This window comes from Rahnella inusitata, from assembly GCF_965118895.1.
Taxonomy (GTDB): domain Bacteria; phylum Pseudomonadota; class Gammaproteobacteria; order Enterobacterales; family Enterobacteriaceae; genus Rahnella; species Rahnella inusitata_A.
The window spans coordinates 1-55,346 of record NZ_CBCPJJ010000009.1 but is presented as its reverse complement, the minus strand read 5'-3'; the positions used below and the strand labels follow the sequence as shown (position 1 = coordinate 55,346).

Annotated in this window: 57 protein-coding genes, 1 tRNA gene and 2 pseudogenes (1 of these 60 running past the window's edge); 18 read left to right on the top strand and 42 right to left on the bottom strand. The window is 55.3% G+C overall.

Going from position 1 to position 55,346, the window contains the following annotated elements; all coding sequences use genetic code 11:
• Positions 1-2,361, top strand: partial view of an acyl-CoA dehydrogenase FadE gene (gene fadE, locus ACMHLI_RS08360; RefSeq protein ID WP_413529071.1) — the 3' portion only. 108 nt of this gene lie to the left of the window's left edge; the window shows 2,361 of its 2,469 coding nt (coding positions 109-2,469); the start codon falls outside the window, past its left edge; the stop codon is at positions 2,359-2,361.
• 129 nt (positions 2,362-2,490) lie between these two features.
• On the opposite strand, the gene ACMHLI_RS08355 is transcribed toward fadE, so the two are convergent.
• The 3 genes from ACMHLI_RS08355 to mtnK all read right to left on the bottom strand — a co-directional run bounded on the left by ACMHLI_RS08355 (position 2,491) and on the right by mtnK (position 5,952).
• The gene (locus tag ACMHLI_RS08355; protein WP_413529070.1) at positions 2,491-3,894 is read right to left on the bottom strand and encodes a carbohydrate porin; all 1,404 of its coding nucleotides are present in this window, start codon (positions 3,892-3,894) and stop codon (positions 2,491-2,493) included.
• A gap of 292 nt (positions 3,895-4,186) precedes the next feature.
• Positions 4,187-4,657 (bottom strand): DUF1456 family protein, encoded by a 471-nt coding sequence (locus ACMHLI_RS08350; protein ID WP_213052046.1) that lies wholly within the window; start codon positions 4,655-4,657, stop codon positions 4,187-4,189.
• 95 nt (positions 4,658-4,752) lie between these two features.
• Positions 4,753-5,952, bottom strand: coding sequence for an S-methyl-5-thioribose kinase (gene mtnK, locus ACMHLI_RS08345; protein ID WP_413529069.1), 1,200 nt, complete (start codon positions 5,950-5,952; stop codon positions 4,753-4,755).
• Between the two features lie 117 nt (positions 5,953-6,069).
• Between mtnK and mtnA the strand changes: the two genes are divergently transcribed.
• From mtnA to ACMHLI_RS08325, 4 genes are all read left to right on the top strand, one after another.
• Positions 6,070-7,098 carry an S-methyl-5-thioribose-1-phosphate isomerase gene (mtnA, locus tag ACMHLI_RS08340; protein ID WP_413529068.1) on the top strand — a complete coding sequence of 343 codons (1,029 nt, stop codon included), beginning with the start codon at positions 6,070-6,072 and terminating at the stop codon, positions 7,096-7,098.
• 314 nt (positions 7,099-7,412) lie between these two features.
• The gene (locus tag ACMHLI_RS08335; protein WP_112164746.1) at positions 7,413-8,084 is read left to right on the top strand and encodes a CsgG/HfaB family protein; all 672 of its coding nucleotides are present in this window, start codon (positions 7,413-7,415) and stop codon (positions 8,082-8,084) included.
• Between the two features lie 18 nt (positions 8,085-8,102).
• A complete protein-coding gene (locus ACMHLI_RS08330) occupies positions 8,103-8,480 on the top strand; it encodes a DUF4810 domain-containing protein (protein WP_413529067.1) in 378 nt (125 codons plus the stop codon).
• A complete protein-coding gene (locus tag ACMHLI_RS08325) occupies positions 8,477-9,136 on the top strand; it encodes a DUF799 domain-containing protein (RefSeq protein ID WP_413529066.1) in 660 nt (219 codons plus the stop codon). Before ACMHLI_RS08330 ends, ACMHLI_RS08325 begins: the two co-directional genes overlap by 4 nt.
• Positions 9,137-9,281: 145 nt before the next feature.
• Here ACMHLI_RS08325 and ACMHLI_RS08320 read toward each other — a convergent pair whose 3' ends face one another.
• Genes ACMHLI_RS08320 through ACMHLI_RS08310 form a run of 3 tightly spaced genes read right to left on the bottom strand, consistent with a single transcriptional unit; the run spans position 9,282 to position 11,136 of the window.
• The gene (locus tag ACMHLI_RS08320; RefSeq protein WP_413529065.1) at positions 9,282-9,827 is read right to left on the bottom strand and encodes a 1,2-dihydroxy-3-keto-5-methylthiopentene dioxygenase; all 546 of its coding nucleotides are present in this window, start codon (positions 9,825-9,827) and stop codon (positions 9,282-9,284) included.
• Between the two features lie 11 nt (positions 9,828-9,838).
• Positions 9,839-10,525, bottom strand: coding sequence for an acireductone synthase (gene mtnC, locus ACMHLI_RS08315; protein WP_413529064.1), 687 nt, complete (start codon positions 10,523-10,525; stop codon positions 9,839-9,841).
• Positions 10,522-11,136, bottom strand: a complete 615-nt coding sequence (locus ACMHLI_RS08310) for a methylthioribulose 1-phosphate dehydratase (RefSeq protein WP_413529063.1) — start codon at positions 11,134-11,136, stop codon at positions 10,522-10,524. Before ACMHLI_RS08310 ends, mtnC begins: the two co-directional genes overlap by 4 nt.
• 187 nt (positions 11,137-11,323) lie before the next feature.
• Here ACMHLI_RS08310 and ACMHLI_RS08305 point away from each other — a divergent pair, with 187 nt between their 5' ends.
• Positions 11,324-12,484: a pyridoxal phosphate-dependent aminotransferase gene (locus ACMHLI_RS08305; protein WP_413529062.1), complete on the top strand. Its 1,161-nt coding sequence runs from the start codon at positions 11,324-11,326 to the stop codon at positions 12,482-12,484.
• On the top strand, positions 12,472-13,245 hold the full coding sequence (locus tag ACMHLI_RS08300; RefSeq protein WP_413529061.1) for an amidohydrolase: 774 nt from the start codon (positions 12,472-12,474) through the stop codon (positions 13,243-13,245). Before ACMHLI_RS08305 ends, ACMHLI_RS08300 begins: the two co-directional genes overlap by 13 nt.
• A 12-nt stretch (positions 13,246-13,257) precedes the next feature.
• On the opposite strand, the gene ACMHLI_RS08295 is transcribed toward ACMHLI_RS08300, so the two are convergent.
• Positions 13,258-14,142 (bottom strand): LysR substrate-binding domain-containing protein, encoded by an 885-nt coding sequence (locus tag ACMHLI_RS08295; RefSeq protein ID WP_413529060.1) that lies wholly within the window; start codon positions 14,140-14,142, stop codon positions 13,258-13,260.
• A 144-nt stretch (positions 14,143-14,286) separates the two neighbouring features.
• Here ACMHLI_RS08295 and ACMHLI_RS08290 point away from each other — a divergent pair, with 144 nt between their 5' ends.
• Positions 14,287-15,765 (top strand): UbiD family decarboxylase, encoded by a 1,479-nt coding sequence (locus tag ACMHLI_RS08290; protein ID WP_413529513.1) that lies wholly within the window; start codon positions 14,287-14,289, stop codon positions 15,763-15,765.
• A 55-nt stretch (positions 15,766-15,820) separates the two neighbouring features.
• Here the strand turns inward: ACMHLI_RS08290 and ACMHLI_RS08285 are convergent, their stop codons facing one another.
• Positions 15,821-16,327 (bottom strand): DUF1993 domain-containing protein, encoded by a 507-nt coding sequence (locus ACMHLI_RS08285; protein WP_413529059.1) that lies wholly within the window; start codon positions 16,325-16,327, stop codon positions 15,821-15,823.
• A gap of 214 nt (positions 16,328-16,541) precedes the next feature.
• On the opposite strand from ACMHLI_RS08285, the gene ACMHLI_RS08280 reads away from it, so the two are divergent.
• The gene (locus tag ACMHLI_RS08280) at positions 16,542-17,810 is read left to right on the top strand and encodes a glutamine amidotransferase-related protein (protein ID WP_413529058.1); all 1,269 of its coding nucleotides are present in this window, start codon (positions 16,542-16,544) and stop codon (positions 17,808-17,810) included.
• A 10-nt stretch (positions 17,811-17,820) separates the two neighbouring features.
• On the opposite strand, the gene uraH is transcribed toward ACMHLI_RS08280, so the two are convergent.
• From uraH to ACMHLI_RS08235, 9 genes and pseudogenes are all read right to left on the bottom strand, one after another.
• On the bottom strand, positions 17,821-18,156 hold the full coding sequence (gene uraH, locus ACMHLI_RS08275; protein WP_413529057.1) for a hydroxyisourate hydrolase: 336 nt from the start codon (positions 18,154-18,156) through the stop codon (positions 17,821-17,823).
• Positions 18,149-18,649 carry a 2-oxo-4-hydroxy-4-carboxy-5-ureidoimidazoline decarboxylase gene (uraD, locus tag ACMHLI_RS08270; RefSeq protein WP_413529512.1) on the bottom strand — a complete coding sequence of 167 codons (501 nt, stop codon included), beginning with the start codon at positions 18,647-18,649 and terminating at the stop codon, positions 18,149-18,151. The genes uraH and uraD overlap by 8 nt, the downstream gene beginning before the upstream one ends.
• Positions 18,650-18,667: 18 nt before the next feature.
• Positions 18,668-19,921: pseudogene (hpxK, locus tag ACMHLI_RS08265) on the bottom strand (allantoate amidohydrolase); the annotation flags it as partial.
• Positions 19,921-21,159 (bottom strand): pyridoxal-phosphate-dependent aminotransferase family protein, encoded by a 1,239-nt coding sequence (locus tag ACMHLI_RS08260; protein ID WP_413529056.1) that lies wholly within the window; start codon positions 21,157-21,159, stop codon positions 19,921-19,923. The gene ACMHLI_RS08260 and the pseudogene hpxK, both read right to left, overlap by 1 nt.
• A gap of 23 nt (positions 21,160-21,182) precedes the next feature.
• Positions 21,183-21,932: an amino acid ABC transporter ATP-binding protein gene (locus ACMHLI_RS08255; protein ID WP_112164727.1), complete on the bottom strand. Its 750-nt coding sequence runs from the start codon at positions 21,930-21,932 to the stop codon at positions 21,183-21,185.
• Positions 21,932-22,585 (bottom strand): ABC transporter permease subunit, encoded by a 654-nt coding sequence (locus tag ACMHLI_RS08250; RefSeq protein WP_167457517.1) that lies wholly within the window; start codon positions 22,583-22,585, stop codon positions 21,932-21,934. Before ACMHLI_RS08250 ends, ACMHLI_RS08255 begins: the two co-directional genes overlap by 1 nt.
• Positions 22,585-23,250: an amino acid ABC transporter permease gene (locus ACMHLI_RS08245; RefSeq protein WP_413529055.1), complete on the bottom strand. Its 666-nt coding sequence runs from the start codon at positions 23,248-23,250 to the stop codon at positions 22,585-22,587. Before ACMHLI_RS08245 ends, ACMHLI_RS08250 begins: the two co-directional genes overlap by 1 nt.
• Before the next feature lie 24 nt (positions 23,251-23,274).
• Positions 23,275-24,060, bottom strand: coding sequence for a transporter substrate-binding domain-containing protein (locus ACMHLI_RS08240; RefSeq protein WP_413529511.1), 786 nt, complete (start codon positions 24,058-24,060; stop codon positions 23,275-23,277).
• Positions 24,061-24,324: 264 nt separating this feature from the next.
• Complete coding sequence (locus tag ACMHLI_RS08235; RefSeq protein ID WP_413529054.1) at positions 24,325-25,164, bottom strand: MurR/RpiR family transcriptional regulator; 840 nt, start codon at positions 25,162-25,164, stop codon at positions 24,325-24,327.
• A gap of 208 nt (positions 25,165-25,372) precedes the next feature.
• Here ACMHLI_RS08235 and ACMHLI_RS08230 point away from each other — a divergent pair, with 208 nt between their 5' ends.
• The 4 genes from ACMHLI_RS08230 to hpxZ are packed head-to-tail and all read left to right on the top strand — an operon-like array spanning position 25,373 to position 28,980.
• On the top strand, positions 25,373-26,959 hold the full coding sequence (locus tag ACMHLI_RS08230) for a gamma-glutamyltransferase family protein (RefSeq protein WP_413529053.1): 1,587 nt from the start codon (positions 25,373-25,375) through the stop codon (positions 26,957-26,959).
• Between the two features lie 15 nt (positions 26,960-26,974).
• Positions 26,975-27,169: an oxalurate catabolism protein HpxX gene (gene hpxX / locus ACMHLI_RS08225; RefSeq protein WP_413529052.1), complete on the top strand. Its 195-nt coding sequence runs from the start codon at positions 26,975-26,977 to the stop codon at positions 27,167-27,169.
• Positions 27,166-28,563 (top strand): AtzE family amidohydrolase, encoded by a 1,398-nt coding sequence (locus tag ACMHLI_RS08220; RefSeq protein WP_413529051.1) that lies wholly within the window; start codon positions 27,166-27,168, stop codon positions 28,561-28,563. The genes hpxX and ACMHLI_RS08220 overlap by 4 nt, the downstream gene beginning before the upstream one ends.
• A gap of 33 nt (positions 28,564-28,596) precedes the next feature.
• Positions 28,597-28,980, top strand: coding sequence for an oxalurate catabolism protein HpxZ (gene hpxZ, locus ACMHLI_RS08215; protein ID WP_112164719.1), 384 nt, complete (start codon positions 28,597-28,599; stop codon positions 28,978-28,980).
• Positions 28,981-29,650: 670 nt separating this feature from the next.
• On the opposite strand, the gene puuE is transcribed toward hpxZ, so the two are convergent.
• The 3 genes from puuE to ACMHLI_RS08200 are packed head-to-tail and all read right to left on the bottom strand — an operon-like array spanning position 29,651 to position 32,092.
• Positions 29,651-30,607, bottom strand: coding sequence for an allantoinase PuuE (gene puuE / locus ACMHLI_RS08210; RefSeq protein WP_413529050.1), 957 nt, complete (start codon positions 30,605-30,607; stop codon positions 29,651-29,653).
• Entirely contained in the window at positions 30,600-31,358 is a 759-nt protein-coding gene (locus ACMHLI_RS08205) for an aspartate/glutamate racemase family protein (protein WP_413529049.1), read from the bottom strand. The genes puuE and ACMHLI_RS08205 overlap by 8 nt, the downstream gene beginning before the upstream one ends.
• The gene (locus tag ACMHLI_RS08200) at positions 31,358-32,092 is read right to left on the bottom strand and encodes a GntR family transcriptional regulator (RefSeq protein ID WP_413529048.1); all 735 of its coding nucleotides are present in this window, start codon (positions 32,090-32,092) and stop codon (positions 31,358-31,360) included. The genes ACMHLI_RS08205 and ACMHLI_RS08200 overlap by 1 nt, the downstream gene beginning before the upstream one ends.
• Positions 32,093-32,267: 175 nt before the next feature.
• Here ACMHLI_RS08200 and ACMHLI_RS08195 point away from each other — a divergent pair, with 175 nt between their 5' ends.
• Positions 32,268-33,770, top strand: a complete 1,503-nt coding sequence (locus ACMHLI_RS08195) for an NCS1 family nucleobase:cation symporter-1 (protein WP_413529047.1) — start codon at positions 32,268-32,270, stop codon at positions 33,768-33,770.
• Positions 33,771-33,853: 83 nt separating this feature from the next.
• On the opposite strand, the gene ACMHLI_RS08190 is transcribed toward ACMHLI_RS08195, so the two are convergent.
• Together ACMHLI_RS08190 and dnaQ are read right to left on the bottom strand one after the other, a co-directional pair.
• Positions 33,854-33,930, bottom strand: a tRNA-Asp gene (locus ACMHLI_RS08190).
• Positions 33,931-34,069: 139 nt separating this feature from the next.
• On the bottom strand, positions 34,070-34,801 hold the full coding sequence (gene dnaQ / locus ACMHLI_RS08185; RefSeq protein ID WP_413529046.1) for a DNA polymerase III subunit epsilon: 732 nt from the start codon (positions 34,799-34,801) through the stop codon (positions 34,070-34,072).
• A gap of 69 nt (positions 34,802-34,870) precedes the next feature.
• Between dnaQ and rnhA the strand changes: the two genes are divergently transcribed.
• A complete protein-coding gene (gene rnhA / locus ACMHLI_RS08180; protein ID WP_413529045.1) occupies positions 34,871-35,338 on the top strand; it encodes a ribonuclease HI in 468 nt (155 codons plus the stop codon).
• Between the two features lie 56 nt (positions 35,339-35,394).
• Here rnhA and ACMHLI_RS08175 read toward each other — a convergent pair whose 3' ends face one another.
• The gene (locus ACMHLI_RS08175) at positions 35,395-36,120 is read right to left on the bottom strand and encodes a class I SAM-dependent methyltransferase (RefSeq protein ID WP_413529044.1); all 726 of its coding nucleotides are present in this window, start codon (positions 36,118-36,120) and stop codon (positions 35,395-35,397) included.
• Positions 36,121-36,163: 43 nt separating this feature from the next.
• On the opposite strand from ACMHLI_RS08175, the gene gloB reads away from it, so the two are divergent.
• The gene (gene gloB, locus ACMHLI_RS08170; RefSeq protein ID WP_413529043.1) at positions 36,164-36,919 is read left to right on the top strand and encodes a hydroxyacylglutathione hydrolase; all 756 of its coding nucleotides are present in this window, start codon (positions 36,164-36,166) and stop codon (positions 36,917-36,919) included.
• A 69-nt stretch (positions 36,920-36,988) separates the two neighbouring features.
• Positions 36,989-38,377 (top strand): murein transglycosylase D, encoded by a 1,389-nt coding sequence (gene mltD, locus ACMHLI_RS08165; RefSeq protein WP_413529042.1) that lies wholly within the window; start codon positions 36,989-36,991, stop codon positions 38,375-38,377.
• Positions 38,378-38,460: 83 nt separating this feature from the next.
• On the opposite strand, the gene ACMHLI_RS08160 is transcribed toward mltD, so the two are convergent.
• Both ACMHLI_RS08160 and ACMHLI_RS08155 read right to left on the bottom strand, forming a co-directional pair.
• Entirely contained in the window at positions 38,461-39,252 is a 792-nt protein-coding gene (locus ACMHLI_RS08160) for an endonuclease/exonuclease/phosphatase family protein (protein WP_413529041.1), read from the bottom strand.
• Positions 39,253-39,401: 149 nt separating this feature from the next.
• Positions 39,402-39,482, bottom strand: a pseudogene (locus ACMHLI_RS08155) (MFS transporter); the annotation flags it as partial.
• 161 nt (positions 39,483-39,643) lie between these two features.
• On the opposite strand from ACMHLI_RS08155, the gene yafC reads away from it, so the two are divergent.
• On the top strand, positions 39,644-40,540 hold the full coding sequence (yafC, locus tag ACMHLI_RS08150; protein ID WP_413529040.1) for a DNA-binding transcriptional regulator YafC: 897 nt from the start codon (positions 39,644-39,646) through the stop codon (positions 40,538-40,540).
• A 110-nt stretch (positions 40,541-40,650) separates the two neighbouring features.
• Here yafC and ACMHLI_RS08145 read toward each other — a convergent pair whose 3' ends face one another.
• From ACMHLI_RS08145 to ACMHLI_RS08065, 17 genes are all read right to left on the bottom strand, one after another.
• Positions 40,651-41,340, bottom strand: a complete 690-nt coding sequence (locus ACMHLI_RS08145; RefSeq protein WP_413529039.1) for a 4'-phosphopantetheinyl transferase superfamily protein — start codon at positions 41,338-41,340, stop codon at positions 40,651-40,653.
• 3 nt (positions 41,341-41,343) lie between these two features.
• Positions 41,344-42,573: a beta-ketoacyl-ACP synthase gene (locus ACMHLI_RS08140; protein ID WP_413529038.1), complete on the bottom strand. Its 1,230-nt coding sequence runs from the start codon at positions 42,571-42,573 to the stop codon at positions 41,344-41,346.
• A complete protein-coding gene (locus ACMHLI_RS08135; protein ID WP_413529037.1) occupies positions 42,570-43,301 on the bottom strand; it encodes a 3-ketoacyl-ACP reductase FabG2 in 732 nt (243 codons plus the stop codon). Before ACMHLI_RS08135 ends, ACMHLI_RS08140 begins: the two co-directional genes overlap by 4 nt.
• A complete protein-coding gene (locus tag ACMHLI_RS08130; protein WP_413529036.1) occupies positions 43,298-43,777 on the bottom strand; it encodes a 3-hydroxy-fatty acyl-ACP dehydratase in 480 nt (159 codons plus the stop codon). The genes ACMHLI_RS08135 and ACMHLI_RS08130 overlap by 4 nt, the downstream gene beginning before the upstream one ends.
• Positions 43,774-44,946 (bottom strand): beta-ketoacyl-[acyl-carrier-protein] synthase family protein, encoded by a 1,173-nt coding sequence (locus ACMHLI_RS08125; protein WP_413529035.1) that lies wholly within the window; start codon positions 44,944-44,946, stop codon positions 43,774-43,776. The genes ACMHLI_RS08130 and ACMHLI_RS08125 overlap by 4 nt, the downstream gene beginning before the upstream one ends.
• Before the next feature lies 1 nt (position 44,947).
• Positions 44,948-45,523, bottom strand: coding sequence for a DUF3261 domain-containing protein (locus tag ACMHLI_RS08120; protein WP_413529034.1), 576 nt, complete (start codon positions 45,521-45,523; stop codon positions 44,948-44,950).
• The gene (locus tag ACMHLI_RS08115) at positions 45,520-47,826 is read right to left on the bottom strand and encodes an MMPL family transporter (protein ID WP_413529033.1); all 2,307 of its coding nucleotides are present in this window, start codon (positions 47,824-47,826) and stop codon (positions 45,520-45,522) included. The genes ACMHLI_RS08120 and ACMHLI_RS08115 overlap by 4 nt, the downstream gene beginning before the upstream one ends.
• Positions 47,816-48,421 carry a LolA family protein gene (locus ACMHLI_RS08110; RefSeq protein WP_413529032.1) on the bottom strand — a complete coding sequence of 202 codons (606 nt, stop codon included), beginning with the start codon at positions 48,419-48,421 and terminating at the stop codon, positions 47,816-47,818. Before ACMHLI_RS08110 ends, ACMHLI_RS08115 begins: the two co-directional genes overlap by 11 nt.
• On the bottom strand, positions 48,418-48,861 hold the full coding sequence (locus tag ACMHLI_RS08105; protein ID WP_413529031.1) for an acyl-CoA thioesterase: 444 nt from the start codon (positions 48,859-48,861) through the stop codon (positions 48,418-48,420). Before ACMHLI_RS08105 ends, ACMHLI_RS08110 begins: the two co-directional genes overlap by 4 nt.
• Position 48,862: 1 nt before the next feature.
• Positions 48,863-50,584, bottom strand: coding sequence for a glycosyltransferase family 2 protein (locus ACMHLI_RS08100; RefSeq protein WP_413529510.1), 1,722 nt, complete (start codon positions 50,582-50,584; stop codon positions 48,863-48,865).
• Positions 50,581-50,925, bottom strand: coding sequence for a 3-hydroxyacyl-ACP dehydratase FabZ family protein (locus tag ACMHLI_RS08095; protein WP_413529030.1), 345 nt, complete (start codon positions 50,923-50,925; stop codon positions 50,581-50,583). The genes ACMHLI_RS08100 and ACMHLI_RS08095 overlap by 4 nt, the downstream gene beginning before the upstream one ends.
• The gene (locus ACMHLI_RS08090) at positions 50,922-52,289 is read right to left on the bottom strand and encodes an AMP-binding protein (RefSeq protein ID WP_413529029.1); all 1,368 of its coding nucleotides are present in this window, start codon (positions 52,287-52,289) and stop codon (positions 50,922-50,924) included. The genes ACMHLI_RS08095 and ACMHLI_RS08090 overlap by 4 nt, the downstream gene beginning before the upstream one ends.
• Positions 52,256-52,744, bottom strand: coding sequence for a hypothetical protein (locus ACMHLI_RS08085; protein WP_413529028.1), 489 nt, complete (start codon positions 52,742-52,744; stop codon positions 52,256-52,258). The genes ACMHLI_RS08090 and ACMHLI_RS08085 overlap by 34 nt, the downstream gene beginning before the upstream one ends.
• A 95-nt stretch (positions 52,745-52,839) precedes the next feature.
• Complete coding sequence (locus tag ACMHLI_RS08080; protein WP_112169111.1) at positions 52,840-53,094, bottom strand: acyl carrier protein; 255 nt, start codon at positions 53,092-53,094, stop codon at positions 52,840-52,842.
• Between the two features lie 10 nt (positions 53,095-53,104).
• Positions 53,105-53,362, bottom strand: coding sequence for a phosphopantetheine-binding protein (locus tag ACMHLI_RS08075; protein ID WP_112169109.1), 258 nt, complete (start codon positions 53,360-53,362; stop codon positions 53,105-53,107).
• 3 nt (positions 53,363-53,365) lie between these two features.
• Positions 53,366-54,130, bottom strand: a complete 765-nt coding sequence (locus ACMHLI_RS08070; RefSeq protein WP_413529027.1) for a lysophospholipid acyltransferase family protein — start codon at positions 54,128-54,130, stop codon at positions 53,366-53,368.
• A gap of 47 nt (positions 54,131-54,177) precedes the next feature.
• Positions 54,178-54,903, bottom strand: coding sequence for a beta-ketoacyl synthase chain length factor (locus tag ACMHLI_RS08065; protein WP_413529026.1), 726 nt, complete (start codon positions 54,901-54,903; stop codon positions 54,178-54,180).
• Between the last annotated feature and the right edge of the window lie 443 nt (positions 54,904-55,346).

Below are 55,346 nucleotides of genomic sequence, written 5' to 3'. Positions count from 1 at the left end.
ATGGGCGCAATCAACCTGTGGACGCTGTGGCTGTTGCTGCCGCTGGCGATCATTTTGGTGCCACTGAACATCCCTGCCGTACGCCGCGCATTATTCTCGGGACCGGCGCTTCGCACCTTCCGCAAGGTCATGCCCGCCATGTCCCGCACGGAAAAAGAAGCCATTGAAGCCGGTACGACGTGGTGGGAAGGCGATCTGTTTGGCGGTAAGCCAGACTGGAAAAAGTTGCAAGATTACCCGGAACAACGCCTGACCGAAGAAGAGCAGCGCTTTATCGACGGGCCGGTGGAAGAAGCCTGCCGCATGGCGAATGATTTTGAGATAACCCATGAACTGGCCGATTTGCCGCCGGAGCTGTGGGCGTATCTGAAAGAACATCGCTTCTTCGCGATGATCATTAAGAAAGAGTACGGCGGTCTGGAATTCTCCGCTTACGCTCAGGCGCGCGTTTTACAGAAACTGGCGGGGGTATCAGGGATACTGGCGATCACCGTCGGCGTACCGAATTCCCTCGGTCCGGGCGAGCTGCTGCAACATTACGGCACTGAAGAACAAAAGGATCACTATCTGCCACGTCTGGCCGAAGGTCTGGAAATTCCGTGTTTCGCGCTGACCAGCCCCGAAGCCGGTTCTGATGCCGGTGCGATCCCGGATTTCGGTATCGTCTGTAAAGGCCAGTGGCAGGGCAAAGAAGTGCTCGGCATGCGCCTGACGTGGAATAAGCGTTACATCACGCTCGCCCCGATTGCCACCGTGCTCGGTCTGGCGTTCAAACTGAAAGATCCCGATCACCTGCTCGGCAATGATACAGAACTGGGCATCACCTGTGCGCTGATCCCAACGGATACTAAAGGCGTAGAAATCGGCCATCGTCACTTCCCGCTTAACGTCCCGTTCCAGAACGGCCCTACGCGTGGTAATGACATCTTCGTGCCTATCGACTACATCATCGGCGGCCCGAAAATGGCCGGCCAGGGCTGGCGTATGCTGGTGGAATGTTTGTCGGTTGGCCGTGGCATTACGCTGCCATCCAACTCAACCGGCAGCCTGAAATCACTGGCGCTGGCGACCGGCGCTTACGCCTATATCCGCCGTCAGTTCAAACTGCCGATCGGCAAAATGGAAGGTATCGAAGAACCGCTGGCGCGCATTGCGGGTAACGCTTACGTGATGGACGCTGCGGCGACGCTTATCACCAACGGCATCATGCTTGGCGAAAAACCGGCGGTGCTGTCGGCGATTGTGAAATACCACTGTACGCACCGTGGCCAGCGCGCCGTGATGGATGCAATGGATATCACCGGCGGGAAAGGCATTATGCTCGGTAAAAGCAACTTTGTGGCCCGTACCTATCAGGGCGCGCCAATCGCGATTACCGTTGAAGGTGCCAATATTCTCACCCGTAGCATGATTATTTTCGGTCAGGGCGCGATCCGTTGTCATCCTTACGTTCTGCGTGAAATGGCGGCGGCAGAGAAAAACGATCTGGTTGATTTTGACCGCGCACTGTTCGGACATCTTGGCCACGTCGGCGGCAACACGATGCGTAGTTTCTGGCTCGGCCTGACCCGCGGCCGTACCAGCGATACGCCGGTGAACGACGCCACTGCCCGCTACTATCAGCACATCAACCGTCTGAGTGCCAACCTGGCGCTGCTGGCCGACGTGTCGATGGGCGTGCTCGGCGGCAGCCTGAAACGTCGTGAACGTATTTCGGCGCGCCTCGGCGATATCCTCAGCCAGATGTATCTGGCGACCGCCACGCTGAAACGTTTTGATGAAGAAGGTTGTCACGAAGCTGATTTACCGCTGGTTCACTGGGGCGTGCAGGATTGTCTGCATCAGGCAGAAGTGGCGATTGACGATTTGCTGCGTAACTTCCCGAACCGCTTGGTCGCAGGCGTGATGCGTCTGGTGGTGTTCCCGCTCGGCGGCACTCACGCGGCACCGTCCGACCGTCTGGATCACGAACTGGCGCGTATTCTGCAAGTGCCATCCGCAACCCGCAGCCGCATCGGTCGCGGTCAGTATCTGACGCCAAGCGAGCACAACCCGGTCGGTCTGCTGGAGCAGGCGCTGGAAGATATTCTGGCTGCTGAACCGGTTCATAAACGCCTGTGCGAGGCGATGGGGAAAAAGCTGCCGTTCACCCGTCTGGATATTCTGGCGCAAAAAGGTCTGGATGCCGGTCATCTGAGCGCCGACGATGCGCGTATTCTTAGTCGCGCGGAAGAGAGCCGTCTGCGGTCTATCAACGTTGACGAGTTCGAACCGCACGAATTGGCCGCACACCAGCCAAAGCAAAAGGAAGCCAGCGTAAAAAAGGATGAAGCGAAACCGCGTCATACCGAAGCCGCGTAATCCCAAAGAGTAACGGATCAAAAAAGCCTGGGTGTTCACACACTCAGGCTTTTTGTTTTCAACCTTTCTGAGGATTACCCTAAATAATTCGGGTTGCAGAAAGGCGGCAGCGCGAAATCTGACGGGTAATCAGAAGAAGTATTTAAAGCGGACACGCCCGCCATACCGCTGATCGCTGTCGTTATCGTTGCTGTAGTTTTTATCTGCTTCCAGCATCGACACATACGCGCCCAGATAGACGTTGAAGTTTTTCATGTCCATCACGTTCGGGATCAGGTAACTCGCGTGGATAGTATGAATATCGTAGCTGCCCGGTTCGCTGAACCAGTCATCACCGGCGTTATAGTTATCCACCGGACGCAGGCCGTTGGCATTGAACTCTTCAATGCGGTTATGCGCGAAGATGTAACCCAGTTCGAAGTTCTTCCACAGCGCATTGGTGCCGACGGTAAAGTCTTTCTCGTCGGAAGCATCCATGTACGCCGTACTCAGGTTCGCCACAATGCCATCCTGCGGATCGGCTTTCTGACCGTTCCACGTCATCGTCATACCGTAACCGTTACGTTTGGACTGATCGATGGTTTCACCCTGATCGTTTTTATAACCGTAAGCATTATTGACGACGTTGGTTTCCATTGCCGCCGCAATGGAGAACGCATCCCCTTTCCAGGCAATGATCGGACGCAGGTACGCGACGTTTTTATCCTGTTCGAGTTTGTTGCCGTGGTAATTTTGATCGGCAAACAGCGAGGTGCCGTTTTCCATCAGCGTGTTCAGCTCGAAATACCAGTTACCGATATTTTTGTTCAGCAGAATATTACCGCCGCTGTCGCTACGTCCGCGCCCTTCTTTCATCATGTACACATAGCCGTAGCCATCAGCGTACAAATCGTTAGCGGTGTTACCGGAGTATTCGATAAAGGTATCCTGATTCAGCGGGAACATATCGTACGCTTCGAAGCGTCCAATTTTCGCCATCCAGTTTTTCTCTTCACCGAAGAAGAATGCCGCATCATCGACATTGGTCGACCCGTTGAGATCCGCAGTCGGCTGCACGGAGAAACCAGAGAATTGTCCGTTGTCATTACGGCGGTAACCATCAAGGCCAATCAACAAACGGCCGTTAACATCCCAGCGTTCATTGCTGCCCGCCCATTTATTTCCGTCACCGCTTTTAGCCGATATTAATTGACCGGTGCGGCTTGCGCCGTCTACGTTAAATTCCACGTCACCATACAGTTTCAAATTATCGAAACCGTTAAGCGTTAAAGGTTTGGTTGTGGAAATACCATCAGATTTTACTTCGACAGGCGTCGCTTCTTTTACGCTGGCTATTTCCTGCTCGCGTTGTACATCTTGTTTTTTCAACTGTTGGATCTGTTTCTCTGCTGTATCTGCCCGAGCCTCAGCCTGCTGAAGACGTTGCTCAAGCAGTGCCATTCGGGCTTCCAGACTGGAGGACGAACCAGAAGCCAGCGCGGAACCCGACACAGCAAGACCAATCAATAATGCAATCGGCTTAATTCTTCTCATGTGTTGATGTCCTTTTCTTATACCCAGATTGACGTTCATCAATTAATTAAATTGAGCTGTAATATTTATATGAATAAAAGCCAGAGGAATATTGGCGAGATGAGAAGATAAAGGCGGGAGGAATAAACTGTCAAAATACTATCCGATGAAACGTGAAGTAAAACTGGTATAACGAAATTTCGCACCTACAAAACCAATAAACGTAACACGGGGCGCCTTTATTCAAAGCGCCCCGTTAATAGATTATTTAGATAAATACGATTTAATTATTTATCGGCTGAATCAACAATACTCAGCTTTTTTTAGGGCGGACTTTCGCAGTCAGACCTTTGAGGAAATAGCGCAAAACCTGATCGCCGCACGGACGGTAGTTCTTGTGGCCTTCTTTGCGGAAGAACGCGCTCAGTTCACCTTCAGAGACTTTGAAGTCCGCCGCATTCAACACGGCGATCAAATCTTCGGTTTTCAGCTCAAACGCCACACGGAGTTTTTTCAGCATGATGTTATTGGTCAGACGTTTTTCCACTTCCGGCGCCGGGAAGCGATCGTCTTTGCCACGTTTGAAGGTAATCAGGCCATTGAGGAAATTGGCCATCACTTCGTCAGGCACTTCCATATAACCTTCTTCGTCTTCTTTTTTCAGATAACGGGACATTACGTCAGGGCTGACCGGCGTGCCCGTTGTCTTGAGGATCTCAATCAGTTGACCTTCGCTCATATCCAGCATGTAGCGGACGCTGCGTAAGACATGGTTGTGCATCATAATTCTGTATTCCTGTTAAAAGTAAACCGAGGAAATGCCACCGGGTTTACCCCTACGCACCTCGAAGGCGGGCATTATACAAGAAACTCACAGGATTAGCTGAACTGACGGATGCGTGCGATGAGAGACTCCACGTCATCAATTTGTGATGCTGTAATAATTAACTTTTGCCCCAGGCTCAACGCATGGCGCTGGCAATCGGCACGCATCGCGTCGTCTTTGATGGTATCGAGATCGGCAACGTGCGCCAGCCCGATGGTGCGACGGATCAGCTCCGCGCCACAGTAGCCGACCGCATCGCGCCAGACGTCCTGCAGGAAAATCTCCGAGTAGCCCGGTTCCGCCAGTGCCGGATCCTGTGATTTCTCGCGCGCCAGCTGCAGGAAACGTTCGGTGAAACTCAGCCACAGCTCGCGCACATCTTTCAGGCGTTGCTCACGCCCGTCCGCCGCCTCGCGCACGCCCACCAGCCCTGGCAGACCGCAATAGTTCAGCAGAAGGTTACCGATAGCCGAACCGGGATCAAATCCGATCGGGCCGTAATAGCCAAACTCAGCATCAATCGCTTTCAGTTTGCCTTCGGCGACAAAAATCGAGCCGCTGTGAATATCGCCGTGCAGCAGCGCTTCGGCTTTACTCAGAAAACGATGTTTCAGCGAAGCTACCGCCAGACGCAGCGATTTATCTTCACGCAGCGCGATCACTTCCGGCAGCAACACCGGATCAACGTTATTGCGCTCGTGATCGACATACGGATCGGTGAAGAACAGATCTTCGGTGATCTGACACAGTTCAGGGTTGGTAAACCGCGAAACCTCGGCTTTCTTGGTCTGCGCGTTCTGATAAAAATCGGAAGTGTGGAACAGCGTCTGCGCCAGATATTCCCCCAGCTGGCTGGCGGCCTGCGGGAAATATTTCCCCTGCACCAGCTCGCTGCGCCAGATCTGATGATCCGATAAATCTTCCTGCACCATCACCGCCAGTTCCGCATCGTGATGCAAAACGGTGACGGTATGCTGCGGGCAATATTTTCCGTGAATAATCAGGGTTTCGGCTTCGATTCGGGCGCGATCTAACGTCAGCGGCCAGGATTCGCCCACGCAGCGTACGTAAGGCAGTGCCTGTTTGACGATCACCCGGCTTTTCCCCGCCGTATCGCGGATCTTAAACACCAGATTCAGGTTTCCGTCACCGATTTCATCGGCGGTCACCAGGGATTGCGGATCCGCCACGCCACCAAACTGGCGGGCATATTCAACGGCATCTGCGGCGGTAAACGTGTAGTAGCGCGACATCCTGACCTCTCGAATTCTTTTTTCAGCCTTAAAAGCGTTTAGACGTCTATACATCTATAAAACATGTTGGCAGAATAAGTAATCAGATGCAACCGGGCAACAAGGATTTAACCAACCATGCAAAGCCTCACAACCACCAGTTTACGTATTCGTGAAAATCAGCTGTGGATCCTCGATCAGCAGGCCCTGCCGCAGCGCTCAGACTGGCGCGAATGTCGCGACGTCAGTGAGCTGGTGGATCACATCCGCAGCCTGCGCGTACGGGGCGCACCGCTGATTGGCTTATCCGCCAGCCTGCTTCTGGCACTGCTGGCCGAAAACGGCATGCCGCAGGATGTGCTGCATCATTCACTGGACCGGCTTCGCGCCTCGCGCCCGACGGCGGTGAACCTGATGAACAATCTTGACCGGATGAAAATTGCTTTGCAGCGACCTGATTTCGTTTCCGCGCTGGTGGACGAAGCATTGCGTTTAGTAGATGAAGACCGCGCATTATGCGAGAGCATTGCGACGCACGGCGCGACACTGGTTACGCCCGGCAGTCGCTTACTGACCCACTGTAATACGGGCGGGCTGGCAACCGCAGGCGTCGGCACCGCGATTGGCGTTGTCCGTCGCGCGCACGAACTGGGTCATGTGCAGCAGGTTTGGGTGGATGAAACCCGCCCGCTGTTACAGGGAGGACGTCTCACCGCCTGGGAGCTTGGCGAGCTGGGCATTCCTTATCAGCTGATTTGTGACTCAATGGCAGCAAGCCTGATGGCACAAAAACAGGTCGATGCCATTTGGGTCGGCGCTGACCGCATCGCCGCCAACGGTGACGTGGCGAATAAAATCGGCACTTACAGTCTGGCGGTTTTGGCGAAGTATCACGGCATTCCGTTTTACGTCGCCGCGCCACATACCACGCACGATCCGCACTGCCCGGACGGCGCCGCCATTCCCATTGAACAGCGCGGCGCGCGCGAAGTTACCGGCGTTTCCGGCAGCTTTGGTTCCGTTCAGTGGGCACCAGTGGATGCGCAGGTGTACAACCCGGCGTTTGATGTAACACCGGCGGAATTGATCAGCGGATGGGTGCTGGATATCGGCGTGGTAACGCCGGAGCAGGTGAAAGAAGGTATTTTCCACCAGACGCTGATTTGAACAATATTCATTAAATATAACGGCACCTGAAGGGTGCTGTTTTTTTATGCAATAGGTAAAAAAACAGTACAAATGTAAGGAAACCGAAAGAGATTCTCTGTTAATATTATTCTTAGCCATTTTATTTTTATTGCCTGCCATCGCTGAGGCTATTTCAGCACGTGCATCCAACAGAAATTGGCTATTCGTTTATTGTGTCCGCCTTTGAGTGAAATACCTGTACGTACAAAAACACAAAATTTTAGTTAAGTTATTTAATTATTAACGGACGTTTATCTTTCGTTGAATATATAAAATGGACAAGGAAAAGTAACATGATGAAATCAGTTTTGGTCCTGTCGGCATTGATTACCGCAGGCACATTAACCGGCTGTGCTACAGAATCTTCGCGTACTCTGGAAGTCCAGAAAGTCGCTTCCTATAACACGCAATATAACGGCCCACGCAGCCCGATTTCAGTCGGTAAATTTGATAACCGTTCCAGCTATATGAGCGGGATTTTCTCCGACGGTGTTGATCGTCTGGGGAATCAGTCTAAAACCATTCTGGTTACCGATCTGCAACAGACCGGCCGCTTCAATGTGTTAGACCGTACCAACATGGCGGAAATTAAAGAAGAAGCAGGTATTAAAGGTCAGGCCCAGACCCTGAAAGGCGCAAACTACGTGATCACCGGTGACGTCACCGAGTTTGGTCGTAAAGAAGTGGGGGACAACCAGCTGTGGGGCATCCTTGGCCGCGGTAAGCAACAAATTGCCTATGCAAAAGTCAGCCTGAACGTGGTGAATGTTCAGACCTCAGAAGTGGTTTATTCCTCTCAGGGCGCAGGCGAATACTCCCTGTCCAACCGCGAAATTATCGGCTTCGGCGGTACTGCAAGCTATGACTCGACGTTAAACGGCAAAGTGCTGGATTTAGCGATTCGTGAAGCGGTGAATAATCTGGTTAACGGTATCGAAAGCGGTGCATGGCGCCCGACTCATTAATAATACGGATATTATAAAATGACCTTAAGCAAAACCCAAAGTACGCTGGCAAAAGGCGGACTTATTACCCTGCTGTTATTATTAGCGGGCTGTTCTCCAAAGGCGGATAAATCGCTCTATAACTGGGACAATTATCAGACAACGGTATACCAGTACTATCAGGGCGATAAAGTTGGCCCTGAGGAGCAAATCGCCTCACTGAAAGAATCGATTGAGAAATCCCGTGCGACGAATAAAGCGGTTCCACCGGGCCTGCACGCCCAGCTGGGATTACTTTATGCCAACACCGGTCATACTGATTTAGCATTTCAGGAATTCAATACTGAAAAAAGGCTGTTCCCTGAATCAGCAACTTACATGGACTTTTTGCTGAAAAATAAAGGGAAAACCAAATGAAGCGTTTATTCGTATTATTGACACTCGCCTGCACGCTGGTACTGACCGGCTGCGCAAAGAAACCGGGATATGATTACACCGCGTTTAAAGAGAGCAAGCCGAAATCGATTCTGGTACTGCCGCCGGTAAACCATTCACCGGACATCAATGCCAGCCACAGTATGCTTTCCACCGTAACCACGCCGCTGGCGGAAGACGGCTACTATGTTTTCCCGGTTGCCGTGGTGGAAGAAACCTTCAAGCAGAACGGCATGACGTCGGCGGAAGATATCCGCTCAGTCAGCGCGGCGAAGTTACGTGAGATCTTCGGTGCGGACGCTGCGCTGTACATTGATATTACCAGCTATGGCAGCACCTATATGGTGGTTTCCAGCGAAACGCGCGTGACGGCGAATGCCAAACTGGTCGATTTGCGTAATGGCAAAGTGTTATGGACCGGCAACGCCACAGCCTCGGACAATGAAAACAGCAACAATAACGGCGGCATCATCGGAATGTTGGTGCAGGCGGCAGTGAAGCAAATCTCCAGCACAATGTCCGACAAAGGTCATGATATTGCTGGGCTCACCAGCTATCGCCTGCTGAGTGCAACGCAGACTGACAGCCTGCTGTATGGCCCACGTTCACCAGAATATGGCAAAACGGTCACGCGCTAAGCACGCTAAGGTATTGCGCAGTGCACAAAGTAGCCTGTTCAGGCAGCAGACTGCTAATCTGAGCGGCACATAAAAACCACCTTCGGTTTTTTTGTGCCGCTAATTCAATCTTAAAATGTTTATAGCCTTTCAAATGGCAAAAACATTACTCCCCCAGCCTCGGATACGCATCCGCTATCTTATCGCCCGTAAAGTGCGCCACCCACCCTTCCTGATTATCAAATACGCGTATCGCCGTGAACGACGGGGATCCGCCCATATCGAACCAGTGGCGGGTATTCGCAGGAACGGAAATCAGATCGTTCTTCTCACACAGGATCTGGTAAATCTTGCCGTTGAGATGCAGGCAAAACAGCCCGGCACCTTCGACGAAGAAACGCACTTCGTCTTCGCCGTGGGTATGCTCGGAGAGGAATTTGGTGCGCAGTACTTCGCGCTGTTCGTTGTCCGGGCGCATGCTGATGACGTCCCAGCTCTGGTAGCCCTTTTCTGCCACCAGCTTATCGATTTCATGCTGATAGGCGGCAATGACATCCTGCGGCTGCGGATTATCACCTAAATCGCGATCGGCCTGCCAGCGCTCGAAACGCACGTCAATTTTGTTCAGTTCGGTGGCAATAGTGTCACCGTCGCGGCTTTCCCAGACGGGGGCCGAAGGATCCTGGTCACTAAAAATCGTCAATGCACTCATGGTCAACCCTCTTATAAGAATGTTTCTAAGGCTATCTGATCAAAACGATTAACTTGCAGGTGATCGCTGACATCGTCGGCGTCATCGCGGATCAGCTGACAGGTGTGCCAGCCCGCTAAGCGCGCGGCCTCGAGTTCCTGACGGATGTCAGATAAAAACAGTAAATCCTGTGGCGGTAAAATCAGTTGCTCGGCAATGTTCTGATACGACTCAGTCTCGCGCTTGGCGCCCACGCGGGTATCGAAATAACCGCTGAACAGCGGCGTTAAATCGCCCGCGTCGCTGTATCCAAACAGCAGTTTTTGCGCATCCACCGAACCGGAAGAATAGACGCAGAGCTTCAGGCCATCTGCATGCCACGCACTCAGCTGCGGCCCGACATCCTCATACAGATGTCCGCGAAAGTCCCCGTTCTCGTAGCCGGTACGCCAGATAATGCCCTGCAACACTTTCAGCGACGTCGATTTCACATCGTTATCCATATAAGTGAAAAGCTGCTCGATCAGCGCTTCGATGCTGGCCTGTGGCCGGTCGATTTCGGCGCGCAGGCCGTCGAGTGCAGCCGCGACGTCGGGCTGTTCGTGCGCATGACGCAGGAATTCCGCCAGACGCTGGCGGGCATACGGGAATAACACCTGATGCACGAAACGGATGTCGGTGGTGGTGCCTTCAATATCAGTGACGATGGCGCGGATCATTTTGCCTCCAGCAGACGACGTTGCAGTTCACACTGGAACAGGAATTCCAGACCTTCCAGATGGCGACGCGCCTCGGCCACATCTTTGCCCCAGCAGGTCAGCCCGTGGCCGCGCAGCAGAAAACCATACTGCAACGGCGCATGCTCTGTTGAAGCCATAATTTTATCAGCCAGCGCGGGAATTTCCTGGCTGTTGTCAAAAATAGGAATAAGCACCCGATCCAAATGCGTCGTCTGGCCGCTGAGAGATTTCTGCATCTCGTAGCCTTCCAGCACCAGCGTGCCGCTGCGTTCCACCCGCGACAGCACCGTCGAATTTACCGAATGGGTATGCAGCACCGCCCCGATTTGCGGGTCGTGCGCATAGAGCATGGTATGCAGACCGGTTTCCGCCGAAGGACGACGCCCGGCCGGCGCGAGACCGCTTGCCAGTTCGACCAGCAGGAAATCCTCTGCGGTCAGTGAACCCTTGTCTTTGCCCGATTCGGTGATAAGGCAATGTTCCGCGCCCGAACGCACCGACATATTGCCGCCGGTCGCCGGGCTCCAGCCCTTCTGACCAATCCAGTGACAGGCCGCCAGCAGCGCGCCCAGTTGCAAATTTTCTGTCATCGTATTCCTGAAAAACCGTGCGTTGATGGGCTGATTTTGAGATGAAAATCGCGATATATAAATATTTGATATGTTCTAGACTGAATTGGCATTTAGCCATCTAAGCGTCTTGATTGCCAAATATTAACATCGTGTTATATTGTGAGCAACATCGCTATCTGCACCGGTCCAGGAGTATTGACCCGCCATGAGCACAGCCGCACTGATCCCCGAAAGCAAACTTCCCGCGTTAGGCACCACGATTTTCACTCAGATGAGTGCCCTGGCGCAGAAACATAACGCCATTAATCTCTCGCAGGGTTTTCCAGATTTCGACGGCCCCGGCTATTTACGCGAGCGTCTGGCGTACCACGTCAGTCAGGGGGCGAACCAGTACGCGCCAATGACCGGTACTGCGCCGCTGCGTGAAGCCATTGCCGCGAAAACCGAACAGATTTACGGCTTCGCGCCCGACACCAATACCGACATCACCATCACCGCCGGTGCCACGGAATCCCTGTACATCGCCATTACGGCGCTGGTGTCGAAAGGTGATGAAGTGATCGCCTTCGACCCGAGCTACGACTGCTACGCCCCTGCGGTGGAACTGGCGGGCGGCGTGATGAAACGTATTCAGCTCCAGCCGCCGGCGTTCAACGTAAACTGGGCGGAATTCGCCGATCAGGTCACCGACCGTACCAAACTGGTGATCATTAATACTCCGCACAACCCGTCGGCGACCGTCTGGCAAGACAGCGACGTCGAACAGCTCTGGCAGATCATTGCCGACCGCCACATTTTTGTACTCAGCGACGAAGTGTACGAGCACATCTGCTTCGCACCGCAAGGCCATGCCAGCGTGCTGCGCCATCCGCAACTGCGTCAGCGCGCTATCGCGGTTTCGTCGTTTGGTAAGACTTATCATATGACTGGCTGGCGCGTCGGCTATTGCATCGCACCGGCGGTTATCAGCGCCGAACTGCGCAAAGTCCATCAGTATCTGACGTTTTCGATCACTACCCCGGTTCAGCTGGCGCTGGCGGATATGCTGCGGGAAGCGCCGGAGCACTGGCAGGAATTACCGGCGTTTTATCAGGCCAAACGCGACCGTCTGGCGCAGGGGCTGGCAAACAGCCGCCTGAAGGTACTGCCGAGTGAGGGAACCTATTTCCTGCTGGTCGATTACAGCGACGTGTCCGATTTAGACGATGTTGCATTCTGCCACTGGCTGACTGAACATGTGGGCGTGGCGGCCATTCCGATGTCGGTATTCTGCGCCGCACCTTTCCCACATAAACTGATCCGGCTGTGCTTCGCCAAACAGGAAGCCACGCTGGACGCGGCTTCGGAGCGCCTGTGTCAACTTTAAAACTGTCCGTACTGCAACAGCCGCTGGTGTGGCTGGACGGCGAGGCCAACCTCGCCCATTTCGACAGCCTGCTCGGGGCGCTGACTGACCGCGACCTGATCCTACTGCCGGAAATGTTTACCACCGGCTTTGCCATGCAGGCACCGGGCAGCGCGCTGCCGCAGTCTCGCGTGGTGCAATGGCTGCAACAGTGGGCGCAAAAACTCAATGCAATGATTGGCGGCAGCGTAGCGCTGAGCACCCCCGACGGCGCCGTGAATCGCTTCCTGCTGGTTGAACCGCAGGGCAAAGTCCATTTTTACGATAAGCGCCACCTGTTCCGCATGGCCGGTGAGCATAACTATTATGTGGCGGGTAAACGCCGTGAAATCGTCGAATGGCGCGGCTGGCGTATCCTGCCGCAGGTCTGCTACGACCTGCGTTTCCCGGTCGCTTCGCGCAATAATCAGGATTACGATCTGGCGCTGTACGTCGCCAACTGGCCTGCCCGTCGCAGCCATCACTGGCAGACGCTGCTCACTGCCCGCGCAATTGAAAATCAGGCTTACGTCGCCGGATGTAACCGCGTCGGCGATGACGCCAACGGCCACCACTACAGCGGCGACAGTCTGATCATCAATCCGCAGGGCGAAGAGCTGGCGCGCGCCGAACCGGGTTCAGCGATGATCATTGAGGCCGAGCTGTCGCTCGAAGCATTGCAGGATTACCGCGAAGCCTTCCCCGCATGGCGCGATGCCGATACATTTTTACTGCACGATTAATCCGATCGCAACTCAGCGCTCCATCAGGACGCTGAGCAGTTTTTTCACCGCCGGGGATTGCTCAAACCGGCGGTACACCAGCCACAGTTCACTTTCTTTGAGCGGATTTTTCGGCACAATAAATCGCACGCCGGGCAGTTGGATCACCGATACCGACGCCGGAACCAGCCCGACGCCCAGCCCTGCCGCCGCCAGACTGACAATACTGGCGACATCTTTGACCTGCTGTACCAACTGCGGCGAAAAACCCGCCTGATCGCAGGCGTCGCGTACTTCCTGTCCCAGCCCTATGCCCGGTTTATCGTCCATCAGCAGCCATTCATCCTGTGCCAGCGCGGCCAGCGGCAAACTACTTTCGCCCGCTAACGGATGCTGATGATGCAAGGCGATCAGCAGCGGTTCGCAACTGAAAAGCTGTTGCTCCAGCCCCGCAGGCAACGGGCCGAAAGGCGCACGGACAATTGCCACGTCCAGAATTTCATCTGCCAGCGCTTTGAAAATATCGTCAACCTGATACGACGACAGGCCGATGGTGACGCGTGGCGCTGCGCGGTGGAACGTATTCAGCCGCTCCGGCAGCAGGCCGTTGAACATCGCGCTGGCCACGTGCCCCATCGCCACCGTTCCCTGCTCACCGCGCGCGGTGCGCTGCGCCTCACGCACGCCGCTCTCGGCAATCTGCAACGCCAGCCGGGCCTTTTGTTCAAAGGCCACACCGGCTTGTGTCAGCGTCAGACGGCGATTGGCGCGCACAAACAGCCGCACGTCCAGCCGCTCCTCCAGCGCTTTGATTTGCTGGCTCAGCGCCGGTTGCGCGATCGACAACTTCTCCGCCGCACGGCCCATGTGTAACTCCTGCGCCAGCGTCACGAAATAACGTAAATGTTTAAAATCCATCTGGGCCTGCCTGCGGAATCGATAAGTAAAATGCATCAATAATAGGTTAATGATGCAATTGATCGGCAGTGGTTAAAAGCTCAAAGTAAGAGCAATTTAGTTACGCTGGAAATCATCATGAAAAATCAGACGTCAGAACCGGCCATGCAGGCCAGCGACATCAATGACTTACGCAGCGCCATTGCGTTATTGAAACAGCACGACGGCCAATACATTGAAACCGATCATATTGTTGACCCCAATGCCGAGCTGGCGGGGGTTTACCGGCATATTGGCGCAGGCGGTACGGTGAAGCGCCCGACGCGCATCGGTCCCGCGATGATGTTTAACACTATCAAAGGCTATCCGGGTTCCCGCGTACTGGTTGGCGTTCACGCCAGCCGTCAGCGCGCCGGCATGCTGCTGGGCTGCAAGCCGGAAGATCTGGCCTTTCATATGGGCAAAGCGGTGAAAAACCCGGTCGAACCGGTGAATCTGACCAGCGGATCCGCGCCCTGTCAGGAGCAGATTTTCCTCGCTGAGGATGCGGATTTTGATCTGCGCAAACTGCTGCCAGCCCCGACTAACACGCCGCTCGATGCCGGCCCGTTTTTCTGCCTCGGGCTGGTGCTGGCGAGTGACCCCGAACTGGGCGTCAGCGATGTGACTATCCACCGTTTGTGCGTGCAGGGTAAAGATGAGCTGTCGATGTTTTTAGCCGCCGGGCGTCATATCGAAGTGTTCCGCCAGAAAGCCGAAGCGGCCGGTAGACCGTTGCCGGTCACCATCAACATGGGGCTGGATCCGGCGATTTATATCGGGGCCTGTTTCGAAGCGCCGACCACGCCGTTCGGCTTCGACGAACTTTCCGTCGCAGGTGCGCTGCGTAACCGCCCTGTAGAACTGGTGGATGCCGTTTCCGTGCCGCAAAAATCCATTGCCCGTGCCGAAATTGTGATTGAAGGCGAGCTGATCCCTAACGTCCGTGTGAAAGAAGATCAGCACACGCATACCGGCCACGCGATGCCGGAATTCCCCGGTTACTGCGGAGATGCTCATCCGTCTTTACCGGTGATCAAAGTCAAAGCGGTGACTATGCGCCATCAGGCAATTTTACAAACGCTGGTCGGTCCCGGCGAAGAGCACACCACGCTGGCGGGCATCCCGACCGAAGCGAGTATTTACAATGCGGTAGAAGCCGCCATTCCGGGTTTCCTGCAAAACGTCTATGCCCACACGGCAGGCGGCGGCAAATTTCTGGCTGTCTTGCAGGTAAAAAAACGCACTGCCACTGACGAAGGCCGTCAGGGCCAGGCTGCGCTGATTGCGCTGGCGGCTTATTCGGAACTGAAAAACGTCATTCTGGTGGATGAGGATGTGGATCTGTTCGACAGCAGCGATGTGCTGTGGGCGATGTCTACGCGTTATCAGGGGGATGTCAGCACCACGTTTCTGCCGGGGATCCGCGGGCATCAGCTTGATCCGTCACAAATGCCGGATTACAGCCCGAGCATCCGCGATCGCGGCATAAGCTGTAAAACAATTTTCGACTGCACCGTGCCTTTCGCCCTGAAAGACCGCTTCGTCCGCGCGCCGTTCCAGGATGTCGATCCGCGTCCGTTTGCGCCGGAGTTGTTTGATTAACGCAGGGAATTTGCGTCGCCCGGAATTTTCTCGGGTGACGCAATAAAAGCAGAAATTAAATCGCGCCAATATAATCAGACTTCCCAATCTTCACGCCAACGTGACGTAAAATATTGTAGGCCGTAGTGACGTGGAAATAGAAGTTCGGCACGGCGAAGGTAGTGACGTAACTGTGCGCGGTAAAATTGAGTTCGAAGTTTTTGCCTTTCACCACGATCGGACGGGATTCATCCCCTTCCAGCTGCTCCGGTTTTACACTTTCGATGAAGTGCAGGGTTTTGGCGATACGTTCCTGTAACTGCGCAAAAGTAGTTTCCGTGTCTTCCATTGCCGGGGCGGTGAGACCCGCCAGACGGGCGATTGCACCTTTCGACATATCGCTGGTGATCTGCACCTGACGCGCCAGCGGATACATATCTTCTGCCAGACGGGTGTTCAGAATTTCTTCTTCGGATTTGCCATTTTCCTGCGCCCAGGCCGCGCCTTTCTCCAGCAGAGCGGAAAGATTCTGTAAACCACGAACAAACTGTGCCGCCGTGCTGCCATAAAGTGATGCTGACATGATGCTTCCTTAATGAGTGTAGGGTTTAGAACAACCAGCGATAGATTAGCGCGTTATGGTCTTAACAGCGTGGCGATTCGTAGTAGTGAAGTGTTACCGGAGATCACTTTTGCGAGCCACCGCGCTCTTTTTGTCAACACATGTAACTACGCCTCTGTGTGGATCAGTTCTTGCATTCAATACCCCCGCAAAAACATCTGACAGAGGACACCTGATGACCATCACCTTTATTGCACACTCCACGCCCGAACCTGCGTTGTACGGCGCGATGGCAGCGATACTTGCTGAATTGCGCGCGTTGCCGCTGTGTCACTTTTCCGTCAGTCATGATGCGCGACGTTTCCCGAATGCCCGTCAGCACGTCACGGCGCAGGGGCATTCTCTGACCAGCGGACTGGTGTGGCTTGAGCGTCTGACCGGGCGCGGTGCGGGCGCTGAATCCAGTCTGGAAGCGCTGATTTATCGGGCACTTAAAGAGGATGTCGTGGTGCCGCTGCGTGAGCCTCTCTGCGCAGAACTGGCCGCCAGAATCACTGCGCATGGCATCGGTATCGAATCATTAACCGTGGTGCGCCATCAGGATAAATTCCAGCTGGAAGACTGCACCACCGGCAAAGTTCGCAGTAACGGCTGGGGGCGCGATGCCTTCGGGCGCTGGGCGTTAGGCTCGGTGTCACAACCGGTGATGCGTGCCGGGAAAACCCTTCGCGTCGCCTTAGTCGGGGATTTTACTGAACAGCGCGACAGCTATCCGGCGATGCTCGCTGCACTGGGAGATGCCGCCGATGCACTGGCAATGAACATCGACGTGGTCTGGGTAACCCCTGCACTGCTCGGCAGCCAGCTGGATTCAACCCTGTTTGACGTCGACGGTATTATTTTGCCGGGCACGACGCTGACCCATAGTGACTATCAGGCCGCGCCGCTGGCGACTGCCACGTGGGCGCTGGAGAACCAGACGCCGCTGCTGGGGATCAATCAGGGGATGCATCAGATGGTGACGGCGCTGGGGCAACGGGTGCTCGGTCAGGAACGCGTGGTGATGCAAGGCCCGTCGATGCTTGGCAGCCTGCAAACCGCGCTGCCGCTGAGTGAGTACTCACAACCGCGTCTGGGCAATCATCCGGTGAAAACCTGTGCGGGCAGCCTGCTGGCGAACAAGATGGGCGAGGAATTTACGCTGCGCTATAACCAGCGGCGTTATCTGAATCCGCACATCCTCAGCGAGCTGGAAAGCGCCGGTCTGAGGGTGTCTGGAATGGATGAAAGCGGGGAACAGGCGCAGGCGGTGGAACTGATGAATCACCCGTATTTCATCGGCGTTCAGGGGCAGCCGGAACTGATGTCACGCCGCGAGCGCCCGAATCCGCTGTTGATGGCGTTCCTGCAACAGGTCCGTCAGAGCAATCGCGAATGCGACGTCAGCCACGCAGCGCTGACCCAAAGCGTGCGGATCAGGCATCCGCACTTTTCGTTAGGGTGAGATGTGCAGATCAGCTTCCGCGATACGTCGAGTAAGAATAGGGGCTGATCAGCAGCGGCAGGTGGTAGTGATCCTGCCCGCCATCAATCGTTACGTCGATGATCGCCGAACCGTACAGCGTCTCGCGGCCGGTTGCGGCGAAGTAGCCGCCGATATCTGCCCACAGGCGGTAATGGCCTGAATCCACCGCCTCAGGCGTTAATTTTGCCGCACGGCCATCGGCGTCAGTCTGCGTTTCGCTGATTAAGATGACGTTCTGCCCGTCGATTTTCTCCAGCCATACACGGACGCTGGCGGCGGGCTGGCCGAGTGATGTATCAAGAATATGCGTGGTAATTTTAGTCATGACTGAAAATCTCCTTTAAGCGCAGCAGGGTGATTTCTTTGAGTTGCTGCGCAGTTTCCTGACTTTCGGTTTCCGGCGAATTCTGTAAACGCCTTTGCAGATTTTCGAGGATTTCCTGCGAGCTGCGGCCTTTAGCGCGGATCAAAAATACCCGGCCAAAGCGCTGCTCGTAACGCAGGTTGCCCTCGTGCAACGCATCTATAATCTCCTGATGGCTGATGTTCAGCGTCGCCTGTTCGCCGCGCGACAGCTGTGCTTCTTTGCTGCTGCCGCCTGCCCGTTCACCGATGCGCGGATGCGCCAACAGCGCCTGCGTGATATCTGCCGCCCGCCAGTGCAGGCAGGCCGCCTCAGCGCACTGCATCAGCCGCTCCACAGAAGAATAAGGCCGCGCGTCGCTGACCTGTTTCGCCCAGGCGGGAATATTCACCAGCGGGCGCAGCAGCGCGACGGCTTCGAACTCGGACAGCGCATTAAATTCTCCGAGGGTCACAGATGCCCCTCCCCCGAAACTCAGCACCGTATTGATGTACGCCTGCACCGCAAACGCCACGTCACCGGTCGTGACCGATTCGTCCGGATGATGGCTGATGCCGTCTTTGCAACGCACGAACAGCATGCCGACCGGCCAGCATTGGGCGATAGCAATGGCGTCGTGCCCCGCCCCGCTCGGCAACGACATCGCCTGCCCCTGCAACGGCAAAATGCTTTGATTCAGCCGGTGCTGCAAACCTTCGTCGCACTCCGTCGCGCTGATGCCGTAAAACTGTTCGGCTTCAAATGTCAGCCCCCGACGTTGGGCAATCTCATGGCCTTTCGCCAGCAAAACTTTCAGCAACGCACACAAATCTTCATCGCGCGGCCCGCGGGCGTCGAGAGACAATTTCACCTGCCCCGGAATGACGTTTACCGCGCCCGGCAGACATTCCAGTGTGCCGACGGTCGCGACCAGATTGCGGCCGGTGGCGGCTGTAATACTTTCGATAGCCAGCGTCCATTCGGCGGCAGCAGTCAGGGCGTCCTGGCGCTGCCCCATCGGCACGGTTCCGGCGTGACCGGCGTGGCCGGTGAACTGGCAGTTCAGGCGGCGTGCGCCGTTGATCGCGGTCACCACACCGAGCGGCACATCGGCCGTTTGCAGGCACGGGCCTTGTTCGATATGACATTCCAGATACGCGCAGAAATCGCTGACGGCGCGCCGGGATGCGCCAATGTGCAGCGGTTCCAGCCCGACATTAATCATCGCCTCGGCAACAGAGATCCCCTGCGCGTCCCGGCGTTCGAGCCAGTCGGCGGGCCAGGTGCCGGTCAGTCCGCGACTGCCCAGCAGAGTGATGCCAAACCGCGTGCCCTCTTCATCGCAGAACCCGACGACTTCCACCGCCATCGGTAAACGCATGGCGTTCTGATGCAAATACGACACCACTTCGAGCGCCGTCAGCACACCAAGCGGGCCGTCGTAGCGCCCCGCGTTACGCACGCTGTCGAGATGCGAGCCGAGCAGCAGCGCAGGCGCAGAAGGATCCAGCCCTTCGTAGCGTCCGCAGATATTGCCGACGCTGTCCTGCCAGACGCGCATCCCGGCGGCGGCCATCCATTCACCCACCTGACGGTTGGCCTGTAAATGTTCCGGCGAGAGATACACCCGGGTCAGCTGACCCGGCGTTTCGCTGATGGCGGCCAGCGCATCGCAGCGCGCCATCACCCGTTCGGCCGCTCGCGCCGCGCTTTCGGACACCGCTGCCAGCGTTAAGGCTTCTGCCATTACTGACCTCCTGCGTAATGTTCCCAGGCGGCCTGCGAACCGGCACCGTATTTCGATGCAAACCCCAGACGATGCAGTACGGCTTCCAGCGCCACCAGCGTTTGCAATACGCAATCTTTGCGGGCGTTGTAGCCCATAGTGCCGATACGCCAGATTTTTCCGGCCAGCGGACCAAAGGAGGTGCCGATCTCAATGCTGAAATCGTTGAGCATCATCTGGCGCACCTGTTCGCCGTGAATGCCCTGCGGGATCACCACGCCAAGCACGTTGTTCATACGGTGATCCAGGTCGCCAAACACTTCCAGCCCCATCCCCTGAATGCCGGCCAGCAGCGCACCACCGTGCAATTTGTGGCGCGCAATGCTGTTATCCAAACCTTCTTCGAGAATGATTCGCGCGCATTCGCGTGAGGCGAACAGCATGCTGGTGGCTTCGGTATGGTGGTTCAGACGTTCCGGCCCCCAGTAATCCATGATCATGCCCAGATCGAAATAGTTGGAATAGATCATCTCCTCGTCTCCGTCGGCGTGATCGGCGGTGCGGATCCCTTCTTCAACACATTTACGGCGGCGGATTTGTTCTTCAAAACGCGGGCTGATGGTGACCGGCGAGCTGCCGGACGGGCCGCCGAGGCATTTCTGCAGACCGGCCGACACGGCGTCTAATCCCCACGCATCGGTTTCCATCGGGTTGCCGCCGAATGAAGCTGTGGCGTCCGAATAGAACAGCACGCCATGACGGCGGCAGATCTCGCCGAGCTGTTCCAGCGGCTGCAACATAGTGGTCGAGGTGTCGCCCTGCACGGTCAGCAGCCAGCGGGGTTTAACCGATTTAATCGCATCTTCGATTTGCTGTGGGTCAAACACTTCGCCCCACGGCGCTTCTATGGTGTGGACTTCCGCGCGGCAACGACGGGCGATTTCGCACAGCAGATGGCCGAAGCGGCCAAACACCGGTACCAGCACTTTGTCACCCGGACGGATGCCGGAAAGCAGCACGGCTTCGATACCGGCGCGCGAGGTACCGTCGATCAGGAAGGTCCACTGGTTTTCGGTTTTGTACAGCGCGCGGTACAGCGCCATCACTTCGTTCATGTAGCCGGTCATGACCGGGTCATATTGCCCGACCAGCTGGCTCGCCATCGCCCGCAGCACGCGCGGGTCAGCGTTGATCGGCCCCGGCCCCATCAGCAGACGGGTTGGCGGGTTGATTTGTCCGAGTGTTTTGATGTCCAGCATAGCGTGTCCTTGTATGAGGTTTATCAGACCGCAGCTTCATTCAGGCCGCGTACCGATGCGATAAATTGTTTTAACTCCGGGGTTTGCGGATTGGCAAACAGCGCCCGGCTTTCGCCCTGTTCCCACACGGTGCCCTGATGCATAAACACCACGCGGTCGCCCACTTCGCGGGCAAAATTCATTTCGTGTGTCACCAGCACCAGCGTCATGCCCTCTTTCGCCAGCTGCTCGAGCACTTTCAACACTTCGCCGACCAGCTCAGGATCGAGCGCCGAGGTGATTTCATCACACAGCAGCACTTTCGGGTTCATCGCCAGCGCACGGGCAATCGCCACGCGTTGCTGCTGGCCGCCGGAAAGGTTGGACGGGTAATAATCCATGCGATCCGCCAGTCCGACTTTCGCCAGCATCTGCGCCGCCAGTTCACGGCATTCGGCGGCGGATTTTTTTAACACGCGGCGCGGTGCCAGCATGACATTTTCCAGCGCGGTCATGTGTGGGAAAAGATTGAAACTCTGGAACACCATGCCGACCGAGCGGCTGATGTCACGCGCCTGCGAGTCGCGATCGGTGATGGTCATCCCGCCGAGTTTGATGCTGCCGTCCTGATAGCCTTCCAGCCCGTTCATGCAGCGCAGCAACGTACTTTTCCCGGAACCGCTGCGGCCAATGATGGAGATCACTTCGCCGCTGTCGATATCCAGATCCACGCCTTTGAGGACGTGGTTCTGACCATAAAATTTTTGAACCTGATTGATTGTGATCAGCGGCATTACTGTTTATCTCCACGCAACGATTTTTCTAAATGCTGGCTGTAACGCGACAGCGGATAACACATCAGGAAGTAGCCCAGCGCCACTAATCCGAACACTTTGAACGGCTCAAACGTTACGTTATTGAGCATCGTGCCGGCTTTGGTCAGCTCGACGAAACCAATGATCGATGCCAGCGCGGTGCCTTTCACCACCTGTACGGAAAACCCAACGGTCGGCGCAATCGCGATACGCAGCGCCTGCGGGGCGACCACGCGCCACAGCGTCTGACCAAAATTCAGGCCGAGGCAGCGTGAGGCTTCCCATTGGCCTTTTGGCAGTGCGGCGATGCTGCCGCTCCAAATATCCACCAGATAGGCGCTGGTATATAAGGTCAGCGCCAGCGCCGCCGCGGTCCACGGGCTGACGTTGATGCCGAACAAACCCAGGCCGAAGAACGCCAGAAACAGCTGCATCAGCAGCGGCGTGCCCTGAAACAGCTCGGAATATAAACGCACAAACAATGACGGCCAGCGGCGTTTGGTCAGGCGCATCAGCAACAGCGGCAAGGTGACCAGCGTGCCGCCGATGAACGCGGTCAGCGAGAGCAGGATTGTCCAGCGCGCCGCCAGCAGCAGATTGCGCACAATGTCCCAGTCGGAGAACGTCATCATCAGTTTTCACTCCCAAAGAAGCGGCGTCCGGCCAGCAGCAATAACTGACGCATCGCAACCGACAGTAATAAATAGAACAGCGTGGTGACCAGATACACTTCAAAACTGAGGAAGGTGCGCGACTGAATTAAGTTCGCAGCGAACGTCAGTTCTTCGTAAGACACCTGAGAAACCACAGAGGAGCCGAGCATCACGATAATGCACTGGCTGACCAGCGACGGATAAATGCGTTTGAGCGACGGCGGCAAAACAATACGCAGAAACGTCTGGCTGCGGCTCAGCCCCAGCACACGCCCCGCTTCCCACTGGCCTTTCGGCGTCACCTGAATACCGGCGCGGATAATTTCGGTGCTGTACGCGCCGAGGTTAATCAGCATCGCCAGCAACGCGGCCTCGCCTGCGGTCATTTTCAAACCGATGGCCGGCAGACCAAATACGATGAAAAACAGCTGTACGACAAACGGCGTATTACGGATGGCTTCGACGTACACACCCCACGCAGCGCGCAGGGTTTTATGATTGCCGCAGCGAATGGCCGCGCCGCAAATCCCGATCGCGACGCCGCCAATCGTTGCCATCACCGTCAGCTCAATGGTGGTCCATAAACCGGCCAACAGCTCCGGCATGTACGGCCACAGCGCGCTAAAGTTAAGCTGATAGGTCATGAAAGATCCTCGTCAAACGACTGATTACGCGCCGATGGAAGCCGGCAGCGGAGCCTTCATCCATTTTTCGGACAACGTGTTCAGCGTCTTATCTTTCACGCCTTCGGCAATCAGTTCGTTCACTTTATCTTTCAGCGCCGGTTCGTCTTTACGCAGGCCGACGTAACACGGTGAATCTTTCAACATCACTTTGGATTCAGGCGCTTTGGCCGGGTTCATGCGAGCAATCGCCGCGACGACCAGGTTGCCGGTTGCGATGTATTCCACCTGACCGGACAGGTACGCCGACAGCGTGGTGTTGTTATCTTCGTAACGCTGAATTTTGGCATCTTTCGGTGCCACATCAGTCAGCGCCAGATCTTCCACCGCACCACGGGTTACGCCGATGGTTTTACCAGAAAGCGCGCTCAGATCTGCCAGCTTGTCGCCCTTCGCGCCAAATACGCCGAGGAAGAACGGTGCATAAGCGTTGCTGAAATCGATGACTTTCTCACGTTCGGCGTTCTTCCCGAGGCTGGAGATCACCAGATCCACTTTATCGGTTTGCAAATAAGGCACGCGGTTGGCGCTGGTAACCGGCACCAGTTGCAACTTAAGTTTCATCTTATCGGCCAGATACTGCGCCATGTCGATGTCATACCCTTCCGGCTGCAAATCCTTGCCCACCGAACCAAACGGCGGGAAATCCTGCGGTACTGCCACGCGCAGCACGCCGCGTTTTTGAATATCCTGCAACTGATCGGCCATCACGCTGGATGCCTGAAGAACCAGCATTGCAGCACCTGCCCACGCCAACAGCCGTTTGTTCATGTTCATAGATTATCTCCGGTGAAAGGTTTTTGGAACGATAGATTCTTATAAACATGACTCTGCAACGAATGTGCCAAAAGCGATTCAACCGAAGAAATGTGCGCGAAGTCACGGTATGACAAGGGATTATGAAGAATGGAAACTTTTCATGGCCGCGTTTTTTGCCCTGCGGCAGGGCAAAAAAACGCTAAGCGGATAAATTCCGGCGCACCTTAACTGTGCAAAGGCACCAAAAAAGCGCCCTGTTTGAACCGGGATCGGGAATCAGCGCTGTTCGAGCTCGTCGAGATCGCTGTACAGATCGTTTATCTGATGAATTCGCTGACGGCCGGAGGCCAGCATCTCATGCAGCAACGCGTTGCTGAGTAAGTTGGCCAGACTCATCGCCGACGAATAGCTGTCGAAGGCCGATACGCTGTCGAGCGGCGTCGCCAGATGCCAGGTCGCCAGCGTGGTCAGCGTCTGTGCCTGCGGCTCGCAGATAAGCAGCACCGGTACGCCCAGCGTCTGTAACTGCGTGAGAATCGCCTTCGCCATGCGTGGTCTGCGGCGGAAAGCGACGAAAATCACCACGTCCTGCACGGTCAGATCCGCCAGCTCTTCCGCCAGCGTCTGCCCCGGCTGCGGCATCATCACCACGCCCGGACGCACCTGAATCAGCTGCTGGCGCAGGTGCAGCGCCACCGGATAGCTGTTGCGAAAGCCCAGCAGACGCACCTGTCGCGCCTGACTCAGCGCGGCGGTCAGCGCGCTGAACTGCGCGGCGTCGATCTGGTTAATCCACTGCGTCAGGTTGGCCATTTCCTGCTTATAGTGCCGGGACAACAGCGTGTTGCCCTGCACCGCATCGCGGCTGTCGGTCAGCGGCATTCCGCTCTGGCGCAGCGTGCGCATTTCATCGCGCATGTCGCGATAGCTCGGGTAACCGAGCCGCTTAAACAGGCGGCTTACCGTCGCCTTCGACACCCCGCTAAGCCGCGCCAGCTCTGCGCTATTGTAGCTCATCAGGTCATCAATGCTGGCGAGGATAAAATCGGCTACGCGTTGTTCCTGCGGCGTCAGTGCCGGGTAATGCTCGCGCAGACGCTCGTCAATTTGTTTCATGTCCGACCCTTTTGTAACGGAAGTTTCAGTCAATGGCGGAACATACCATGCACTATGCTTGCCAATGCAAGCGAATTTATCCGTGAACCTGGTGGGATCCTGCGGATGTGGAACACCTCTTGCTTAACATAATGACATCGCGCCCTCTTCCCCTGCACGCGCGGCTGATATCAGCACATAAGAAAAGACACGCAACAAAGGACATCGCATGATTAACAGTAACAGCGCGCCGTTAGGCATGGCGGTCACGCCTCATCATCTGGCGAGCCAGAGTGCGCTTGCGGTATTACGCGAAGGCGGCAATGCCATTGAAGCCATGGTGGCCGCCGCCGCGACCATCGCCGTGGTCTATCCGCACATGAACGGCCTCGGCGGCGACGGCTTCTGGCTGATTGTGCCGCCACAGGGTAATCCTGTCGCCATTGACGCCAGCGGCGCAGCCGGATCGCTCGCTTCTCTCGATTTCTATGCCGGTGAAACGCACATTCCGCACCGTGGCCCGAAATCTGCGCTGACCGTGGCAGGCACCGTCGGCGGCTGGCAGGAAGCGCTAAACGTTTCCGCTGAATTTGGCGGCGAGCAAAAACCGCTGTCGCGCCTGCTGCGTGACGCGATCCGTTACGCCTCAGACGGCATTCCGCTGACCGCCTCGCAGGAGGCCGCCACCCGTGCCAAACAGCACGAACTCAAAGACATCCGATCCTTCACCGACGTATTTCTGCCCAACGGCGAAGTGCCACGCGCCGGAAACCGTTTTACCCAGCCGCAGTTAGCGCAGACCTTATCGATGCTGTGCGAAGACGGGCTGGAAAGTTTCTACCGTGGCGAGCTGGCTGACAGCATGGCCGCCGACATGGAAAAGCTCGGTATGCCGGTCACCCGCGCCGATCTCGCGGCCTATAAACCCCAGCGCCGCACCCCCTTGCGCCTCAGGCACAGCAAAGGGGAAATCTTCAACCTGACGCCGCCGACGCAGGGTCTGGTCTCGCTGGCGATCCTCGGTCTGACCGATCGTCTGCCGCTTGAAGGCATGGACGAAAGCGCCACCATTCACAGCATCGTCGAAGCCACCAAACTGGCGTTCGGCCTGCGCGACCGTTTCATCACCGATCCGCGCATGATGACGCAGGACGCCCAAAGCCTGCTTGATCCGCAGTACCTCGACGCTCTCGCCACCCGCATCAAACCCCACAGCGCCGCCGAATGGGGCAAGGGCAAAGGGCCGGGCGATACCGTCTGGATGGGCGTAATGGACAGCAGCGGGCTGGCGGTCTCCTTCATTCAGAGCATTTATCACGAATTTGGCAGCGGCGTGGTGTTGCCGGAGAGCGGCGTCCTGTGGCAAAACCGCGGTGCCTCGTTCAGCCTCGACCCGGAACATCTGCTGGCGCTCGCGCCGGGCAAACAACCCTTCCATACGCTCAACCCGGCCGCCGCCCGTTTATACGATGGTCGCACGATGGTGTATGGCTCGATGGGCGGTGACGGCCAGCCGCAAACGCAGGCCGCAGTGTTCATCCGTCACGTGGTGCAGGGGCAATCCTTACAACAGGCGATCAGCGGCCCGCGCTGGCTGCTCGGCCGCACCTGGGGCGAAAGCTCAGACTCACTGAAACTGGAAGGCCGTTTCGAATATCCGACGCTCGCCGGGCTGCGCCAGCGCGGTCACGACGTCGAGCTGTTACCGGATTTCAGCGAAGCCGTCGGCCATGCGGGCGCAATTGTGCGCCACACCAACGGCATGTTTGAAGGCGCGTCCGACCCGCGCAGCAACGGCAGCGCTGCCGGTTTTTGATAAGGAGAAAACACCATGAAAAACACACCTGTTGCGACCGACTGGGCCGCTTATGTCCGCCAGATGGAATCCGTTCTGGCGCTGGAAATCGACGACGCACGTCGTCAGGAATTACTGGTGCAATTCAGCCGCATCGCGCAGATGGCGCAACCGCTGATGGATTTACCGCTCGACCCGCGTCTGGAAATCGCCGGGGTATACAGAGCATGAAATCGTTGGAAAATTTCACCATCAGCCAGTTGCATCTGGCGATTGCGCAGGGCGACATCTCCGCCAGCGAAGTTGCCACCATTACGCTCGACGCCGTCGACCAGGCCAATCCGGTGATCAACGCGTACACCCACATCACCCGCGAACGGATGTTGAGCGAAGCCGCGAAAGTCGATAAAACCCGCGCCAGCGGTGCGACGTTACCGCCGCTGGCCGGGATTCCCTATGCGGTGAAAAACCTGCTGGACGTCGCGGGCGAAGTCACTCTGGCCGGTGCCAGCCTCAACAGTAGCAACGCCGCCGCGCGGCACGACGCATGGACTATTTCACGGCTGGCCGCACAGGGCGCGACGCTGTCCGGCATGCTGAACATGGACGCTTACGCCTACGGTTTCACCACCGAAAACAGCCACTATGGCGCGACGCGTAACCCGCGCGATCTGTCCCGCGTCGCAGGCGGATCCTCCGGCGGTTCGGCGGCTGCGGTCGCTGCCGGTCTGGTGCATTTCACGCTTGGCAGCGACACCAACGGATCCATCCGCGTGCCCGCCTCGCTCTCGGGCATTCTAGGCCTGAAACCGACGTTCGGGCGGATCTCCCGCAGCGGCAGCCAGCCGTTTGTCGCCAGCCTCGATCATCTCGGGCCCCTGGCGCGTTGCAGCGAAGATCTTTCACAGGTCTACGACGCCATTCAGGGCACCGATCCGCAGGATCATTTTCAGGCAGATAAGCCTAACACCGAGACATTTTCCCAGTTAAAACGCGGGCAGCAGGGTTTACGCACCGCTGTTCTCGGTGGCTATTTTTCGACATGGTGCGACGAGCACGCCAAAGCCGCCGTGCTGAAGGTAGCGCAGGCGCTGGAGGCTCATGAAGAGTTCGAGATCCCTCAGGCCGAACTGGCGCGCTCTGCGGCGTTTATCATCAGCGCGTCGGAAGGCGGCAATCAGTATTTGCCAAAACTGCGAGCGATCCCGGATCAGTTTGAGCCGCTTTCCCGCGAGCGATTGCTGGCAGGGGCGATGATCCCGGCGGCGTGGTACGTGCAGGCGCAACGTTTCCGTCATCAGTTTCAGCAACAGGTGTTGCCATTGTTCGACCATTGGGACATCTTGATTGCGCCAGCCACGCCGTGTCCGGCGACCTTAATCGGTCAGGAAACGATCCACATCAACGGTCTGGACCTGCCAACACGCGCCAGTATGGGCATGCTGACGCAGCCGATTTCGTTCCTTGGCCTGCCAGTGGTGACCGTTCCAGTGACCACCGCGACGGGTTTGCCGATAGGATTACAACTGATAGCACCGCCGTGGCGGGAAGATCTGTGCTTGCGCGCCGCGTGGGCGCTCGAGCTTCAAGGCATCGTGAAAGTCAGCAGTTCTTCGGTGATCTAAAATTACCGTTTTCCAGGGTGAAGAGAGTAAATCATGAAAACTGACAATATAGACCGCCCGGCGATCCTCGCCGAAATGAACGCGGCATTTTATCGTTATGAGCAGGCGCTGATCACCAACGATACCGCCGTGCTCGATGAGCTGTTCTGGCATGATCCGCGGACCGTGCGTTACGGCGCAGGGGAAAATCTCTACGGCATCGAAGCCATTCGCGAGTTCCGCGCCGCCCGCCCTTCTCAGGGGCTGGATCGTGATTTGATCAACACGACGATCACCACCTTTGGCGATGACATGGCGATCGCCAGCACTGAGTTTCGTCGGGAAGGTACGGACAAGATCGGACGGCAGCAGCAGACCTGGGTGAAAATGCTGAGCGGATGGAAGATTGTAGCAGCGCATGTGAGTTTGATGGTTTGATCGAGAAAATTTCGGTTTTTCAATACCGGTGATCACCTGACTTTTCGCGCCTAAACCGACCAAGAGAGGGAAGTGCTTTCCCTCTCTTGGATCTCTCCCCGCTTTTTCAAACACGCGCTGTCGCCAGACCGATGGACGTGTTCTGTGACTTCCGTGGAGGCGCAAAATCTTGCCGCTCCGCGGTCCCTTCGATCGGTCTTCGAGCCATAGGTCTCGAAACACTCTCTCAGCAAAATTTTTTATCGCGCCTTAGTGGGATCTTAAAAACATCGCTGCGGTTTGGGGTTTTTATTTATATGTTGCTGTTATCGCTATTCGTCATAACTTCTCGCGTCATTTCGAAATTTTAACAGGCTTTTTTCTCATCCTGAGCCGGTGAGGTTGTGACCTAAAACTTCTGGCCGCTTTCAAAAATCACGCCGGAGGAAGAGGTGGAAAACCGCGCGGCTTTTTGGCGCGGGTTGTAACCCGACCGGAGGGCACCGCACAGCGGCGGGATTTTGCGGCAATAGCGGTGGCTACTGAAACAGAGCCCGTCTGCATGGCACGTGTTTTAAAAAACGCGGGAGTCCAGAGGGCGCGCGTTTACGCGTCCTTTGGGCCGGTTTGGGCGGCGAGCCCAAGGTTTTGACCTTGAATTTGAAGTGGGCAACACCCCAAGGTTTTGACCTTATCCTTTAGCCGAAACCGGAGCCGGATGCTCCCTCCCCCAGTGGTCCGCAATCTCCTGCCTTTTACATACCCAAACACGCTCATGTGACCCGATGTAATCGAGAAACCGCTGTAAAGCCCGAAAACGTCCCGGACGGCCAAGTATCCGGCAGTGCATCCCAATCGACATCATCTTCGGGGACGTTTCCCCCTCTTCATACAACACATCGAACGTGTCTTTCAGATAGGTATAAAACTGCTCTCCGGTGTTGAAACCCTGCGGAGAGGCAAACCGCATGTCGTTGGTTTCCAGCGTATACGGGATCACCAGATGCTGTTTAGTTTCGCCCGAATCCAGTTTGACCGGCGTCCAGAAAGGCAGATCATCGCCGTAGTAGTCGCTGTCATACTGGAAACCGCCTGACTGCGCGACCAGCTGTCGGGTATTCGGGCTGTCGCGGCCTGTATACCAGCCGAGCGGCACTTTGCCGAATAAGTCACGCAGCACGGTGATGGCTTTTTCCATGTGCTCAGCCTCTTCGGCTTTGCTCATATCCTGATAGTGGATCCAGCGCCAGCCGTGGCTGACGACGTCGTAATCCGCCGCTTTGATGGCGTTGACGATTTCCGGGTTACGCGCCAGCGCCATGGCGACGCCGAACACGGTCAGCGGCAGGCCGCGTTTCTGAAATTCATTGTGGATCCGCCAGAACCCGGCGCGGGAGCCATATTCGTACAGCGAATCCATCGACATATGACGGTCAGGGAAACTGGCCGCGCCGATGATGTCCGAAAGAAATTGTTCGGAACCGGCGTCGCCGTGCAGGACGTTATTCTCCGCGCCCTCTTCGTAATTAAGGACAAACTGCACCGCGATACGGGCGTTGCCGGGCCAGCTGGCATGCGGCGGGCGACCGGCGTAGCCGATCAGGTCACGCGGGTAGGCTTCGGTAAAACCATAATCAGACTCAGGCATAATGATCTCTCAGATTCAGTCCGGCAAAACGGCCAGACAAGGGTTTTTCCAGCGGATAATCCAGATCGCCGTGTTTACTGGTTGTCAGGCGCAACGCCGCCAGCGATTCCACCATTTTGACAGCGGCACTGACGCCGTCGATCACCGGGATATTCAGCTCCAGCGTCAGTTCCTGCGCCAGATCGGCCATCCCACCGCAACCGAGCACAATCGCCCCGCTACCGTCATTTTTTTTCGCTGCAATACATTGCTCACGCACTTTCTGCTGCGCCAGCCCGCTGCCGTCTTCCAGCGATAACACCGGCAGATCGATGGCGTGCAGCGCCGCACAGTGACGCTCGAAACCGTACTGATGTAACAAATGACGGGCGATAGTCAGCGTGCGCGGCAACGTGGTGACGATGGAAAAACGTGTCGCCAGCATCGTCGCCAGATGCATCGCCGCTTCTGCGATGCCAATCACCGGACCGCGCGCCAGTTCACGGGCGGCCAGCAAACCAGGGTCACCGAAGCAGGCGATAATGTGGCCGTCTACACCCGCATCACGCCCGGCTTTCACCTGCTGTAAAACGCCGAGCGTGGCGATAGCTTCATCAAAATGCCCTTCTATCGACGGCGCGCCTTCTTCGGGGCACACCGCCATGATTTGTGTATCCCGCGCCGCGACCGAGCGTGCGGTTTGTGCCATCACTTCCGTCATCGCACGGCTGGTGTTCGGATTGATGAGTTGTATACAAAGCGGACGCGACATCAGCGTATCTCCCCAGCGTTAACCGCCCTTTGGGAGGCGAAGATTTGTGCAAAATCCGGCATCTGTCCGTTGTTCTGCTCGAAACGCAGGCTGGCGACGATGCTGTCGAAGTGGTGCGCCATGCTTTCGGTCAGCACAGCAATATCGCGTTTTTTCAGCAGTTCGAGAAGATCCTCATGATCGTGGCAACGGCAACCCTGCTGCCATGGCGCGCCCCAGGCGGCGATCGCCAGTGAGGATCGCAGCGTCAGCTGAGAGACCGATTCGGTCAGGACTTTATTGCCGGATATGGCCTGAATCTGAACGTGGAAAGCGGCGGAAAGACGGATCGCCGCCGCACCGTCGCGCGCTTCGTGGGCGCGCTTTTCTTCCTGCACCAGTTTTTTCATTGCCACCAGATGCGTGGACTGACAGCGGGCAATCACCAGCGGCAGGTTGGCACATTCGAGAATTTTTCGGGTGGCGAATACATCGCGGGATTCTTCTGCGTCCGGCGTGGTGACGTGCGCACCACGCTTGGGCAAGATCGTCACCAGTTGCACTGCGGCAAGGCGTTGCAACACGCGGCGGATGCCGGTGCGGCTCACTGAAAAGACTTCCGCCAGCGCTTCTTCCGGCAATTTGCTGCCCGGTAACAGCTGGTGCTCGACAATCGATTTCACCAGCGCGTTATAAATATGGTCGTCCTTATCCTCGGTAAAATAGGCCGTATTCAGCCCGCTCCAACTGGTCATTGCCGTTACTCCGTATACCGTTCGTGTATTAATCGTATACATGAAATAGATTTTTTGTATACAAAAAGTGAAATTTGGCCTGATTCGTGCAGTGCTCCTGTGACTGCTTTCATCTTTTGGCAGCCGGGATCCGGCTTCCGACTTTCACATGTTGTTTATGACAGGAGCACGATTTATGCCAAATCAGGAAATCACCTCCGCCACGGCGTCCTCTGAACAGAGCGCCGGGATCATCAAGCCTTATTACAGCCCGCGGCTGTGTAATGATGATTTAGCGCCAACGCGTCACCAAAACTGGAGCTGGTACAACATATTTTCTTTCTGGATGTCCGATGTGCACAGCATGGGCGGATACGTGGTCGCCGCCAGCTTTTTCACGCTCGGCCTGACCAGCTGGCAGGTGTTGCTGTGTCTGCTGTGCGGGATTTGTATCGTGCAGATTTGTGCAAACCTGATGGCGAAGCCGAGCCAGCAGGCCGGTGTGCCATACGCCGTGATTTGCCGTCAGGCATTCGGCGTGTTTGGCGCCAATATTCCGGCGGTCATTCGCGGACTGATTGCGTTCGCCTGGTACGGCATTCAGACCTATCTGGCGGCCAGCGCACTGATGCTGGTGCTGCTGAAATTCTTCCCGTCGATCACGCCATTGACCGTACCGCACTGGCTGGGTCTGTCGGCGCTGGGCTGGATCTGTTTCGGCATTATGTGGGTATTACAGGCGATGGTGTTCTGGCATGGAATGAGCGCCATCAAGCGTTTCATCGACGTAGCTGGCCCGGCGGTGTACGTGGTGATGCTGATGCTGGCGGGTTGGATCCTGTATAAAACTGGCCTGAGCAATATCTCGTTCACGCTTTCCACCAAAACGCTGACCGTCGGCCAGCAGGGTTGGGAAATGCTGACCGCCACCGCGCTGGTCGTCTCCTACTTCTCCGGCCCGCTGCTGAACTTCGGCGACTTTTCGCGCTACGGCAAAAGCATGAGCGAAATCCGCCGTGGCAACCGCTGGGGTCTGCCGTTTAACTTTCTGCTGTTCTCGATTGTGACTGTGGTGATCGTGTCTGGTACACAATCCCTGTTCGGCCAGATGATCACCGATCCCATCGAAACCGTCAGCCGTGTAGGTAACAGCGTTGCCGTGGCTCTCGGCTTGCTGACCATGATCATCGCCACCATTGGTATCAATATCGTGGCGAACTTCGTGTCACCGGCCTTCGACTTCTCTAACTGCTCACCGCAGAAAATCAGCTTCCGCACCGGCGGGATGATCGCCGCTGTCGGTTCCGTATTGCTGACACCTTGGAACCTGTTCCAGTCACCAGAGCTTATTCACTACACGCTGGACGTGCTGGGCGCATTCATCGGTCCGTTGTTCGGGATTTTGCTGGTGGATTATTATCTGATCAAACGCGGCCAAATGGACGTCGATGCACTATTCAACGCCACACCGTCCGGCCGGTACTGGTACCGCAACGGGTTCAACCCGAAAGCCATCGCCGCGCTGGTGCCCGCCGTGGTGATTGGCCTGCTCATCAGCTTTACGCCGAGCCTTCATCAGGTAGCGAACTTCAGCTGGTTTATTGGCGCGTTGCTTTCCGGCGGCTGTTATCGCTTTATCGCCCGTCACGATCGCGTGACCAGCGGCGAGGTGGGCTACCTGAAAACCGAAACGGAATAATAAGGCCTGTCAGGAAGGAACATTGCCAGGACGGCAGAAACGACGAAGCCCTGAGTGATTTCTCACTCAGGGCTTCTGAATAGTGGCGGAACGGACGGGGCTCGAACCCGCGACCCCCTGCGTGACAGGCAGGTATTCTAACCAACTGAACTACCGCTCCGCGTTTTGTTCTGGTTAAGAACGAAGCGGATATTAAGGAATCGCCGCTATTGCGTCAATGCTTTTCCTCTCGTTTTCAACCGACTGCACAGTTTTTCTGCATCCTGCGTATTTTAAGTGCAACAGCCCGAAATAATGACTCAGGAACGCCAGAGGCAACTGCCGCCCTTTTTCACCACCAAATCCAGACGCTCTTCATGCCACGTCAGTTCCTGCTCGCTGGCGTTAATCACTTTCAGCCCCGACGCCGGGCGTTTAATCCGCTGGATCCCCTGCCCGTCAGCTCCGGTATTTTGCTCGCCCTCGTGGGTGAACTTGATGCTGGTCTGGCCCCCGGTCATCATCAGATAAACTTCAGCCAGAATTTCGGAGTCAAGCAGTGCGCCGTGAAGCGTGCGTTTGCTGTTGTCGATCAGGTAGCGATCGCTTAGCGCATCGAGGTTATTACGCTTGCCGGGAAACAGCTTACGCGCCATCGCCAGACTGTCGGTAATCTTACAGAACGTTTCAGTTTTCGGCAGACCACGTCCGAGCATGTCGAACTCGTAATCCATAAAGCCGATATCGAACGTCGCGTTATGGATGACAAGTTCGCCGCCGCGAATGTATTCGATAAAGTCGTCGGCGACGTCGGCAAACGTCGGTTTATCGGCGAGGAATTCGTCGCTGATGCCGTGAACGCCGAAGGCTTCCGGGTCGATCAGACGGTCGGGTTTGAGATAAACGTGGAAATTGCGGCCGGTCAGGCGGCGATTCACCACCTCAACGGCACCGATTTCAATAATCCGGTGTCCTTCGTAGTGGACGCCGAGTTTGTTCATACCGGTGGTTTCGGTATCGAGAACAATCTGTCTGGTAGGAGAAGAAATCATATTGCAGTGCTCGCAGCGCTCGTTTATGTCAGACTTGGCTTTTACATTTGATGGAAGAGTCTACCAGAGATGACCAAACAGGTAGAAATTTTCACCGACGGCTCCTGCCTGGGTAATCCCGGCCCCGGCGGTTTCGGTGCGATTTTACGCTATAAGCAGCACGAAAAAGAATTCAGCGCAGGGTTCCGGCTGACCACTAATAACCGCATGGAAATGATGGCGGCCATTGTGGCACTCGAAGCGCTTTCCACGCCGTGCGAAGTGACACTGAGCACCGACAGCCAGTATGTGCGCCAGGGGATTACTACCTGGATCCACAACTGGAAAAAGCGCGGCTGGAAAACAGCGGATAAGAAGCCGGTAAAAAACGTCGATTTGTGGAAGCGTCTCGACGCCGCCATTCAGACGCATCAGCTGAACTGGATGTGGGTAAAAGGCCATGCCGGTCACCCGGAAAACGAACGCTGTGACTTACTGGCAAAAGAAGCGGCGGGCAATCCGACGCTGGAAGATGTCGGTTATCAGGCCGAAAGTTAATTTCGTTTTTCCCGCCTCTCATCCTTCCCTTCTCCAGAGGGGAAGGAGCATAAATCTTAGTCCCGATGATCTTTCCGATAATTTCGGGTCGCACCGACGGCCTGCGGGATTTTCTGCTTGTGCGCAGGCGCCTTTTTGGCGGTTGGCGTCAGCGGGAAGGTGCGCTTACGGGCGATGATCAGCGTCATACAGCCCAGGGCGGGCAAATGCATGCTCAGCAGCTTTCCACCGTTCTTTTTCCACGGCAGCACATGAAAACGCCGGTGAACCATCACTTCGTAATTCAATAATGAAAGCCAGTCGAGCAGACGCATCTGGGTAAAAAGGCGGCTGGTGTAGGGCTGACGTTTGCGAAAAAATGGCATCAGCTTGCCCAGCCCCAGCAGGCTTAGCGGATTAAAGTTGCTCAGCACTATCCAGCCGTCATCGATAAGTACCCTGTCGACTTCACGCAGAATGCGGTGGGGGTCTTCGGCATAAGCCAGCGTATGGCTGAGCAGGCAGGCATCGACGGATTTCGCGGCGAAGGGTAAATAATAGGGATCGCCCCTGACATGCAGCCCCTCGCCCTGCGAGGCAAAATTCACCTGATGCGATATAGGACAGGCTTCGGCGTTGAGTTCGGCACTTAATGCGCCGATTTTTAGCAGGTGAAAACCGTAGAGTTTCCCCCACCAGGGTTGCAGTTGTTGCTCAAGCGCGGCACGGTAGTAGTCGCCGCACGGGATTTCATCCCATGAAGCCGGAGCAACAATGTTCTTACGGGCGCGGGCGGGTCGCATATTTTATTATCTTCTTTCAAGCAGTTGCCAAAGAGAGGTTGCCATGAATCTTATCAGCATTCCTGCGTTGCAGGACAATTACATTTGGTTGCTCGATGACCAGCACGGGCATTGTTTGATTGTCGATCCGGGCGAAGCCGCGCCGGTATTAGCCGCACTAAAATCGAACAATTTAACCCCGACGGCCATCCTGCTGACCCATCATCATCATGACCATGTTGATGGCGTAAACGAGATTTGCAGCCATTTCCCTGCTCTGAAAGTGTACGGACCTCACGAAACGGAGAACAAATTTCGTCAGATTAGTCTTAAAGATGGCGAAAAAGTGGAAATCGGCGGTCTCAAATGGCAGATCTTTGCTACGCCAGGACACACATCAGGTCACATTTCATACTATAGCGCGCCTTATCTGTTCTGTGGAGACACGATGTTTTCCGCCGGATGCGGTCGTTTGTTCGAAGGGACGCCCGAGCAAATGTACCAGTCGTTTCAACGGTTAGCTGCACTGCCTGATGAAACTTTAATCTGTGCTGCTCATGAATATACTCTCTCAAACCTTAAGTTTGCACGGTCCGTTTTACCGGCCGATGATGATATTTATTCTCATGAGCACAAAGTGCAACAAATGCGTGAAAAGGGACAATCTTCCCTGCCTTCAACCCTCGGTCTGGAGCGTAAAATTAACCTATTTTTACGTTGCGATGATATTGATTTACAAAACAAATTAAACCTTAACGATCCGTTAAAACCTACCTGGCATGTTTTCGCCCATTTAAGGGCTCTGAAAGATAGCTTCTGAACCCAAAGGTTGTGTTTTTGGCGTAAGCAAAGTATTATCGCTCGTCTTTTAAGCAACTATGACACACACATGAAGGCATATGCGATCCTAATAATCGCCTCCATGTTGCTCACGGGTTGCCAGGCGTCCAGGCAGGGCGCGCAAGAACCCGAGCAATATGCGCAGAGTTTGTCTTCAGCAAGTCAAAGTGAAGAAGCAAGACAGTTCACAGGTGATGGCCGAGCGGCCTCTGGGGGATGGTTGAATGGAAACGACGCAGCCTCTCAGCAAAATTTGTGGAACTTCATTGGCGACGAGCTGAAGATGAAGGTTCCGGATAACCCCCGGATCCGCGAGCAAAGAGTTAAATATTTAAAGCATAAGAGCTATCTCCACGATGTAACATTACGGGCAGAGCCGTACATGTACTGGATCACCGAGCAGATTAAGAAACGTAATATGCCGATGGAACTGGTACTGCTACCCATAGTGGAGAGCGCTTTTGACCCCAAAGCAACTTCGTCAGCTAACGCTGCCGGGTTGTGGCAGATTGTGCCGCAGACGGGTCGGAACTATGGTTTGAAACAAAACCAGTGGTATGACGGACGCCGCGATGTTGTGGCTTCGACAACTGCTGCGCTTGATATGCTACAACGCCTGAACAAAATGTTTGGCGGTGACTGGTTACTGACCGTTGCTGCGTATAACAGTGGTGAAGGTCGCGTAATGCAAGCGGTTAAAGCGAACAAAGCAAAGGGACTACCGACTGATTTTTGGTCACTGTCGCTTCCTCGTGAAACGACGATTTACATCCCTAAGATGCTGGCGCTTAGCGATTTGTTAAAAAATAACAAGAAGTATGGAATTCGTTTGCCGAAACCGAGTGAAGACCGCGCACTGGCGCGTGTTGAAATCGGACAGCAGATGCAATTGACACAAGCGGCGGAAATGGCAGGCATGTCCCTGACCAAGCTGAAGTCGTTTAACACTGGCTACAAGAAAAATGTAACCGCGCCGAATGGCCCGCATTACATTGTTCTGCCGAAGGCGCATGCCGACCAGTTAAAAGATTCTCTGGCTGATGGCGATATCGCCGCAGTGCAGAAAACCCAACTGGCCAGCAACACTCCGTCAGGTGCAAAACAGTACAAAGTTCGCCCCGGCGACAGATTGTCCAGTATTGCAGCCCGGCTGAATGTGAAGACCCGTGATCTACAGCGTTGGAACAATTTGCGCTCAGCAGGCGCGTTAAAAGTTGGGCAAACACTGCAGGTGGCGGATAACAGCGTCAGTAATACCAGTGCGAACGGTGGCAGCATCACGTATCAGGTACGTAAGGGCGATTCGTTGTCGAGCATTGCCAGGCGTCACGGCGTCAACATCAAAGATGTGATGCGCTGGAACGCGACAGCGGACAACCTCCAGCCGGGCAAAAAGCTAACGCTGTTTGTTAGCAACAAAATGAGCCCGGAGACCTGACAGGTTCCGACCATAAAAAAGCACCCTGAACATTCCGGGTGCTTTTTTTTATGCTTTTTTTTTGCAGGATGCTGTTACTTAACTTACGGAGTACCGGCCAGAAACTCCACCCGCAGCGGATTATGGTCTGAGGCGCGGGTTTCCATTACCGAGGCGTTGGTGACGCTTAAGTCGCGATAGAAGATGAAATCCAGCGGCCTGCCGAAGGCGCGTTTACGGTAATCGGCAGGGAAACGCACTTCCTCCAGATGAATATTCCCCGCAAAGCCGAACAGCGCGTTAATACGCTGCTTGCTCCAGGCGTTGAAATCTCCCGCCATGATCACCGGCCCTCTATGGTTTGCGATCTGTTCGCCAATCGGCTCGAGCTGCTTGCTGTAAACGTCGATACCCAGACTGAAATTCACCGCGTGAATGTTCACAACCATCAGTAAACGGCCGTCTAAGAGCGGGTACACTGTGACGAGTGCCGATTTAGCAAGCCTCAGAAGCGGCTCACGCTCACGCAGCGGACAGCAGTAGACCGGATGTGCAGCGGACAGCGTCATCACGCCAGAGGGGTGCTGAGGCAGCATGAACGCGGGTACCTGATCGGCAGCCAGATAATTGGACGTGGCGTAGCGGATCAGTTCCGGCGTAGTTTGTGCCTCCTGAAGTAACACCAGTTGGGCATCTTTGCCGAAATCCCGCAGTACTGACAGCCAGTCAGCACGTTGTTGTTTGAAGATATTCCACACCATGACGTGCAAAATATTCGAGTTGGGCAGCGCCGCGCCCGGCGGCAAATCCGGCCCCAAGTGTGCGAGGGCTCCCGGAAAGATTTGCTCAGCGGGCTGACCTGCGACATACCTCATTGCATATGTTTTTTTTCGCACGCTAATCGCCTGTTCACCCATTTTATTGATGCTATATGAGAGACGTTCTCTCAGCGAACGTTCAGTATACGCCCGCAAAAGCTCAGGCCAAATCTGTTTACACTGGTATACAACTTGTCCATATCTACAGGCTAGCATAGACCACGCCAATCCACGGCGTTTGGTGCGATCTCTTCGGCTTTTTGCACCATATAAACCTGTAATCCCGGCACGTTAGCGAAGGCGAAGATCATCGTCAGGGCTTTTACTGCACCGTGGCGGTTGCCAGTTTGCCTCCTCAGATATTGCCGAAGGCCACAATGAATTTCGATTCGATGGCAGCAATTATGAGCCTGTGATTAAATGATATAAATAGCCAAAGTATGAAATTATTTATGCTGGAGTAACAACAATGCGAGCCAGTTCTGAGGAGTTAATTACTTTCGTCACCGTGGTGGAAAGCGGCAGTTTCAGTCGTGCGGCAGAACAGCTGGGTCAGGATAACTCGGTGGTCAGCCGGACGCTGAAACGTCTTGAGCAAAAGCTCGGCATCACGCTGCTCAACCGCACCACGCGCCAGATCAGCCTGACCCACGAAGGCGAGCGGTATTTCGTCCGCGTACAAAAAATCCTGCATGATATGGCCGCCGCGGAAGATGATTTGCTGGAGAACCGCGACGATCCGCAGGGACTGTTACGCGTCGATGCCGCGACGCCGGTTATCCTGCACGTCATCACGCCGCTGGTGGCTGAATTTATTGAACGTTTCCCGAAGATGTCGCTGGCGCTGTTTTCTTCAGAGAGCAACATCAATCTGATCGACCACAAAGTGGATGTAGCGATCCGCGTCGGCGAGCTCGAGGATTCGAGCCTGCGGGCACGCAAACTGATGCTGAGCTACCGTAGCGTACTCGCCTCTCCCGCTTACATTAAAAAGTGGGGAACGCCACAGAGCGTTGATGAGTTGCTAAAGCACCGTTGTCTGGGCTTTAACGAAGTGATTGCGCTGAACAAATGGCCGCTGCTGTGCGCCGACGGCCAGCAGTTGACCATTACGCCGTTTATCAGCTCCGGCAGCGGCGAGACACTGCGCAGGCTGTGTCTGGAGGGTAACGGTATCGCTTGTTTATCGGATTTTATGACCGACGATGATGTTAAGCGTGGGGATCTGGTAAAAATGCTGGTGCCGGAGGTTATGCGGATCGCGATGCCGCTGCATGCGGTGTATTACAGTGACCAGGCGGTAAGTACCCGTATCCGGTGTTTTATTGATTTTCTGAGCGAAAAGCTCGCTAAAGCTGATAAGTAATCGAACTTGATTAGGAACGTTTCGGTTTCTCGATAGCAGTGATTGCCTTATCTTTCGGGGGATTTTTGAACGCGCGCAGCGAGCTTCCATACTCTCGCTCCACTGAGCGCTCAAAGCGCCATCACAAATTGCGCCCAGACGCGCTGAGTCTGCAAATTTAGCAATCCTGATCCCGCGTCAAACCGGTATTCCTCCGGTGCCCCCGCTCCTCCTGGGACGGCAACTGCGGTCATCACCGCCTCATCTGCCCCGCACCATAAGCGGCTGTCGGAATCCGGCTGCGAGGTAAAGAGCCCGGCGGCGGGGTCGAGCTGGATCCGGTCCATCTGCCAGACGCTGCCACCCTGCTGTTTCAGCCACGCCTCACGCAGGCACCACAACTGCCAGAATGCCGTCTGCGGATTCGCCTGCCCGAGAAGCCATTGAAATTCAGTGTTACTGAACGCGGTCAGTGCAATATCCAGATAGCGCGGACGCGGGCGCATTTGCTCGACATCACAACCAGTTTCCCCTGCGGTGCAAAGCACCAGTTGCAGGCAATTTTTACTGTGGCTGAGGGAGAAATAAGGAAGAGAAGGTTCGACAAAAGAAGGTTTGCCCTGCGGCGAAATCTGTATCGCAGGTAGCATTTCGCAACCGGTGAAAGTAAACATCGCTTCGGCCAGCAACGCTCTGCCCGCAAGCCATTGCTGGCGGCGGGCGGCGTTCATGCTATCACTTTGAACAATAAGATCATCAGGCAACCGTGACAGCGAAAAGCGGTCATCCAGCGAGGCGGTAACCAGACGCGCGGCAGTCATCCGTTACGGCCAGCGGCGGAAAACCAGCGACGTGTTAATACCGCCGAAGGCAAAGTTATTCGACTGAATAAACTCAGTCTGAATATGTCGCGATTCGCTCATGATGTAATCGAGTTCGCCGCACAGCGGATCCGGCTGCGTCAGGTTGATTGTCGGCACAAACCGGTCTTCACGCATCATTTCCAGCGACATCCAGGCTTCCAGCGCGCCACAGGCACCGAGCGTATGGCCGAAGTAACTTTTCAGCGATGAGATTGGCGTTCTGTCGCCAAACACCGCTGCTGTCGCCTGACTTTCGGCGATATCACCGCGATCGGTTGCCGTGCCGTGTGCACTGATGTAACCGATCTCAGCCGCCGGAATACCGGCATTTTTCAGCGATTTTTCGATGCAAATTTGCATCGTCGATTGCTGTGGCTGCGTAATATGTGCCGCGTCGCAGTTAGTGGCAAACCCGACGATTTCAGCATAAATCGTCGCACCGCGCGCCTGTGCGTGTTCAAGAGATTCGAGGATCAGCGAGCCTGCGCCTTCACCAATCACCAGCCCATCACGCTGTGCATCAAACGGACGGGGTGAACGTTCAGGATGATCGTTCTGCTGGCTGGTGGCGAATAAGGTATCAAATACAGCCGCTTCTGAGGGACACAGCTCTTCTGCGCCGCCTGCTACCATCACGGTCTGATAACCGTGTTTGATGGCTTCATAGGCGTAGCCGATGGCCTGGCTCCCCGAAGTGCAGGCGCTGGAGGTCGGGATCACCCGCCCTTTCAGGCCGAAGAACAAACCGGCGTTAACCGCCGTGGTGTGCGGCATCATCTGCACGTAGGTTGTGCCGGTGATGTTATTGGTGTGCTTTTCCGTCAGCATGGTCGCGAATTCGCTGACCGGGCCGGTGCTGCCGGTAGACGATCCAAACGCAATGCCGGTTTCGCCGTCGGTCAGGATCGGGTCATCGAGTAAACCGGCCTGTTCCAGCGCCAGTTCGACCGCACGGGTGGAAAGCAGCGAAACGCGCCCCATCGAGCGGATGCGTTTTCGCGTGTAGTGCGCAGGCACCACAAAATCATCGACTGGCGCACCGAGATGCGTATTCAGCCCCTGATAAACCAGCCATTCATCCATATGGCGAACAGCATTGCGCCCCTCTAGCAGGCGCGCACTGACGTCGGCCCAGTGGTTGCCAAACGCCGTAATCCCTTTCATCCCGGTGACCACCACGCGATGCGTCATACCATGCCTCCGTTGATGGATATCACCTGACGGGTAACGTAACCGGCGATGTCCGACATCAGATAGCTGGCCAGCCCCGCAACTTCATCGGCGCTGCCCATACGTTTAAGCGGGATCATCCCCATGGCGGCGTCGAGCGCCGGTTTTTCCATGTCGAGCATACCGGTATCAATCAGCCCAGGTGCAATGCAGTTGACGGTTATTTTGCGTTTCGCCAGCTCCAGCGACAGCGCTTTGCAGGCACCGATAATGCCGGCTTTGGCCGCGCTGTAATTAACCTGCCCGCGGTTGCCGGTGATACCAGAAACCGAGGAAAGCGCGATAATACGACCGCCCTGGCGCAGACCGATCATCGGCATTACGCAGGGATGTAAAACGTTGTAGAAGCTGTCGAGATTAGTGTGGATCACGCCGTCCCAGTCTTCGTCAGTCAGCGCCGGAAATGCCGCATCACGGGTGATGCCCGCATTATTGACCACGCCGTAATACGCGCCGTGAGCCTCAATATCCGCCTCAATCACTTCACGACACTGCGCGCGCTGACTGATATCAAACTGCACAATGCGCCCGTGACCGCCGGACTCAGTGATCTGCTGCAAGGTACTTTCTGCACCTGTTTTATCGCTGTGGTAGTGAATCGCTACCAAAAAACCGTCTTTCGCCAGCTGAATGGCAATGGCTTTGCCGATCCCTTTACTGGCGCCGGTGACTAATACTGAACGCGTCATTCCTGCATCCCCTGAGTTAATTTTATTATTTCATCCTTGTCTGGCTGATACGTATTCAGCCGTCCTTTGGCAACCTGGAGGTTGTCTTGTTCGCCCTTAATACTGATAACACCTTCAAAGCTCGCGATTTTTTCATCACGTAATACCATGGATACGTCGATCACTAATTCACTGCCTGCCGCAAATTCGGGCACAGTGCATTTCAGACCCCGCCCGCCGAGCAGCATGCCTAACTGCGGCGATTCGCCGGAGTGCGCACCATGCCAGCCGCTCCATACGCCAATCGTCTGTGCAATCAGTTCAAGAGCGTACCAGGCAGGCAGCGCGCCCTGCGCATTGAGAAACGGCGCCAGCACGCTGTCTTTCGAAACGTTCACGCTGCACCGCGCGGTTTCAGTGGTGACTTCAATCACGGTTTCCAGCAGCACCATCGGCGCGGCATGAGGTAAGAATTGCGCAGCATGTTGAGTGCTCATGACGGCCTTCCGATCAGAATGCTGGCATTGTTCCCACCAAAGGCGAAGGAGTTGGACAGGATAACCGGTTTGACGAGTGACTCTCCGGCTTCTGCCAGCCAGATGTCCGGCAGGCTGGCGTCACGCGGCGTCAGCGCGAAATCCTGATGCGGCAGACTTAGATTCTGCGTAATGATAAGCCAGCTCAGCGCCGCCTCAGTCGCGCCCGCCGCTCCCAGCGTGTGGCCGGTAAGGTGTTTAGTCGAACTGCACGGCGTACGACCACCGAACAAACGATGGATAACGGCGGCCTCTACCTGATCGTTAAGCGGCGTCGCGGTGCCGTGCGCGTTGATATAACCCACGTCATTCGCATTCAACCCGGCCATGTTTAGCGCCATGTTGATAGCGCGTTCAGCCCCCAGCCCTTCCGGGTGCGGCGCAGACATGTGCCACGCATCGGAGGATTCGCCCACACCCAGCAGCGCCACGTCAGCCGGTTCCCCGGTCAGCAGGATAAGCGCAGCGGCTTCGCCAATATTAATGCCGTCGCGGTTTTGCCCGAACGGCGTACATTGCCCGTGCGACAAAGATTCGAGACTATTAAAGCCGTTTAACGGCATCCGGCACAGGCTGTCTGCCCCCCCGACGATAGCCGCATCCACCAGCCCGGATTCGATCAGCCGCTTTCCGCTGATGATCGCCCGCGCGCTGGACGAGCACGCAGTGGAAAGTGTGTAAGCCGGCCCGCTCAGATCCAAAAATTCAGCCATAAACTGCGAAGGATCGCCAAGTTCCTGTTGGGAATAATCGTAACCCAGTGGGAATTCACCGTGCTGGTGTAAATAGCGCACGGCCTCTTCGCCCTCGGCAATTCCAGACGTACTGGTCCCCATGATCACCGCAACGCGATCTTTGCCGTATTGGGCGATCGCCGCGTGGATCTGTGTTTCTATCTGCGCCAGCGCGGCCAGTAAAAGCTGATTGTTGCGGCTGCGGTGCGACAGGAGACCGGTCGGGATCGCAGGCAAATCGGCGGTGACCGCGCCGAGCCAGACGGGACGGTTTTCCGTCAGCCAGCCTTCCTGCAAAGTCATACCCGGCGCACTGCCCGTCGTAAGACTTTGTGCAATCTGCGCAACGTCATTGCCCAGCGCATTCACCATGCCCACGGCCGAAAAGTAAATCATGTTAGTCACCGACATTCTGGATGGTTATCTGGTAGTGAAAAGCCTGCTGGGCGATCGACACCGGCTGACGCGTATTGCCCTTCGGCAGGTAGTCGATGCGGGTGATCGTATTGCCGTGGTTATCTAATAACGTGCGGCGCAGCGGCTCATCTTTCAGTTGCCAGCCTGACGGCAACAGCGGCTGCCAGCTTTCTGCCGGCCAGTAGCTGAACATAATATCGGCCAGAACCTGATTTGCCGGAGGCAAACCGTCGATCTTTATCGCCTGTTCGGTGTGGATCCCCTGTTGATCGTAGACCAATTTGAACAGGCGGATCCCAAGCGGAGAGAGACCCGCCAGCTGCAATGATTTTCCATCGGCGTTAAGCAGAACCAGCAACGACTGTTGTTTGCCCTTCACGGTGGCGGTCAGCAACTGCTGTTGACTCACCGGTGTTGCCAGCTGCGGCGACGGTAATTTCACCTGTATGCCGGGTTTCAGCCAGGCTTGTGGCAGCGTTTGTGCAGGAGGTGGAGTCGCGCAGCCGCTGAGGGTAAGTATCAGAAAAGCCAGTGCCGGGAAAGTGAATCGGGTCATTTTTGGCGTCCTCTTTTTTTAACCGGCAGGGTCAGCGGGGAGAGCAGAAAGGCGGTTAGAATGCCAAAACTCAGCACTATGCCGAAACTGCTGATCGCCAGCGTGGCGCTGAAGACCAGCATCCCGAAGGTCAGCAATGTGGTCACGACAGCCATAAAAATCGCAAACATCGATGTGGTCGGCGTCCCGCGCGGATTGGTGAAGAACAGCGTGTAGTTGATGCCAATCCCCAGCACCAGAATCAGCGCCAGCAACGAAAATAAATTAAGACTGTGGCCGCTGTAGCCCAGCGCCGCGATACCCATGGCCAGCGAAAGGACGGTTGGTACCAGACAAATCAACCCGTGCGGCAGGCGAAAGCGCCAGAGATAAATCGCGGCAATCACCGCCACTGCCAGACCGAGTAGCCAGGTCAGATATACGCGGTACTGGGAAAAGAGGCTGCTGAATTCGGTTTTGCGGTCGATCCAACCAGTACCCGTTTCCGACGCTGCCAGGGCGCCCATTGCGGCGCTGTCTTGTACACCATTCACCGGGATTAATGTGGCGCTGCGGCCGTCCGGCAGGGTAAGCCATAACAGGCGCCAGCCCTGACTGACGACGCTGTTAATCCACGCCTGGGAATCCACGGTTTGCGGGCTGAGATCGGGAGTCGGTACACGGACGCCCGCCTGTTGTAACTCGGTCACAACCTGTGGCGCGCGCTGCGTGAGCAGTGTTAAATCGCGCTTCTGTTGCGCCTGCGACGGCAGTCCGATCATCCGGTAGCCGTCGATCACGCCATCGGCTTTGGCCTTCGCCAGTTTCGGCCTTAAAGCTTCGAGACGTTGCAGCGTTTGCTCCGCGTTATCGCCGTACACTACCAGCCATTTCTGATCGTTTGTCTGGCCGGTCAGCGCGGCAATCTGTTGTTCCTGCTGCTGTAACGCGGCGGGCAGGGATTGCAAATCGGCAATATCATCATTGATTTTGAGTTGTGCAATGCCGCCTGCCGCGAGCGCGAGAATGGCTACCGGCAGACCGATGCGCACCGCGTTGCGGCTACGCCACGCAAGAAGCCAGCGGAAGATCAGCGCCAGCCCTGGCGTCGGGCCGACTGGCAGACGTTTCGATAAATAGGGATACCAGCACATCACGGTAATGCAGGCGGCGCTTAGCCCGGCAGCGGCGAATACCGCCAGCTGTTGCAGGCCGGGGAATGGCGCAATCAGCAGCATCAGATAAGCGGCCACCGTGGTCAACAGCGCCATCGATAACGCCGGAAACAGCTTTTTCAGACTTTCCAGCGGCGTAGTGTTTTCACCGTGGACGCGCCGCTCAGTGAGGAAGTACAGCGTGTAGTCGGCAGAAATTCCTACGATGCTGGTACTGAGCACCAGCGTCATCACGTGGATTTCGCCAAACACCCCCAGCGTAAAGACCGTGCCTGCGAGCGCGCCAGTCGCGATGGAAAGCAGACTGAGCAGCATCGGCAGAATTGAGCGGAACATCAGTAAGATCAGCAGGAAGACACCGACAACCGACGCTATACCGAGGGTGGAAAGATCGTGTTCAGCCTGCTGGCTGGCGTAGTTGCTGTAAAAAATCGTGCCGCGCGCCAGCACTTGCGCGCCCGGCCAGCGGGCTTCAAAAGCTTGCTTCACCGCATTCAGGCTGGCGACGGTTTTCTTGCCGGTAGTGATGTCATACGACGAGGCTTTCAGTTCGCCATGCAGCAAATACCAGCTGCGTCCCTGTTTGTCGCGGGCCATCAGCCAGCCTTGATCGAGCGTCATGCCGCCGCTGTTTTGCTGCTGTGCCATTTGCGAGGCGCGAACCAGCAATAACGGATCGTTGGTCAGCTCTTTCCCGCTGACACCGGCAAACGCGGAATATACCTGACCGAGGATCCACTGGCTTTGCGCTTGCGCGCCCGTCGTTAAGCGCTGGCGGGTGGCATCGTCGAGCAACGCGTTGCGGTGCTGATAGAAGAATTTGCCCCATTCCTGCTGGTGCTGCGCGTCCATCGGCCCTTCCACCTGACTCAGTTCAGACAGTGCCCGCAGTTGTTTCAGCCAGTCGTTGAGGGGGGCGACGCCCGCGTTCGGTGGCGGGCTGACCAGCCACATCAGCTGGCGATCGAGACGCTGAGTAAAGCCATCAGATATGGCCTGGGGAATATTTTCTCCCTGCTGCTGAGGTAAAAGCGCCAGCACGCTGCTGTTGATCTGGCTGCGTGGCAATAGCCAGAATAACGCCGCCACCAGCAGCGCAATAATCAGCAGCCAGCCTTGTGCCGCGCGGCGATGAAGATCAGGACGCAAAATGGCGTTTCTCTTCATCGGTCAGCGTGGCTGGCGTAGTTTTCTGATTGAAGAAGCGGATGTGCGTCGCGTCGCCCTGCATATCGTTGATATCAATCTCGTTCAGGAAATTTTCGCCATGTAGCTGGATGCTGCGGAACAGACGGTTCAGCGGCGAGACTTTCGGAGTGAGAATCAGCGTCCATGCGCCCTTTCCAAGGTCAGTAAACCCGAGCGTGAAATTTTGCTCCAGCACGCGACGGTCTGCATGAAAAAGGGCACTGAGCAGCGAGTTGAACTGGAACATCTGCGGATTGGTGTCCGCCGTGATGACCTGCGGATCCTGACCGGCCATGATTTGCACCATGCGACTCTCGGTCAATAATAAGGTCAGGCTGAAAGGTTTATCCTGCTGCCACCACAACCCTTGCTGCTGGGCGATGACCAGGTTTCCGCTGGACTTCAGCGGTTGCGCCATCCCGCTGATCGTCCGCTGCTGGGCAAATTCGGCGCGCAAAACCGGCACCTGGCTGAAACGCTGTTGTAAATCCTCCAGCGTGACCGCCTGAGCCGTGACGCTGAAAATCGTTAGCAGAATGAGCAAAAGCGATTTCACAGGCTGACTCCCGTTTTATCGAACAAAACCTGCGGCGAGACGAAACACATCTCTTTAGTTTGCGCATCCACCGCCACCTGCAGGGTGTAGCCGGTTGTCGTGCGTTTGCCCGTTTCGATATCAAAGATCTGATAACCGATCCGCAAACGGTTTTCGATCTCCTCCAGCTGCGCGCGGACTTCTATGCGTTGTTCAAATAACAGCGGCGCGATGTATTTCAGGCGCGTGTCGACAATTGGCCAGACGTAGCCTGACGCCTGCATCTGGCGATAGCCATAATCGAACTGTTTAAGCAGCTGTTCGCGGGCAATTTCCAGATAACGGAAATAATTACCGTGCCAGACCACGCCCATGGCATCGGCGTCATGAAACGGCACGGTGATTTCAACGCGGGTGGAAAAACGCGGCTGGTTAAAACGGGGATCCAGTTTGGACGTCATATCAGTCAGGTTTCCTCTCTGAGGCGTCATCCGCGGGATGCTGCCAGAAATCATAAAAATTGAACCAGTCATGAGGCGCAAGCAGGCTGTAATGCTCCAGACGAGCGGCGTAGCGATCGACGGCCTCCTGTAAGGCGGGCAGACGCTGGTCGCGCGGCAGGATCAGCGGATCGGCAAAAGACTCACAATAAATGTGCAGACGCTGCTGCTGCATGATGCCAAACATCAGCATGACCGGCGCACGCAGCGCGGCGGCCAGAATAAACGGCCCTTGCGCAAAGGCGGCGGGCTTACCAAGAAAATCACTCCAGATGACACGGGCATGTTCACCGCGCTGGTGCGAACTGGCAGAGGTACGGTCGCCGACGATCGCCACCCATTCTCCGGCATCGAGCTTTTCCTGCAAAAGGATGGCGGTATCCGGCCCCATCCTGCTGACCTGAATCAGATTCACCACCGCCTGCGGGTTGATTTCTTTCATCACCTGATTAAAACGTTCGGCATTATCGGTGAAAACCAGCGCATTAACGGTTATCTGATGATTAAGTGCGCCTATGGCGCGGCAGGATTCGATATCGCCCAGATGAGAGGCCAGGATCAGTGTGCCGCGACCGGAGGCAATATGCGCCTCGCATATTTCAGGATGCACCAGCACCGCATCGGTCAGGGTATTATCGCCCTGCCAGCTCGCCAGTTTACTCAGCATCGAGTCACCGAATCGCATGAAATGCCGGAAAGTGCTGAGCGGATAAGGCAGCGGGATATCGCGCTGTGCAGCTGTTTCACGTATGCGGTCGAGATAGCGGGCCGAAGCCGTGCGCTGAGTGCGGCCGGTCAGCCAGAAGTAGCCGATCACCGGGTAAAGCAATACGCGGAAAGCGCGGTAGCCAAGCAGGCGATAAACTTTAAGCATCAGGCGGATGCCCCACAATCCCTGACGTTCCGGCGTCGCAGACCAATGTTCGTTGATCTGCGAACTTTGCCGCTGGCGCAGTAAAAACGGAATGCGCGGCAACATGCCAAAAAACAACCGGGTGTGCATCCAGGAGATCTTAATGTTGTCTTTCACCGCATCGAAATGCGAGACGCCATCGACGGGATAAGTTACCCGTGTCGGCAGGAAGCGGCTGCGTGTTCCCTGCCAGTAAAGGCGAACCATAATTTCCGTATCAAAATCCATCCGCAGCCCCAGACGGTGTTTCGCCATCAGCGCCAGACATGGCCTCAGAGGGTAAACACGAAACCCGCACATGCTGTCTCTGAGCGAGAAAGACAGGGTTTCCACCCACACCCAGAAATGGGTGATGTAACGACCGTACAGCCGCGATTTCGGCACGCTGTCATCATATACCGGCAGGCCGGAGATCAGACATTCAGGATGGTGACGGGCTTCCGCCAACATCGCGGGCACGTCTGAAAGCTGATGCTGACCGTCCGCATCGACCTGAATGGCATGCGTAAAACCTTTCTCCGCCGCCAGCTGTAGTGCTGCCATCACCGCCCCGCCCTTGCCCTGATTCGACGGCAACCGCGTCAGGCTCATCCCGGGTGTCATTGCGGACAGACGTTGCAGTTCATCGGCGGTCGCCGTATCACTGCCGTCATCCACCACCAGACAAGGCAAATCGAAAGGCCGGAGACGTTCCAGCACATCCGCCATCATGACACCGTGGTTGTAACAGGGAATAATCAGGCAGGGAGAAAACTCATCTTGCTGATTCATGGACATAGAATAATTTTCCCGCTGCTGGCGACCGCATCGCCGAGGCTGTAACGGAAAACCAGACGATGTTTTTCTTTCAACCAGTCGATTTGCACATTAACGATTTCACCGGGCAGTAATGGACGCTGAAATTTCACTACCTCCATACCGTAAAATACCTTATCCAGCCCGAGAAGCGCGCTGGCGTAATCCATCACCCAGTTGACCTGCGTGACGCCCGGCAAAATCGGCGAAGACGGAAAATGGCCACGGAACCAGAATAAATCGGCGGAGAGCTGCAGTTCAAGGCTCAGGCTGGTGTCGCTGATTTTTTGCTGGCTCAGTACTTCAGGCATCATCATAAAAACATTTCCTGTAATTCAGCCGCAGCGCGTTTGCCTTGTTGGTTAACAGGGATAGCTGGAACAATGCGCCAGTAACGTGGGATTGAAACCGGTGAAAGCCATGTGCGCAGCGTCTGGCGCAGTTGGCCGATAAAGGGGTTGTGCCCCAATTCGCGCCGCTGCTCTTCACCGGCTGCGCTCAGAACCAGCACGGCAGCAACGCAGACCCGGCCCTGCTTTTCGAGCGTCAATGTGAAAGCTTCGGACACAAAAACCAGTCCACACAACCGCTGTTCAATCTCATTTAACGAAATCCGTTGTTCAGCGATCTTCACTACCCGATCTTTACGGCCAAGCAGATTGAATTGTCTCTGATCTGGCAGGATTTCAACCTCATCGCTGAGAATTATGCCGCCTGCTTGCGGGATCAGCGGAGACACCAGGGTCAGAGAGCCGTCAGCGCGGTGGCTAAAATGTATATCGTCGAATAGCGTCCAGGGAGCATCCGGCAGACGGTGCGCAATGACCCCCGTCTCGGTGGTGCCATAGATTTCTACGGGAACACAATCGCAGGTGGATTTAGCTAATACCGCGGCGTCGCGCGTCAGCGGTCCACCTGCCGAAAAGATTTGCCGCAACTTTGCTGTTGCCAGTGAGGGATCCAGCCGCGTGAGAAATGCCGGGCTGCTGGTAAGCACTATTGAACGGGCAAGCGCAAGAGTCTGCAATTGCTCGTGGTACTCAATACTTCTCGCACAGAACGGAACCCCCAGAGACAGTGGCAACATAAAAGCGAACGTCAGACCATACATGTGGTGCGGGGCAACGGTGGCGGCAAAATACGCGCCGTCGAGATCTTCGCCCCAGAGTGCGGCGAGCCACTGACTTTCGCGTTCCAGACTGGCCACCGGTTTTATAATTTTTTGCGGTTTACCGGTCGATCCCGACGTAAATAAAATCAGCGATGCGTTGCATGGCCATTCGGGCAAAGGAGAAAGAAAAGTTGCTGTCTCACCGGGATAGGTGAGCGTAGGGCAATCCAGCTCAAGCGGAAGGTCGGTGATCAGCGCATCGAATTCATCCCGCTTTTCAGCCAGCACGGCCTGGCGAAAATGGCCGGGCAACACCGGCGTTTTACGACTGTAGAGAAGCGCCAGCAGCGTAACGGCAAATGCATAGTTATCTTCCAGACACACTGCCCAGCGCAACGACGGTAAGGCGTGTAGTTTCGTGATCAGCGACAAGACATCACGACGGAATTCGTTCTGACGCCATTCCCGGCTTTCGCTCCAGGCGACCAGATGATCATCAGCTCTTTGCGCACTTAGCCATTGGCTCATTGGAATGGTCATAACCGCTGCAGACGCTTTCTGACTGTCCATTCAATACCCATTAATAAGCCAATTAGCAGATAACTGATCCCGCCGTTATAAAGCGCCCAAAGATCCACATCGCCGTTAAGGCAGCTATATAAAGCCAGAGAACCATTTAACACAAAGAAGATGCACCAGACTTGCGTGACGCGTCGGGTATACCTCACCCCTGCGGGCGGTAAATCCGGTTCACTGAGACGGGCAAGACGTTCCACAATTGATTGCCTTGCCCGTAATGAACTAGAAAATAAAATGAACAGCAATAAATTTACCGCGACCGGGTAATACAACAACAGGGAGGTTTCGCGTAACAAAACGCTGATAGCCACCAGAGCAATGCCCGCTATTGCGATCGCTTTACCAAAAAAAGTCAGCTGGCTGAGCTTTCCGCGAAAAGTCAGCAAACGTAGAATAAAAACGCTACCAAGCAGCGGAGCAAGAATCCCCATCCCCCAGGTTTTCAATCCGCACCAAACGGCTATCGGATAGGCAACTATCGCCAGGATGGTTATCCACCGGATAATCGAGGCGACAGAGTCCCGGACCTTAGACACGTAAGTTACTCAGCGGGCGTGTTAAGTAATTCATCAATGGCATCCACGACGTCCTGAACGGTGCGCACTGACTTAAACATTTCTGGCTTAATCTTTCTGCCGGTGGTTTTTTGCAAATGAACAACCAAATCCACAGCATCAATGCTGTCTAATTCCAGATCTTCATATAATTTAGCATCTGGTTTGATATCACTTTCGTCCACTTCAAACAGCTTGATTAATAACTCGCTAATTTGCTGGTAAATTTCTTGCTTCTGCATAGGACTCTCTTTAACCACGCTGCACTGATATAAACCGGGCGAGGCTTTCTACAGAATAAAAATGCTGCCGCATTTCCTGGCTTTCTGCCGAAAGGGTCACGCCGTATTGCTTTTTAAAAGCCAAACCTAATTCAAGAGCATCAATAGAATCGAGTCCCAAACCATCACCGAAAAGCGGCGCCTCTGTCTCTATCTCATCCGGCGTCATTCCCTCCAGATTGAGGGTTGTAATGATCAGTTCTTTTATCTCGTGACTTAATGAATCCATGGCTTATTTCTCGTTATCTTGAATATTACAGCCCATCAGCTCTGTGCGTAAATGCTCTGTCAGGCGTCTGGCGGCTAAGGCCGGTGAAAGGTCATGGTCATCCAAAAAATCCATTGCTTTCACTTTATCGGCAATCGTAATGACAAATTGAGGTTTAACGGGCGGTATTTCATACCACTTCCCATGCTTAGTCAGCATCGGCGGATGGCAGGAGATATGCACAATCCGCACATCGCTCCCCGCTCGTACCGCTATGTTCGCGGCCCCACGTTGCAGAGTCATCGGCTGGCCGGGCAAAGAGCGCGTTCCCTCGGGGAATATTAATAACGTTCCCCCCGCCAGCAAACGTGCCTCGCACGCCAGTAACAAAGCATCCGAACCTGCATTCACCAGATACCCCGCCGCTTTAATAACGCCGCGCAGAAAAGGGTTCTGCAATAAAGCCTGCTTCACAATGCAGTCACAGCGTGGCATACGCGACGCAAGGATCACATAGTCGAGAAGGCTTGGGTGGTTTGCAACGACCAGACAACCGGCATCCTGCTCAAACTTATCATCGCCGATAAACCGGTAATCCATCACCCCAAACATCCGTAATCCGCCAAGGAAAAAACGGAAACTGTTACGAATACTGTTCAATGTCATACGGTGCAACCTCTCCGGCTGACGGACGATCAGCCGCAACAGGTTAAACCATATGATTGAAAGCAACAGCCCGCCAATTCCGAAAAGCGCGAAAAAGAAGCCTGTCGCGGCCCATCGCCACATCCTGTTCGCAAGGGAAGAAACTTCGCAGGGCAATACAGAGACGTTTCTCACAAAGTACGCACCCAGTGCCAGCGGCGACGTTTATCCGCATTGACGTTAAAGTTAGGAGACGATGTAAGGTAACCCCGCAGGAATTGCAAGCTCTGAGGAAGGGTAACCACATGAATATCACCCGGAGAGAGTACGTTGCTACATTGCAATGTATCACCCGCGGTTAATATTATTCCTACAGCATAAGGTAAAAACTCAGAATTCACCGATTTGTCATACATCGGCGGTATTTCACCTTCAAAGTCAATCAGCATTACCCGGCGAGCACCGCCAGCAAGCATCGATTGTGCTTCGAGTAAACCCTGCTGAAAACTGTCGTCACCTGCCGCCAGTGAGGTGACTGGCAGCGGATCCTTACTAATAATCGTCAGCCAGCCGGCAGCTGTATTATGTACCGACATCGAGAACTCTGTTGGAGAAGTCGATTGTTCATCGGCCAAAACATGCAGGATTCGTCCTGTACGTTCGAGCTCACCGTGACGGCTGGTAAAAATGGCAGCATCAATATTATGCGAGGCGAGTAATGAGAGCCCTGTATTCACAGCCAGTCGGCTACCGATACTCATACGCCGCGCAGACATCATCGGGATGTGGGACGTTTTCGGAAATTCCCCGGAAAACATATTGATATCAGGCTGATTAGCCCACTGGATCCAGTTTTCGCAACTGTCGATTCCCGGAGCGAGAGCCCGCCAGTCAAGTATATCCAGTGAAAATTTCATGATGAGTTATCTTTATGAATTTGCCGAGCTACGACTTTATGATATTTGATTGAGCGTTGCATCTGCAATCTATCGGCCAGTCATAGCGGATCGAAAATTTCTTTAACGTGTTTTAACGTTGTATATATTATGACTGAATATTAGATTTTAAAAAACTGGATCATGACGATATATAGCGCGAACTACCTTTAATAATTAACCAGACCAATCATAAATAATAGCGAATAATAATTATTCTGAAATAGAAAATAATCATTAAGCATTCAATTTGGCTTAATTATTTCGCAATCAGATTAGTAGTAGTCTGCAATCAGGTCAGTTTTGAACAGATATTACTCAAAATAATGCGTGAGAATTGAAACAAAGAGGTAATGCACATCTTAAATCACGAAAAACAAATGCAAAAAACCCTGAATCTTTCGATTCAGGGTCTGTGCAATTAG

What these genes read in the sequence shown, in the direction of transcription:
- ACMHLI_RS08310 (WP_413529063.1), bottom strand. Translation starts at nt 11,136, where the DNA reads ATGACAGAAAATTTGCAACTGGGCGCGCTGCTGGCGGCCTGTCACTGG.
- ACMHLI_RS08090 (WP_413529029.1), bottom strand. Translation starts at nt 52,289, where the DNA reads ATGGACAGTCAGAAAGCGTCTGCAGCGGTTATGACCATTCCAATGAGC.
- gloB (WP_413529043.1), top strand. Translation starts at nt 36,164, where the DNA reads ATGAATCTTATCAGCATTCCTGCGTTGCAGGACAATTACATTTGGTTG.
- ACMHLI_RS08075 (WP_112169109.1), bottom strand. Translation starts at nt 53,362, where the DNA reads ATGGATTCATTAAGTCACGAGATAAAAGAACTGATCATTACAACCCTC.
- ACMHLI_RS08095 (WP_413529030.1), bottom strand. Translation starts at nt 50,925, where the DNA reads ATGATGATGCCTGAAGTACTGAGCCAGCAAAAAATCAGCGACACCAGC.
- ACMHLI_RS08285 (WP_413529059.1), bottom strand. Translation starts at nt 16,327, where the DNA reads ATGTCAGCATCACTTTATGGCAGCACGGCGGCACAGTTTGTTCGTGGT.
- ACMHLI_RS08240 (WP_413529511.1), bottom strand. Translation starts at nt 24,060, where the DNA reads ATGAACAAACGGCTGTTGGCGTGGGCAGGTGCTGCAATGCTGGTTCTT.
- uraH (WP_413529057.1), bottom strand. Translation starts at nt 18,156, where the DNA reads ATGACTAAAATTACCACGCATATTCTTGATACATCACTCGGCCAGCCC.
- ACMHLI_RS08065 (WP_413529026.1), bottom strand. Translation starts at nt 54,903, where the DNA reads ATGAAATTTTCACTGGATATACTTGACTGGCGGGCTCTCGCTCCGGGA.
- ACMHLI_RS08280 (WP_413529058.1), top strand. Translation starts at nt 16,542, where the DNA reads ATGACCATCACCTTTATTGCACACTCCACGCCCGAACCTGCGTTGTAC.
- ACMHLI_RS08125 (WP_413529035.1), bottom strand. Translation starts at nt 44,946, where the DNA reads ATGATTTACTTTTCGGCCGTGGGCATGGTGAATGCGCTGGGCAATGAC.
- ACMHLI_RS08255 (WP_112164727.1), bottom strand. Translation starts at nt 21,932, where the DNA reads ATGCCGCTGATCACAATCAATCAGGTTCAAAAATTTTATGGTCAGAAC.
- rnhA (WP_413529045.1), top strand. Translation starts at nt 34,871, where the DNA reads ATGACCAAACAGGTAGAAATTTTCACCGACGGCTCCTGCCTGGGTAAT.
- mltD (WP_413529042.1), top strand. Translation starts at nt 36,989, where the DNA reads ATGAAGGCATATGCGATCCTAATAATCGCCTCCATGTTGCTCACGGGT.
- ACMHLI_RS08245 (WP_413529055.1), bottom strand. Translation starts at nt 23,250, where the DNA reads ATGACCTATCAGCTTAACTTTAGCGCGCTGTGGCCGTACATGCCGGAG.
- ACMHLI_RS08130 (WP_413529036.1), bottom strand. Translation starts at nt 43,777, where the DNA reads ATGAGCACTCAACATGCTGCGCAATTCTTACCTCATGCCGCGCCGATG.
- ACMHLI_RS08250 (WP_167457517.1), bottom strand. Translation starts at nt 22,585, where the DNA reads ATGATGACGTTCTCCGACTGGGACATTGTGCGCAATCTGCTGCTGGCG.
- ACMHLI_RS08295 (WP_413529060.1), bottom strand. Translation starts at nt 14,142, where the DNA reads ATGGATTTTAAACATTTACGTTATTTCGTGACGCTGGCGCAGGAGTTA.
- ACMHLI_RS08080 (WP_112169111.1), bottom strand. Translation starts at nt 53,094, where the DNA reads ATGCAGAAGCAAGAAATTTACCAGCAAATTAGCGAGTTATTAATCAAG.
- ACMHLI_RS08195 (WP_413529047.1), top strand. Translation starts at nt 32,268, where the DNA reads ATGCCAAATCAGGAAATCACCTCCGCCACGGCGTCCTCTGAACAGAGC.
- ACMHLI_RS08145 (WP_413529039.1), bottom strand. Translation starts at nt 41,340, where the DNA reads ATGACTGCCGCGCGTCTGGTTACCGCCTCGCTGGATGACCGCTTTTCG.
- ACMHLI_RS08260 (WP_413529056.1), bottom strand. Translation starts at nt 21,159, where the DNA reads ATGCTGGACATCAAAACACTCGGACAAATCAACCCGCCAACCCGTCTG.
- ACMHLI_RS08350 (WP_213052046.1), bottom strand. Translation starts at nt 4,657, where the DNA reads ATGATGCACAACCATGTCTTACGCAGCGTCCGCTACATGCTGGATATG.
- ACMHLI_RS08135 (WP_413529037.1), bottom strand. Translation starts at nt 43,301, where the DNA reads ATGACGCGTTCAGTATTAGTCACCGGCGCCAGTAAAGGGATCGGCAAA.
- ACMHLI_RS08205 (WP_413529049.1), bottom strand. Translation starts at nt 31,358, where the DNA reads ATGTCGCGTCCGCTTTGTATACAACTCATCAATCCGAACACCAGCCGT.
- dnaQ (WP_413529046.1), bottom strand. Translation starts at nt 34,801, where the DNA reads ATGATTTCTTCTCCTACCAGACAGATTGTTCTCGATACCGAAACCACC.
- ACMHLI_RS08200 (WP_413529048.1), bottom strand. Translation starts at nt 32,092, where the DNA reads ATGACCAGTTGGAGCGGGCTGAATACGGCCTATTTTACCGAGGATAAG.
- ACMHLI_RS08325 (WP_413529066.1), top strand. Translation starts at nt 8,477, where the DNA reads ATGAAGCGTTTATTCGTATTATTGACACTCGCCTGCACGCTGGTACTG.
- mtnC (WP_413529064.1), bottom strand. Translation starts at nt 10,525, where the DNA reads ATGATCCGCGCCATCGTCACTGATATTGAAGGCACCACCACCGACATC.
- ACMHLI_RS08220 (WP_413529051.1), top strand. Translation starts at nt 27,166, where the DNA reads ATGAAATCGTTGGAAAATTTCACCATCAGCCAGTTGCATCTGGCGATT.
- ACMHLI_RS08175 (WP_413529044.1), bottom strand. Translation starts at nt 36,120, where the DNA reads ATGCGACCCGCCCGCGCCCGTAAGAACATTGTTGCTCCGGCTTCATGG.
- mtnA (WP_413529068.1), top strand. Translation starts at nt 6,070, where the DNA reads ATGCAAAGCCTCACAACCACCAGTTTACGTATTCGTGAAAATCAGCTG.
- hpxZ (WP_112164719.1), top strand. Translation starts at nt 28,597, where the DNA reads ATGAAAACTGACAATATAGACCGCCCGGCGATCCTCGCCGAAATGAAC.
- ACMHLI_RS08305 (WP_413529062.1), top strand. Translation starts at nt 11,324, where the DNA reads ATGAGCACAGCCGCACTGATCCCCGAAAGCAAACTTCCCGCGTTAGGC.
- ACMHLI_RS08330 (WP_413529067.1), top strand. Translation starts at nt 8,103, where the DNA reads ATGACCTTAAGCAAAACCCAAAGTACGCTGGCAAAAGGCGGACTTATT.
- hpxX (WP_413529052.1), top strand. Translation starts at nt 26,975, where the DNA reads ATGAAAAACACACCTGTTGCGACCGACTGGGCCGCTTATGTCCGCCAG.
- ACMHLI_RS08105 (WP_413529031.1), bottom strand. Translation starts at nt 48,861, where the DNA reads ATGACGTCCAAACTGGATCCCCGTTTTAACCAGCCGCGTTTTTCCACC.
- ACMHLI_RS08320 (WP_413529065.1), bottom strand. Translation starts at nt 9,827, where the DNA reads ATGAGTGCATTGACGATTTTTAGTGACCAGGATCCTTCGGCCCCCGTC.
- ACMHLI_RS08140 (WP_413529038.1), bottom strand. Translation starts at nt 42,573, where the DNA reads ATGACGCATCGCGTGGTGGTCACCGGGATGAAAGGGATTACGGCGTTT.
- ACMHLI_RS08290 (WP_413529513.1), top strand. Translation starts at nt 14,287, where the DNA reads ATGCAGGCCAGCGACATCAATGACTTACGCAGCGCCATTGCGTTATTG.
- mtnK (WP_413529069.1), bottom strand. Translation starts at nt 5,952, where the DNA reads ATGTCGCGCTACTACACGTTTACCGCCGCAGATGCCGTTGAATATGCC.
- ACMHLI_RS08235 (WP_413529054.1), bottom strand. Translation starts at nt 25,164, where the DNA reads ATGAAACAAATTGACGAGCGTCTGCGCGAGCATTACCCGGCACTGACG.
- ACMHLI_RS08230 (WP_413529053.1), top strand. Translation starts at nt 25,373, where the DNA reads ATGATTAACAGTAACAGCGCGCCGTTAGGCATGGCGGTCACGCCTCAT.
- yafC (WP_413529040.1), top strand. Translation starts at nt 39,644, where the DNA reads ATGCGAGCCAGTTCTGAGGAGTTAATTACTTTCGTCACCGTGGTGGAA.
- ACMHLI_RS08335 (WP_112164746.1), top strand. Translation starts at nt 7,413, where the DNA reads ATGATGAAATCAGTTTTGGTCCTGTCGGCATTGATTACCGCAGGCACA.
- ACMHLI_RS08070 (WP_413529027.1), bottom strand. Translation starts at nt 54,130, where the DNA reads ATGTGGCGATGGGCCGCGACAGGCTTCTTTTTCGCGCTTTTCGGAATT.
- ACMHLI_RS08120 (WP_413529034.1), bottom strand. Translation starts at nt 45,523, where the DNA reads ATGACCCGATTCACTTTCCCGGCACTGGCTTTTCTGATACTTACCCTC.
- ACMHLI_RS08100 (WP_413529510.1), bottom strand. Translation starts at nt 50,584, where the DNA reads ATGAATCAGCAAGATGAGTTTTCTCCCTGCCTGATTATTCCCTGTTAC.
- puuE (WP_413529050.1), bottom strand. Translation starts at nt 30,607, where the DNA reads ATGCCTGAGTCTGATTATGGTTTTACCGAAGCCTACCCGCGTGACCTG.
- ACMHLI_RS08355 (WP_413529070.1), bottom strand. Translation starts at nt 3,894, where the DNA reads ATGAGAAGAATTAAGCCGATTGCATTATTGATTGGTCTTGCTGTGTCG.